Consider the following 57,158-nt stretch of genomic DNA (forward strand, 5'->3'; position numbering starts at 1 on the left):
ACGTCAGCTTTACCCCACTGCGCCCGCAGCCATCGCGCACCAGGCGCGTTCTGAGATCGTATTACTGCAGAGCCTGCACGCCCGCCACCAGCCAGCCGCTGTTGCCGCTCTTGGGCTTGGTCATGTTCCACACCTCGCGGAACGGGCTGGGGCCCGCCGAGGCTTCTTCGCGGATCATGCCGGAGAACTCAACACTGGCCATGTAGCCATCGCCCAGGTCTTCGATGCCCAGCAATTGCGCCTCCAGCATCACCACTTCAGTGTGGTTCGGCTGATTGGCTTCGCGGTGCGATTCGCGCTCGCGCAACTGCGTGCGGATCTCATCGAGCATGCTGTCCGTCATCATCGAGCGCAGCGTGTTGATGTCGGAGTTGTCCCAGGCAGCCTGCAGCGTAGTGAAGTTGCGCTTGGCAGCCGTCAGGAAGCCTTCGGCATCGAAGCCTTCGGGAACGCCCCAGTTTTGCGAGCCAGCCAGCGCAGAGCCGATCACCACGCCGGAAGATCCACCGGATTGGCGCGATGAGTCGAATGCCATCGTGCCTCGCTCCCAAGGACGGGCAGACGAGTCGTTGCCCACATTCGACGGGCTGTACTGGCGTGGCACCTGCGCCTCGGCAGGCGACGTGGCACCAGCTCCTGCTGCCGCGCCCTGGAAGGCGAACGGCGAGCGCGCCTGAGGCGCGCCAGCCGATTTGCGCGAACGCATCACCAGACCGATCACGACGGCCACAGCAGCCACCATCAGCGCGATCAACAGGAATTGACCGAACGCGGCGCCCAGGCCCAGCGAGCTGGCCAGCCAGGCCAAACCGAGGCCAGCGGCCAGGCCGCCCAGCATGGCGCCCCAAGGCTTTTTGGCCGCAGCGGCGGGCGCGGCAGCAGCCGTTGCCGGCTTGGCCGCTGCTGCGTTGTTGGTAGCGTTTTGCGCTGGTGCGCCCGGCGTGGCGGGCGGTGTTGCGGAATCGCGTTGCGTGACGTTGCTGGACTGCTTGCCCAACGACTTGCCGCCACCCATGCGCTTGGCGTCCGCATCGCCATGCGCCACGGCCAGCATCGCGACCAGAACCACAGACCAGAGTTTCATCATGTCATCTCCTGTTTATTGCCAGTGAGCCCGCGCGCGCGGGTCAACACTTGATTCCAACATGCAAAGCCACCATTCCGCCAGTCATGTTGTGATAGTCCACATGGCCAAAGCCATTTTTTTGCATGAGGGATTTGAGTTCTTCCTGCCCCGGGTGCATGCGGATCGACTCGGCCAGGTAGCGGTAGCTGGCGTCATCACCGGCAACCAGCTTGCCCAGGCGCGGCAGCACCTTGAACGAATACCAGTCGTAGGCTTTTTCCAACGGCTTGGCTACCTTCGAGAACTCCAGCACCAGCAGCTTGCCACCAGGCTTGAGCACACGGCACATCTCGGCAATCGCGGCGTCCTTGTGGGTCATGTTGCGCAAACCGAAGGCCACGCTCACCACGTCGAAATGCGCATCAGGAAAAGGCAGCTGTTCTGCGTCGCACACCAAGGTAGGCAGAACCAGGCCATCGTCGATCAGACGATCACGCCCGACGCGCAGCATCGCCTCGTTGATGTCGGTATGCACTACGCGGCCGGTGGTGCCGACCTTCTTCGCGAACGCGCGGGCAAGGTCCCCCGTGCCACCGGCGATGTCCAGCACCTGGCTGCCCTCGCGCAGGTCGGCCACCAACACCGTGTAGGCCTTCCAGGCGCGGTGCAGGCCGGCGGACATCAGGTCGTTCATGACGTCGTACTTGGACGCGACAGAATCGAAGACGCCGCGTACGTGACGGGCCTTGTCCTGTTCGTCCACCGATTGGAAACCGAAATGCGTGGTGCTCATCCCCCGATGGTAGGCCACGCTTCAGGGGTGCAGATCGACAACCCCCTGGGCGTCTGGGACATCTGTCGCGCAGAAGTTGAATGCCGCAGCAGCAAGACCTGTCGTGCCGGCCGACGAGCCGTCAGTGCCCTCCGCCACACGCGGGGCCATGCACGTGGCCACCATCGTCACCTTTCTTGGCTGCCATCGGCGCATCGCGATCCATACCCGCAGCTTGCAGCCGCGCGGTGTAGTCGGCCCACAGCGCAGCTTCCTCGCGGCCCAGTTGGTAAAGGTAGTCCCACGAGAAGATGCCGGTGTCGTGCCCGTCGGAAAACGTCGGCTTGACCGCGTAATTGCCGATGGGCTCCAGCGACACCAGCGTCACCTCGCGCTTGCCTGTCTGCAGCGTTTCCTGGCCCGGGCCATGCCCCTGCACCTCGGCGGATGGGGAATACACGCGCATCAGCTCGAACGGAATACGAAAAGCGGCGCCGTCGGAAAAGACCACTTCCAGCACGCGCGATGCGCCGTGCACCGTGATTGACTGTGGCGTAGGCGCGCCCGCTTGCAAACCTGCCATGAGTCCACCTGTCCGAAAAATGTGTTCTGAGAGCGGCCATTTTCCCACCTGCAGACACGCGACCGGCGCCAACCCCGATTGACCCCGTGCGGGGCGGCGGTTACCTTTCGATGCAATGCCTGTCCCCGCCGCACCCGCCATCGCCGCTTCCGACCTCGCCGTGCCCGCGGCCAAGCTGGCGCACAAGGCGTTCTGGATCATGGCGCGCCGCGTGACCGTGATGGCAGCGTGCGTGGACGTGGCGCTCTTTGCCCTCTTCTTCGCGCTGGGATCACCATTGCTGGCGTGGCTGAACGTGGTGAGCGTCGCGCTCTATGCGGCCGCCTATTTCCTGCTCGGGCGCCGCATCAATCAGTTGGCCCTGGCCCTCATCTGGCTGGAAGTGATGGGGCACGCGTCCATCGGCACGCTGCTGATCGGCTGGGACAGCGGCTTTCACTACTACCTGCTGATGTTCATCCCGGCCATCGTGGTCAGCATGGCCCAACACATTCGCACCTGCCTGATGCTGCTGGTGCTGTTGGGCTTTTACCTGGGGCTGCACACGCTGTCGCGGCACCTGGGGCCGCTGGAGCCCTTGAGCATGCAGGGGCTGGGCTGGGTGCACGCGTTCAACGTGGCGGTGGTGTTTGCCATGGCAGCGTACACGGCGCGCTTTTACTACGCGACGGTGCGGCGCGCAGAAAGCCAATTGCGGCACTTGGCCGCCACCGACCCGCTTACCGGCCTGTACAACCGCCGCCGGCTGATGGCACTGGCGCAAGAGGCGCTGACACGCGACCGCGCAGCGGGCCTGCCCACCGCGCTGCTGATCGCGGACATCGACCACTTCAAGTGCACCAACGACCGCTATGGCCATGACGCGGGGGACAAGGTGCTGATTCACACCGCCGCCATGCTGCTGTGTACCTGCCGCGTGCAAGACATCGTGGCGCGCTGGGGCGGCGAAGAATTTCTGATGCTGCTGCCCGCCACCCACGCAGGCGCGGCCGAGGCGCTGGCAGAGCGGGTGCGCGACGCCGTCGCCCATCAGGCGGTGGAGCATGAGGGCCACCGCATTCAGGCAACGCTGTCCATTGGCGTGTCGCAAGTGTGGGCCAATGAAACCTTGGAAGCCGCCATCGCCCGCGCCGACCGGGCGCTGTACCGCAGCAAGGACGATGGCCGCGACCGGGTGACCGTCGCAGGAGACTTGCTCTAGCGCGTACTGCCGGCCGCCGCGTCGGCCCAGCCATCCATGTCGGCCCGCAACGCCGATTCGAGCGCAGGAAGCGCCTCACGCACCGCAGCCTCCTCGGCCGCGCTGCCCGCACGCTGCGCGGGCGCCCAGACGGGCGCAGGGAAGTGGCTGTCCCACGCGAAGCGCGCAATCACGTGCCAGTGCAGGTGCGGCACCATGTTGCCCAGCGCCGCCAGGTTGATCTTGGCGGGCTGCAGGTGGGTGCGCAGCGCACTTTCCACCAGGCAAACGGCCGCCATGCAATGCGCGCGGTCGGCCTCGGGCAGGTCAGACAGCTCGGCCACGTGTGCATTCCACACAACGCGATAGAACGCCGCAAACCCAGGCTCATCGGCCCGAATCACGCGCAACCGTTCTCCGCGCCAAACCAGCGTGCCGCCGTCGGCATCGCACAGCGGACACGCAGCGGCGCCGGCCATCAGACCAGCACCCGCTCGATGCCGCCCGCGTTGGCGCGCTGCACGTACTCGGGCATCCAGTTCTCACCCAGGATCTCGCGCGCCATCTCGACGACGATGTAGTCGGCTTCGAGAAGCCCGTTCTGCAGGTCGTCCTGGTAGCGGTTCAGGCCTTGCAGGCAGCTCGGGCAGCTGGTCAGTATCTTGACGTTGTCTTTCTCACCGACAGCGCCCCTGTCGCGCAGCTGGGCCTCGCCCTTTTTGATTTCTTCTTCCTTGCGAAAGCGCACCTGGGTGGAAATGTCCGGCCGCGTCACGCCCAGCGTGCCCGATTCGCCGCAGCAGCGCTCGCTCTTGAGCACCTGCTCGCCCACCAGCGCCTTCACCGTCTTCATCGAATCCTGCAGCTTCATGGGGTTGTGGCAGGGTTCGTGATACAGGTAGGCGCCCTTGCCCTGCAGGGTGATGCCCTTTTCCAGCAGATATTCGTGGATGTCGATGATGCGGCAGCCCGGGAAAATCTTGTCGAACTGGTAGCCCTGCAGCTGGTCGTAGCAGGTGCCGCAGCTGACCACCACGGTCTTGATGTCCAGGTAGTTCAGCGTATTGGCCACGCGGTGAAAGAGCACCCGGTTGTCGGTGATCATCTTTTCGGCCTTGTCGAACTGCCCGCTGCCGCGCTGCGGGTAGCCGCAGCACAGATAACCCGGCGGCAGCACGGTCTGCACGCCCGCATGCCAGAGCATGGCCTGGGTCGCAAGACCGACTTGCGAGAACAACCGCTCCGATCCGCATCCCGGGAAATAGAACACCGCCTCCGTCTCCGCCGTGGTGGTGGACGGATTGCGGATGATGGGCACGTAGTCCTTGTCTTCGATGTCCAGCAGCGCACGCGCCGTCTTCTTGGGCAGGCCACCCGGCAGCTTCTTGTTGATGAAGTGGACAACCTGTTCCTTGATCGGCGCGGTGCCCACCGTCGCGGGAGGGTGCGCGGTCTGCTTGCGGCCAAAGCTGCGCAGCAGGTCCACGGCCATGCGCTGCGCCTTGAAGCCCACGTCCACCATGGCCGAACGCATGAACTTGATGGTGTCGGGGTTGGTGGCGTTCAGCATGGTCATCGCCAGTGCGTTGCCCGGGCGGAAGGTTTTCTTGCCCATCTTGCGCAGCAGGTTGCGCATGTTCATGGTCACGTCGCCGAAGTCGATCTTGACCGGGCACGGCGTGTAGCACTTGTGGCAGACGGTGCAGTGGTCGGCCACGTCCTCGAATTCCTGCCAGTGCTTGATGGACACGCCCCGGCGCGTCTGCTCTTCGTACAGGAAAGCTTCAACGAGTAGCGACGTCGCCAGGATCTTGTTGCGCGGGCTATACAGCAGGCTCGCGCGCGGCACGTGCGTGGCGCACACGGGCTTGCACTTGCCGCAGCGCAGGCAGTCCTTGATCGAATCGGCAATGGCGCCAATGTCGCTCTGCTGCATGATCAACGACTCGTGGCCCATCAGCCCGAAGCTGGGCGTGTAAGCGTTGGTCAGGTCCGAGAACATCAGCGAGTTTCGAGCCGAATGGGCTGCTGGCGCTTGTCCATCAAGCGCAACATGCTCCTGATTTCGTAGCAGCTTGCCTTTGTTGAACCGGCCTTGCGGGTCGATGCGCTGCTTGTAGTCGGCGAAGGGCTGCAGTTCTTCGTCGGTCAAAAATTCCAGCTTGGTGATGCCGATGCCGTGCTCGCCGGAGATCACCCCGTTCAGCTGCCGCGCCAGCACCATGATGCGGGCCACGGCTTCATGCGCCGTCTGCAGCATGTCGTAGTCATCGCTGTTGACGGGGAGGTTGGTGTGCACGTTGCCGTCGCCGGCATGCATGTGCAGGGCCACCCACACGCGGCCCTTGAGCACGCGCTGATGAATGACCTGTGTCTCGTCCATGATCGGCTTGAAGGCCACGCCCGCGAAGATCTTGGAAAGCGGCTCGCGCAGCTGTGTCTTCCAGCTGGCCCGCAGCGTGTGGTCCTGCAGCTGCGCAAACAGCGGCTCCACGTCGCGCAGCCAGCCCGCCCACAGCGCTCGCACTTCGCCGATCAGCGCCACGGCCTGCGCCACGCGGTCTTCCAGCAGCTCGGCGGAAGGGATCTCGTGCGCGTCGTCCTGACGGCCCAGCGGCAGATTGCCACGCAGGAAGAAGTCTTCGAGCGCGTCGCACAGCTTGAGCTTGTTGCGCAGGCTCAGCTCGATGTTGATGCGCTCGATGCCGTCGGTGTATTCGGCCATGCGCGGCAGCGGAATCACCACGTCTTCGTTGATCTTGAAGGCGTTGGTGTGGCGGCTGATGGCGGCCGTGCGCTTGCGGTCGAGCCAGAACTTCTTGCGTGCCTCGGGGCTGATGGCGATGAAGCCTTCGCCCGCGCGCGAATTGGCGATGCGCACCACCTCGCTGGTCACACGCGCCACGGCGTCCGCGTCGTCACCGGCAATGTCGCCGAACAGCACCATCTTGGGCAGCCCGCCGCCGTGCTTCTTGCTCTTGGTGGCGTAGCCCACGGCCTTCAGATAGCGGTCGTCCAGATGCTCCAGGCCGGCGAGCAGCACGCCCGAGCGCTTTTGTTCGGCGAACATGAAGTCCTTGATCTCGACGATGCTGGGCACCGCGTCCTTGGCGTTGCCGAAGAACTCCAGGCACACGGTGCGCGTGTGCGCCGGCATGCGGTGCACTACCCAGCGCGCGCTGGTGATGAGGCCGTCGCAGCCTTCCTTCTGAATGCCCGGCAGGCCGGAGAGAAACTTATCCGTCACGTCCTTGCCCAGCCCTTCCTTGCGGAAGGTGCGGCCCGGAATGGCCAGGCGCTCGGTGCGGATCGGTGTCTTGCCGTCGGCCTCGAAATACTGCAGCTCGAAGGTGGCCGTCTCCACGTCGTGGATCTTGCCCATGTTGTGGTCCAGCCGCGTGACTTCCAGCCATTGCGCATCGGGCGTCACCATGCGCCAGCTGACCAAGTTGTCCAGCGCCGTGCCCCACAGCACGGCCTTCTTGCCGCCTGCGTTCATGGCGATGTTGCCGCCGATGCAGCTGGCTTCGGCACTGGTCGGGTCCACCGCGAACACGAAGCCCGCGCGCTCGGCCGCATCGGCCACGCGCTGGGTGACCACGCCGGCTTCCGTCCAGATGGTGCCCACTTCGCCATCCTGGCCCGGCACGCGGCGCATCTCCACCTCGGTCATCGCTTCGAGCTTTTCGGTGTTGATGACCACGCTGCGCCAGGTCAGCGGAATCGCGCCGCCGGTGTAGCCGGTGCCGCCGCCACGCGGAATGATGGTCAGCTCCAGGTCGATACAGGCCTTCACCAGCGCGGCCATTTCGGCCTCGGTGTCGGGCGTCAGCACCACAAACGGGTATTCGACGCGCCAGTCGGTCGCGTCGGTCACGTGGCTCACGCGCGAGAGGCCGTCGAACTTGATGTTGTCCTTGACCGTGTGGCGGCCCAGGCGTTTTTGCACCTGGCGGCGCAGTTGCGCGGCTTCGATGAAGGTGGCGTCGAACTCGGCGATGGCGCGGCGTGCAGACTCGACCAGCTCGCCCACCAGGCGGTCGCGCTCGGCGTCTTCACCCGGCGTGCGGCGCTTGCCGATCTCGGTCAGACGGTGCTGCAGCGCGTCCACCAGCATCTTGCGGCGGTCCGGGTTGTCCAGCAGATCGTCCTGCAGGTAAGGGTTGCGCTGCACCACCCAGATGTCGCCCAGCACTTCGTACAGCATGCGGGCCGACCGGCCGGTGCGGCGCTCGCGGCGCAGCTGGTCCAGCAGTCCCCAAGAGGCGGAGCCGAGCAGGCGGATGACGATTTCCCGGTCGGAAAACGAGGTGTAGTTGTAGGGAATCTCGCGCAGACGGGCGGGCTCGGCCGCCTGTGCCTGCAGGGCAGCCAACGCTATCGGAACATTCATGGGGTCTACCTGGGTCGGGCGCGTGGGACGCCCGCTGTGCCTCGGGGGACGGGATTTTAAGCCACGCGCCCGAGGCACGCCCCGGCCGGGTCTTGCCCACTGCGGCCAAAAACCCGTTTTTGAATGAAATAGGCCTCTAGCGCCCTATCTATAAGCGCTTGTAGCTACTATTTTTATAGCATCAAAACAGCACGCGGCTGCGGATGGTGCCAGGCACCTGCGCCAGCTTGTCCTGCGCCAGGTCGGACGACAGCGCGTCAATGTCAATCACCACGTAGCCGACCTTCTCGTTGGTCTGCAGGTACTGCGCGGCAATGTTGATGTGGTTGTCGGCAAACACCTGGTTGATGGCCGACAGCACGCCGGGCACATTGCGGTGGATGTGCAGGATGCGGTGCTTGCCCGGGTGGGCCGGCAGCGCCACTTCAGGAAAGTTCACCGACGTGATCGAGGTGCCGTTATCGCTGTACTTGACCAGCTTTTCAGCCACTTCCAGGCCGATGTTGGCCTGCGCCTCCATCGTGGAGCCGCCGATGTGCGGGGTCAGGATGACGTTGTCCAGCCCGCGCAGGGGGCTGATGAATTCGTCCTTGTTGGTGCGCGGCTCGACCGGGAACACGTCGATGGCAGCGCCCAGCAGCTTCTTGGTGCGCAGGGCTTCGGCCAGCGGCTCGATATCCACCACCGTGCCGCGCGATGCGTTGATCAAGATGGCACCGGGTCTCAGCGCGGCAATCTCGGCCGCGCCGATCATCCACTGCGTCGAGGGCAGCTCGGGCACGTGCAGGCTGACGATGTCGCTCTGCGCCAGCAAGGCCTGCAGCGACGGCGCCTGGCGCGCATTGCCCAGCGGCAGCTTGTTGATCACGTCGTGGAAGACGACGTGCATGCCCAGGCCCTCGGCCAACACCGACAGTTGCGTGCCGATGGAGCCGTAGCCCACGATGCCCAGCGTTTTGCCACGGATCTCGTAGGCGTTTTCCGCGCTCTTGAGCCAGCCGCCACGGTGCGCTACCGCACTCTTTTCGGGCACGCCGCGCAGCAGCAGAATGGCTTCGGCCAGCACCAGTTCGGCGACCGAGCGGGTGTTGGAATACGGCGCGTTGAACACGGCAATGCCGCGCTCGCGGGCCGCGTCCAGGTCGATCTGGTTGGTGCCGATGCAGAAAGCACCCACCGCCACCAGCTTGTGCGCCTGGGCGAACACCTCCGCCGTCAGCTGCGTGCGCGAACGGATGCCCAGAAAGTGCACGTCGGCGATCTTTGCTTTCAGCTCCGCATCGGGCAGCGCTCCGGACACCAGCTCGATTTGCGTGTACCCGGCGCCGCGCAGCACGTCCACCGCAGAGGGGTGAATGCCTTCGAGCAACAGAAACTTGATCTTGCTTTTGTCCAGAGAGGTTTTTGCCATGGCGATGAGAAATCCGGATGGGTAAGGGGGCGACCACTGTGGATCGGCGTGCACCAAAGTTGCGCGCCGGCACATTGTGCACCGCACCAATCCCCTGCTCTCATTGCAGAAATTCCCCCCAGCGGCACGAGGAAAGCGCACGACCGTTCGCACTTTGTCACAATACTGTCACGTCACTGCCACAGACCAACCGGAAGAACCCGACGGGTTTCCCCGGTTGAGCGTTGGCCGAGGGTGTGTCACAACGTCACATTCCCGTCACGAAGTGCGTCATACGATGACTGCTTCGTGCATTTTCGCACTACCCCCTTCGCAGGAGTTTTCATGCAATTCAAGCATCTGGCGCTTTCCGCCGCCGTCGCGCTGTCCGTATGCGTTCCGGTTCAGGCGCAAGCCCAGCAGGTCGAGATTCAGTGGTGGCATTCGATGAGCGCAGCGCTCGGCGACTGGGTCAACGACCTGGCCAAGCAATACAACGCCAGCCAGACGAAGTACAAGATCGTGCCCACCTACAAGGGCACCTACGACGAATCGATGACCGGCGCCATCGCCGCCTTCCGCGCCGGCAATGCGCCGCACATTCTGCAGGTGTTCGAAGTGGGCACCGCCACCATGATGGCCAGCAAGGGCGCCATCGTTCCTGCGGGCAAGGTGCTGACCGACGCCGGCTTCAAATTCGACCCGACCGAATACGTGTCGGCTGTGGCCGGTTACTACACCGCCCCCAACGGCCAGATGCTGAGCTACCCGCTCAACAGCTCCACGACCATCTTCTATTACAACAAGGACGCCTTCAAGAAGGCTGGCCTGGACGCAGAAAAGCCGCCCAAGACCTGGCCCGAAGTGTTCGCCGCCGCCACCAAGCTCAAGGCCAGCGGCCACAGCTGCCCGTTCACCACCAGTTGGATCAGCTGGACGCAGCTGGAAAGCTTCTCGCTGTGGCACAACACGCTGTACGCGACGAAGAACAACGGCTTTGACGGCACCGACGCCAAGCTGGAGATCAACACCCCGCTGCACGTGCGCCACTTCGAGAACCTGGCCAAGGCCTCCAAGGATGGCAGCTTCGTCTACAAGGGCCGCGGCAACGCGCCTGACGCATCGTTCCCCTCGGGCGAGTGCGCCATGATCACCGGCTCGTCGGGCCTGTATGCCCGCGTCGCCAAGGACGCCAAGTTCGCCTACGGCATCTCCACCCTGCCCTACTACGAAGACGTGAAGGGCGCGCCGCAGAACACGGCCATCGGTGGTGCCAGCCTGTGGGTGATGTCGGGCAAGAAGGCAGACGAGTACAAGGGCGTCGCCGACTTCCTGAACTTCCTGAACGACACCAAGGTGCAGGCCGCCAGCCACCAGCGCACGGGCTACCTGCCTGTGACGACCGCTGCCTTCAAGCTGACGGAAGCGTCGGGCTTCTACACCAAGAACCCTGGCACGGACGTGGCCGTGACGCAGATGATCCGCAAGGCGACCGACAAGTCGCGCGGCATCCGCCTGGGCAACTTCGTGCAGATCCGCACCATCATCGACGAGGAAACCGAACAGATCTGGGCTGGCAAGAAGACGCCCAAGGAAGCGCTGGACACCGCCGTAACCCGCGGCAACGAGCAACTGGCCCGTTTCGCTCGCGCCAACAAGTAAGCTCCGCCCTTTTCTGTCAACACGTTCCGGCCCCTGCGGGCCGGTTCGCGTTGAAGGCCCGCCGCCCTTTTGTAGACCACACCGGTTTACGGGGCGGCGGGTTGTCTTTTTAAGAGTCTCGACATGGAAAAACGCGTTCTTTTTCGCTCGGCGTGGCTACCGTGGGTGCTTCTGGCACCCCAGCTGGTGGTCATCAGCGTCTTCTTTTTTTGGCCCGCCGGCCAGGCCCTGGTGCAGTCCTTCCAGATGCAGGACAGTTTCGGTTTCTCCAAGGAATGGGTCGGCCTGGACAACTTCAGAACGCTCTTTGAAGACCCCAGCTACCTGGCGTCGTTCAAGACTACGGCCTTCTTCTCGATTCTGGTGGCAGTGAGCGGCATCACGCTGTCGCTGTTTCTGGCCATCTTTGCCGACCGCATCATCAAGGGCGCGCTGGCCTATAAGACCGCGCTGCTGCTGCCCTACGCGGTGGCACCGGCCGTCGCTGGCGTGCTGTGGATGTTCATGTTCTCGCCATCGCTGGGTGTGGTGGCCTACATGCTGCGCAAATGGGGTTTCGACTGGAACCACATGCTCAATTCCGACCACGCCATGGCGCTGATCGTGATCGCCGCGGTGTGGAAGCAGATCTCCTACAACTTCCTGTTCTTCCTCGCGGGTCTGCAGTCCATTCCGAAGTCGCTCATCGAAGCGGCCGCCATCGATGGCGCGGGCCCCTGGCGCCGGTTCTGGAGCATCCAGTTCCCGCTGCTCTCGCCCACCACTTTCTTCCTGCTGGTGATCAACGTCGTGTATGCGTTCTTCGACACCTTCGCCATCGTGGACGCCACCACGCAGGGCGGGCCGGGCCGCGATACGGCCATCCTGGTCTACAAGGTTTATCACGACGGCTTCAAGGCCATGGACATGGGCGGCTCGGCAGCGCAGTCGGTGGTGCTGATGGCCATCGTGGTCGTGCTCACCGTGGTTCAGTTCCGGTACGTCGAAAAGAAAGTGCAGTATTGAGATGGTTGAACGCAGTCCTTACCTCAAATTGTTCTCGCACCTGATCATGGTGCTGGGCGTGATCATCGTCGGCTTCCCGCTGTATCTGGCGTTCGTAGCGTCCACCCACACCGCGCAGGACATCGTGCAGGCGCCCATGCCGCTGCTGCCCGGCAGCAACTTCTGGCAGACCTATCGCGAGACGCTGTTCGGCGGCGGCTCGGGCGCAGGATCCACCGCACCCGTGGCGCACATGATGTGGGTGAGCTTCGTCACCGCCATGGTCATCACGATCGGCAAGATCTCCATCTCGCTGCTGTCGGCCTTCGCCATCGTGTACTTCCGCTTTCCCTTCAAGGGCATCTGTTTCTGGCTGATCTTCATCACGCTGATGCTGCCCGTCGAAGTGCGCATCGGCCCCACGTACCAGGTGGTGTCTGACCTGGGCATGCTCAACAGCTACGCGGGCCTGACGATTCCGCTGATCGCCTCGGCCACGGCCACGTTCCTCTTTCGCCAGTTCTTCCTGACGGTGCCGGACGAGTTGGTCGAAGCCGCCCGCGTGGACGGCGCCGGCCCGATGCGCTTTTTCAAGGACATCCTGGTGCCACTGTCGCGCACCTCGATCGCCGCGCTGTTCGTCATTCAGTTCATCTACGGCTGGAACCAGTACCTGTGGCCGCTGCTGGTGACCACGTCGGAAAACATGTACCCCGTGGTGATCGGCATCAAACGCATGATCGCTGGCGGCGACGCCGGCAACGAGTGGAACATCGTGATGGCGACGGCCCTCTTGGCCATGCTGCCGCCCGCATTCGTCGTGGTGTTCATGCAGCGCTGGTTCGTCAAGGGCCTGGTCGACACCGAAAAATAAGTATCAAAACTGCCCCTAGCGCCCATCCATCAAGCGTAAGCAGCTACACAATCAATAGCAATCATGGCATCACTTTCCCTTCGCAACATCGTCAAGCGCTACGGCATTGGCCCCAAGGCCAACCAGGTCATCCATGGGGTGAGCGCTGAAATCCATCACGGCGAATTCGTCGTCATCGTCGGCCCGTCGGGCTGCGGCAAGTCGACGCTGCTGCGCATGGTCGCCGGTCTCGAAGAAATCTCCGGCGGCGAACTGCGCATTGGCGACCGCGTGGTGAACGACCTGGAACCGGCACAGCGCGACATCGCGATGGTGTTCCAGAACTACGCGCTCTACCCGCACATGACGAACTTCGAGAACATGGCCTACGGCCTGAAGATCGCCAAGGTGCCCAAGGACGAAATCAAGGCCCGCGTGGACAAGGCCGCCAAGATTCTGGAACTCGGCCACCTGCTCGAGCGCAAGCCGCGCGAGCTGTCGGGCGGCCAGCGCCAGCGCGTGGCCATGGGCCGCGCCATCGTGCGCCAGCCGCAGGTGTTTCTGTTCGACGAGCCGCTCTCGAACCTGGACGCCAAGCTGCGCGCCCAGACCCGCCTGGAAATCCAGAAGCTGCACCGCGAACTCGGCATCACCAGCCTGTTCGTCACGCACGATCAGGTCGAGGCCATGACGCTGGCCCAACGCATGATCGTCATGAACGGCGGCGTGATGGAGCAGTTCGGCACGCCCGAAGAGGTCTATCACACGCCTGCGTCCACCTTCGTGGCCAGCTTCATCGGCTCGCCGCCCATGAACCTGCTCAAGAACGCGCCGGGCACCAGGGAAGGCACCATCCTGGGCATCCGCCCCGAGCATCTGGACGTGCGCAGCGAAGGCTGGGAAGTCAAGGTCGAAACGGTGGAACTGCTGGGCGCCGAACGCCTGATCTACGGCCGCATCAACGGCGAGCAGATGATCGTGCGCGTCGAAGAAGGCACCCACGCGCCCGCGCCGGACTCGCTGATTCACGTGGTGCCGCGCGCCGACCGCCTGCACGCGTTCGACGTCGCCACCGGCAAGCGCATCGTCGACTGAGTCGTCCATGCTGCCACCCACTTCCGCCCCTGCCGGTGGCGGGATTGCAGCCACCGTCCCGGTGCTGGCGTCGCTGAACCTTGCACAAACGCTGCAGTTCTACACCCAGCACCTGGGATTTACCGCGCTGCTGGAAATGGACCAGTACCTGATCTTGCAGCGCGACGGCTGCGAGCTGCATTTCTGGCCCTGCGACGACCGCCACATTGCCGAGAACACCTCGTGCTATGTGCGCGGCGACACCGCAGCGCTGCACGCCGACTTCGCGCGACGCGGCCTGCAAGTGGCGCCACCGGTCGTCCAGCCCTGGGGCATGAAGGAGATGTTCGTCATCGACCCGCATGGCAACCTGCTGAAATTTGGTGAACCCGCATGAGCGCACTCCCGCCCGCCCCCTCGACCGCTTCTTCAACTACTTCTTCTTCCGCCCCCTGGCCGTACCCGCGCTGGGTCGCCCACCGGGGCGCCGGCAAGCTGGCCCCCGAGAACACGCTGGCCGCCTTCCGCCTGGGCGCCGCGCACGGCTACCGCATGTTCGAATGCGACGCCAAGCTCAGCGCCGACGGCGTGCCCTTCCTGATGCACGACGCCACGCTGGAGCGCACCACCAGCGGCCACGGCACCGGTGGCGACCAGCCCTGGAGCGACCTGGCCCAGCTGGACGCCGGGGCTTGGCACTCGCGCACGTATGCGGGCGAGCCCCTGCCCACGCTGGACAACGCAGCACGCTACTGCATTGCCAACAGCTACCTGCTGAACATCGAGATCAAGCCCACGCCAGGCACCGAAGAAGAGACCGGCCGCGTCGTCGCGTCGCACGCCGCGCGCCTCTGGCGCGGTCAGGCCGTGCCGCCGCTGCTCACCTCGTTCAAGACCGAATCACTGGCAGGCGCGCGGGACGCCGCCCCGCAAATGCCGCGCGGCCTGCTGCTGGACGCGTTGACGGAGGGCTGGCTCGACACGGCCCGGCAACTGGGTTGCGTGGCCATCGTCTGCAACCACGCGCTATGGACGGCCGAGCATGTGGCCGCCGTGCATGGCGCAGGCCTGCGCGCATTGAGCTACACCGTCAACGACGAATGGGCCGCGCAGCGCCTGATCGAGCTGGGCACCGACGGCATCATCACCGACCGGGTGGATCTGTTCAGCCCGGCTGACTGACACGGCAATGGGTGCCGCCGGGGCGCCTGCGGCTTGCAACGTCTACAACTGCTAACCGCGCCGGCCGAAGGCCCAGCACAATCCGCGCATGATTTCGCTTCGTCCGCTTTCCATCGCATCAACCGCCCCCTCGCAGCCGCGCGGCACCGCTCCCTCGTTGTCATCCGCCAGCGCCGTCCTGCTGTGGCTGGTGGTGCTGGCCTGGCCCGGCGGCCATGCCTACGCCCAGGCACAGTCCCGCCCGGCCAGCCCACCCGCTGCGGCCGCCAGCAGCGCCGCGGCCGCACCGCAGTTGCCCGGCGTGGATGTGCTGCGCAAGCAGCTCGACGCCATTCCCCCGAAGCTGCCCGAAGATGATGACGGCCGCAAGCTGCTGACCGAGGTCAACGCCATCGGCTCGGCGGCAGAGCAGGTGGCCAGCCGCCGCGCCGAAGAGCTGGCCGACATCGATTCGCGCCTCTCTGGCCTAGGCCCCGCGCCGGAAAAAGGCGCACCGGCCGATGCCCCTGACGTGGCTGAGCAGCGGGCCGGCCTGGCCAAGCAGCGCGGCGCTGTCGATGCCGACCTGAAGCTGGCGCGCCTGATCATGGTGGACGCCGAACAGCGCGGCGCAGACCTCATCCGCCAGCGCCGCGAGCAGTTCCAGGCCGCGCTCACCACCCGCATCGACTCTCCGCTGGGCGGCACCTACTGGCGCAACCTGCGCAATTCGCTGCCGGGCGATGCGGCGCGGCTGCGGTCGCTGGCGGACGAGCTGCGCGCCGCCGTCAGCACCGCCCTGCAGTCCGAGCGGCGGGCGGCGTTTCTGAGCGGGCTGGTCGGTGCGCTGCTGCTGGCCATTGCGGGCACCTGGATCGCCGAGCGCGTGCTGCTGCGCGTGGTGCCGGCCAAGCTGCCGGGCGGGCGGCTGCGCCGGTCGCTGCTGGCCGCCGCATCGGTGGTGGTGCACGCCCTGCTGATCGGCCTGGCCGCGCAGTGGGCCTGGAGCGCGCTCGAATCCGGCGCCGTCTTCAGCGACCGGCTACAGGCCCTGGCGCAGTCCAGCGTGCAGATGGCAACCTTTGCCGCCGTGGTGATCGCGCTGGGCCACGCGCTGCTCTCGCGCAAGCGCAGCTCATGGCGGCTGACCGGCATTTCGGACACGCTGGCGACGCAGCTCAGCCCGTACCCGTGGTGGATCGGCATCGTCGCCGCCACCAGCGGGCTGGTCACCAACATCAACAGCATCGTCGGCGCCAGCCTGTCTGCGGAAGTGTCGGTTCACGTCGTGTCCGCGCTGCTGGTGTCTGCCTTCGTGGCGATGGCGCTGCGCCATCTGCGCGCGCCTTCGGCCGCCGCAAGCGCGCACGCGGCCGACTCTGGCGACAAGTCATCAGAGGCAGCCTCAACCGACGCGACTGGCGCCGCAGCCCCGCGCTCGGTCTGGCTCGGCCTGCTGGTGGCCTGCGCCACGCTGGCGACGGTGGCCACGGTCATTCTGGTGGCCACCGGTTATGTGGCGCTGGCCGGCACGGTGGCGCGGCAGATGGTCTGGACGGCGGTGGTGTTCGCCGTGACCTACCTGGCCTTTCAGGTGGTGGACGACGTGTCGGAAGCGCTGCTGTCGTCCAAGGGCGGCTTCGGCGGCCGGCTGCACAAGGTCATGGGCGTGGACGCCAAGCTGCTAGACCAGGCCGCCGTGCTGGTGTCGGGCGTGCTGCGCGTGGCGCTGTTCTTCTACATGCTGATTGCGCTGATGGCGCCCTTCGGCACCGGCCCGGACGAAGTCTTCCGGCGCGGCACCAATGCCGACCACAGCCTGAAGGTGGGCGAATTCACCATGGCGCCCCAGGCGCTGCTGACGGCGCTGGCCGTGGTGTTCGCGGGCTTCTTGATGATTCGCGTGGTCAAGCGCTGGCTGAGCGATAAGTACTTTCCCAGCACGTCGCTGGAGCCGGGCATGCGCAGCTCCATCGTCACGCTGCTGGGCTATGTGGGCGGCGTCATCGTCGTGGCCGTGGCGCTGGCGGGCTTGGGCATCAGCGTGGAGCGCATCGCCTGGGTGGCCAGCGCGCTGTCGGTGGGGATCGGCTTCGGGCTGCAGGCCATCGTGCAGAACTTCATCTCGGGCCTGATCCTGCTGGCCGAGCGGCCGGTGAAGGTGGGCGACTGGGTGGTGCTGGGCACCACCGAAGGCGACGTGCGCCGTGTGAACGTGCGTGCCACCGAGATCCAGCTGGGCGACCGTTCCACCGTGATCGTGCCCAACTCGGAATTCATCACCAAGACCGTGCGCAACATGACGCTGGCCGGCGCGCCGGGCCGCGTGCTGCTGCGCCTGCCCGCGCCGCTGGACGTGGATGCCAAGCGCATGCGCGACCTGATCCTGGACGCCTTCACCGCGCACGAAGGCATTCTGGACAACCCCGAGCCCATCGTGCAGCTGGAAGACATCGTCAGCGGCACGCTCACCTTCCTGGCCATCGGCTACGTGAGCAACCCGCGCAACGCGGGAGGGGTCAAGAGCGACCTGTTGTTCTCGATCCTCGAATCGCTGCGCAGTGCCGGCCTGGCGCTGTCACCACCGGCATCGACCAGCGTGGCGCCCTACTCGCCATCAGCGTCGGCGGCAGACGCCGCGCCCGCCCTGCCCACGGTGGCAGTGCCCCAGCCGCAAGGCGCGGTGGGCGGGGCGACGAATGCTACATAGTTGATAGCTACCAGCGCTTGATGGATAAGCGCTAGAGGCCTAAAAGGCTTGAAGATATCGATCTAGCGATCCTGCGATCCTGCGATCAGTCCAGCTTGGCGCCCGACTGCTTCACCGCCGTCGCCCAGCGCGGCATCTCGGCAGCCAGAAAGCTGGCGAATGCGTCAGCCCCCAGGAAGGCCGGGTCGGCGCCTTGGGACACCATGCGGTCCCGCACCTCGGGCAGTTGCATCACCTGGCCGAAGGCATCGCTCAGCTTGGCCACCACCTCCTTGGGCGTGCCGGCCGGCGCCAGAAAACCGTAGAAGCCCACCACCTCGAAGTTCTTCAGCCCGCTTTCGATGACCGTGGGCACTTCGGGCAGCGCCGGGTTGCGCTGGCGGCTGGTGACGGCCAGTGCGCGCACCTTGCCCTGCTTGTGATAGCTGGCCGCCTGCGGAATGCTCTCGGCCATGAACTGCACCTGCCCGCCCATCAGGTCGGTAAACGCCGGCGCGCTGCCGCGGTAAGGGATGTGCACCATGAAGAGGCCGGTCGCGGTCTTGAACATCTCCGGCACCAGGTGGCTGATGCCACCATTGCCGGCCGAGCCGAAGTTGACCTTGCCCGGCCGCTCCTTCGCGTAGACGATGAATTCCTGCAGCGTTTTCACCGGCAATGCGGGGTTGACCAGCAGCGCCAGCGGCTGCATGGCCGTGCGCGCGATGGGTGTGAAGTCCTTTAGCGTCGAATACGGCAAGCGGCTGTAGAGCGCCGGGTTGATCACCATCACGCCCGTGTTCGCCAGCATCAGCGTGTGGCCGTCGGGCGGTGCCTTCATCACATCCTGCGCGCCCACCGTGCCGCCCGCGCCGGACTTGTAATCCACCACCACCGGCTGGCCCAGCACGGCCTGCAGCTTGTCGGTCAGCAGCCGCGCGTGCTGGTCGAGCGGCCCGCCCGGCGGAAAGCCCACGACGATGCGGATGGGTTTGGAAGGAAAGCCCTGGGCCAGCGCGGCCACGGACAGGCAGGTCAGGGCCGCGGCGGCCAGCCAATTGCGCAGGTGCATGCGAAGTCTCCGGTTTGTTCTTGTGGATGAGGGCGCAAGCTTAGGGCGCGCCGGCATTCCTGGGCACGAGGCCTTACCCGCAAAAACCACCGCGACTCAGGCGCCCTGCGGGGCCTCGGGGTTGTTGCGCACCGGCAGCGCATTCACCGGAATCTTCAGGTATGCAATGCCGTTGTCTTCACTGGGCGGCAACTGCCCGCCCCGCACGTTCACCTGGATGGACGGCAGGATCAGCGTGGCACCTCCAGGGTCTCGTCGAGTGCGTTGCGCATGGCGACGAAGTCGTCTTCGGCAATGCCGTCGCGCACATGGATGTTGAGGGCCCGCTGCGTGGCCAAGTCGGTCTGCCATTGGGGGCGCGCCACTCCGGAGTGATAGTCGGGGCACACGTACACGGTGGTTTCCGGCGGCAGGCTCAGCAGCCAGCGCATCGACGCATAGAGCTGCCGGGCATCACCGCCTGGAAAGTCCGCCCGGGCGCTGCCCAGGTCGGGCATGAACAGCGTGTCGCCCACGAACACGGCGCCATCGACCAGATAGGCCATGTCGGCGGGGGTGTGCCCGGGCACCCACCAGGCGGTGGCCGGCGCCTCGCCGATGTGGAAGATCTCGCCGTCCTTGAAAAGGTGGTCGAACTGGCTGCCGTCGGGCAGAAAGCTGCGCTCCAGGTTGTAGAGCTTCTTGAACGTGGCCTGCACGGTGCGGATGTGCTGGCTGATGGCGATACGGCCGCCCACCTGCGCCTGCACATGGCCCGCGCCCGACAGGTGGTCCGCATGCGCATGGGTTTCCAAAATCCAGTCCACCTGCAATCCTTGTGCAATCACATAGGCCACCAGTCGATCGGCCGATGGCGTGCTGGTGTGGCCCGACTTGAAATCGTAGTCGAGCACCGGGTCCACGATGGCAGCGCGCGCGGTGGCGTGGTCCCAGACGACGTAGCTGACCGTCTAGGTCGCGGGGTCGAAAAAGCCTTGGATGGTGGTACGGGTGGGCATGGGTCAAATCCGTTTGTGCTGCTATCTCTATTGATCTACATTATATTTAAATATATATTGTATATATTGCAACTGTTTCCCCGAAAGTCATGACGCACCCGGCCACCAGCATCGACCCCCAAGCGCTGCGCAGCGCTGCCAGCCAGGCCGTCGGCACGCTGAAAGTGCTGGCCAATGAAGACCGGCTGCTGCTGCTGTGCCAGCTTTCGCAAGGCGAGATGTGCGTGAGCGAGCTGGAGCAGGCGCTGGGCATTCAGCAGCCCACGCTGTCGCAGCAACTGGCTGTTCTGCGCAACGAAGGCGTGGTGCAGACGCGCCGCGAAGGCAAGAACATCTTCTACAGCGTGGCCGATGCGGCCCTGCTGGAAATCCTCGCACTGCTCTACCGGCTCTACTGCCCCAAGGACGCCTGATGACCATCGACTGGAGCCATTTCACCCCCGTCACCGCCCTGCTGGGCGGTGCGCTCATAGGCACTGCGGCGGGCCTGCTGGCCCTGCTTAATGGCCGCATCGCCGGTATCAGCGGGTTGGTTGGCGGACTGCTGCGGCCCGCCCAAGGCGACAGCGCCTGGCGCCTGTCCTTCGTGCTGGGCCTGGTCGGCGCGCCCCTGGTGCACCTGCTGTTCGCTGCGCTGCCCGCCGTACAGATCGACGCCAGCTGGGGAGCCCTGGTGCTGGCGGGCCTGCTCGTCGGCATGGGCGCGCGCTACGGCGCGGGGTGCACCAGCGGCCACGGCGTCTGCGGGCTGTCGCGCCTGTCGGGGCGCTCGCTGGTGGCAACGGTCACCTTCATGGGTGCGGGCTTTGCCACGGTGTTCGTGCTGCGCCATCTGCTCGGCTTGTGAAAAGGGCTTCTCCATGATCGTCTTTGCGTCGTTGCTCGCAGGTCTCGTCTTCGGCCTGGGCCTCATCGTGTCGGGCATGGCCAATCCGGCCAAGGTGCTCGGCTTCCTCGACCTGGCCGGTGGCTGGGATCCTTCTCTGGCTTTCGTGATGGCCGGCGCCATCGCCGTCGGCATGCCCGCCTTCGCTTTGGCAAGGCGCCGCGCAGTGTCCCTGCTCGGCGCCCCCATGCAGTTGCCCTCCGCACGTCACATCGACCGCCGCCTGGTGCTGGGCAGCCTGGCCTTCGGCATGGGTTGGGGCATCGCCGGGTTCTGCCCCGGTCCGGCCCTTGTGGCACTGGGCATGAGCGAGGCCAAGGCGCTGGTCTTCGTGGCCGCCATGCTGGCAGGCATGGGCGTGTTCGAGTGGCTGGAGCGCCGCAGGGCAAGCGCTGGAGCGTAGCGCGGGGTTGGCGATCAGCGCCGGCTCAAGAAAACGCGGTAGCCACGCGCCCTGGCCTCCTGCTTACTTGATGCGTTTGAGTACGGTGCCAGGCTTGACGCGTTTGCCCATGGGCAGAACCGTGATGACGGTGGAGCTGCCGTCGCGCTTGCGGTCCACCATCTGGCTGTTGCACGCCTTCACCGTGACGGCGCCGGTGTGCTTCAGCGTGGCCCAATAGGCGTCATGTCCCGCTTTGGCAGCAAGTTCAGGGATGCGCCGTTCGGCAATCTGCATCCCTCGTTCGGTGAGCGTGTTTCGTCTGGAAATGTTGGACATGACGTATCCATCAAGCGTAGTGCCACCAGTCTGACAGCGGCGCCCGGCAGGCATTTGCCGCGTCTGGGGAATCACCGCCATCCCCGCAACAACACCCACTGCGCCGTCGCACACGCCACCACCAGCCCCGCATAAGTCAGCATCTTCCCGTCTCGCCCCAGGCCCGCCAGGCCGAAGGCCAAGATGGCGCAGCCCACACCAGCCACTACAGCCCACTGCAGCCACAGGCCGCGCGCGGCCGAGCGTTTGCGCATCAGCAGCCGGCAGCCAATGACGAGCAGCAATGCCACCGCCAAGGCCGGCGCGAAAAAATTCAACAGATGGTTGATGGCGGACAAAGGGCCCATGGATATGACGTAGATCAAGGCTTTCGACCAAGCGGGCTGCCCGGGCGGAGCTACAAATTTTATAATGCGTCCTTATGGCAGTCTGGGCCCTCGGCATCAACCACACGACCGCGCCGCTCGATCTGCGCGGTCGTTTTGCGTTCGCGCTCGATCAGATCGCGCCCACGCTGCACGGGCTGCGCCAGTCGCTGGGCAGTTCAGGGGCCCACCCCCAGGTAGAAACGGCCATCATCTCCACCTGCAACCGCACCGAAATCTACTGCGCCGGCAACGAACCCGCCATGGACCACACGCTGGGCTGGCTGGCGCAAAGCGGCGGCGTCAGCCCGGCGCTGCTGCGCTCGCACTCGTACACGCTGGAAGACGGTCTGGTCGCGCGCCACGCCTTTCGCGTGGCCAGCGGGCTCGACTCGATGGTGCTGGGCGAGGCGCAGATCCTGGGCCAGATGAAAGACGCCGTGCGTGCGGCGGAAACGGCCGGCGCGCTGGGCTCCACGCTCAACCAGTTGTTCCAGCGCAGCTTTGCGGTGGCAAAAGAAGTGCGCACCAGCACCGAGATCGGCGCGCACAGCATCAGCATGGCGGCCGCCGCCGTGCGCCTGGCCAGCCAGCTGTTTGAAGACCTCTCCGACATCAAGGTGCTGTTCGTGGGCGCGGGCGAGATGATCGAGCTGTGCGCCACGCACTTCGCGGCCAAAAGCCCCAAAGCCATCGCGATTGCCAACCGCACGCTGGAGCGCGGCGAAAAGCTCGCCACCCGTTTTGGCGGCGAAGTGATGCGCCTGGCCGACCTGCCCGATCGCCTGCACGAGTTCGACGCCGTCGTCAGCTGCACCGCCAGCAGCCTGCCCATCATCGGCCTGGGCGCCGTGGAGCGCGCTTTGAAGAAGCGCCGCCACCGCCCCATGTTCATGGTCGACTTGGCCGTGCCGCGCGACATCGAGCCCGAGGTGAAGGCGCTGGGCGACATCTACCTGTACACCGTGGACGACCTGGCCACCGTGGTGCAGACGGCGCAGGCCAACCGCCAGGCCGCCGTGGCGCAGGCCGAGGCCATCATCGACGCCGGGGTGCAGAGCTTCATGCACTGGATGGAGCTGCGCAGCCCCGTGCAAGGCAGCGCCGGCGCAGTGGTGCCGCTGATCCAGCAGTTGAACGCCCAGACCGACGCATGGCGCGCGCTGGAAATCGCCCGTGCCAAGAAACTGCTGGCCAAGGGCGAAGACCTGGACGCTGTGCTGGAAGCCCTCTCGCGCGGGCTGACCCAGAAGATGCTGCACGGCACCATGGCCGAGCTGCGTGCGGGCGATGCCGACACGCGGGCGCAGACGGCGCAGACCGTCTCGCGCCTCTTCCTGCGCTCGCAGACCAAGAGCAGCCTGTAGCGGCGATCTTTCGCCGACGTTCTGGCGCGCCGCCCCGTACGCCAGAAATTCAAGCCTTTTTGGCCCCTAGCGCTTGATACGCAAGCGCTACCAGCTACAAAAATAGTAGCAAATCCCTTTTTTCCGCCCCCCCGATGAAACCCTTTCTCAGAAGCCAGCTGGAGCGCTATGCCCAGCGCCTCGAAGAGCTCGACTTTCTGCTCTCGCGCGAAGACATCATGAGCGACATGGCGCAGTACCGCACCATCTCGCGCGAGCATGCCGAGGTGACGCAGATCGCTGGCCGCTACACCCGCTACCGCCAGCGCGAGGCCGATCTGGCCGGCGCGCGCGAGATGCTGGCCGACCCGGACATGGCCGAGATGGCGCAGGAAGAAGTCACCACCGCCGAGGCCGAACTGGTGCAGCTCGAAGACGACCTGCAGCGCCTGCTGCTGCCCAAAGACCCCGACGACGCGCGCAATGCGTTCATGGAAATTCGCGCCGGCACGGGCGGCGACGAGTCGGCCCTGTTCGCGGGCGACCTGGCGCGCATGTACACGCGCTACGCCACCACGCAGGGCTGGAAGGTGGAGATCTTGAGCGCCAACGAGAACGAGATCGGCGGCTACAAGGAAGTGGTGCTGCGCGTGGAAGCCGACGGCGCCTACGGCGCGCTGCGCTTCGAATCGGGCGGCCATCGCGTGCAGCGCGTGCCCGCCACCGAAACGCAGGGCCGCATCCACACCAGCGCCTGCACCGTCGCCGTGATGCCCGAACCCGACGAGCAGCAGGCCATCACCCTGAACCCGGCCGACTTGCGCATCGACACCTTCCGCGCCAGCGGCGCGGGCGGCCAGCACATCAACAAAACCGACTCGGCCGTGCGCGTGGTCCACCTGCCCACGGGCATCGTGGCCGAATGCCAGGACGGACGCAGCCAGCACAGCAATAAAGCCAAGGCGCTGCAGGTGCTGCAGGCGCGCATTCAAGAAAAAGAGCGCAGCGAACGCGCCGCCAAGGAGGCCGCGCTGCGCAAGGGCCTGATCGGCTCGGGCGACCGCAGCGACCGCATTCGCACCTACAACTTTCCGCAGGGGCGCCTGACGGATCACCGCATCAACCTCACGCTCTACAAACTGCTGGCGGTGATGGAGGGCGACCTGGGCGACGTGCTGCAGGCCCTGGCCCATGCACGCGAAGCCGAATTGCTGGAAGAGCTGGAACGCGCCTGAAGCCAAGGACCCAAGCACCATGAACAACACCCCCGACCAATCGCAACTGGGCAAAGCCTCGGCCTATGTCGATCAGTACGACGCCTCGCTGCTCTTTCCCATTCCGCGCGCGCCCAAGCGGGCCGAAATCGGCCTGGACGGCACGCAAACGCCCTTCTTCGGCGCCGACCTGTGGACCGCCTTCGAGCTGTCGTGGCTGAACGCGCGCGGCAAGCCGCAGGTGGCGCTGGCGCACATCACCGTGCCGTGCGAAACGCCGAACATCATTGAAAGCAAGTCGTTCAAGCTGTACCTGAACAGCTTCAACAACACGCGCTTTGCCGAAGCGGCCGAGGTGCAGGCCCGCCTGCGCGCCGACCTGAGCGAAGCGGCCTGGCGCGGCGCAGCCAGCGGCTCCACCATCGGCGTGAAGCTGCTGCAGCCCGAGACTTTCGAGCGCGAACGAGTGCAGGAGCTCGAAGGCCTGCTGCTGGACCGGCTGGACGTGGAATGCACCCACTACACGCCCGCGCCCGAGCTGCTGACGTTGACGGCCACCCAAGGCGAAGCGCCCGTCACCGAGTCGCTGGTGAGCCACCTGCTCAAAAGCAACTGCCTGGTCACCGGCCAGCCCGACTGGGGCAGCGTGCAGATCCGCTACACCGGCGCGCAGATCGACCAGGCCGGCTTGCTGCAGTACCTGGTGAGCTTTCGCAATCACAACGAGTTTCACGAGCAATGCGTGGAACGCATCTTCATGGACGTGTGGCAGCGCTGCCGGCCCCTCAAGCTGAGCGTGTATGCGCGCTACACGCGCCGGGGCGGGCTGGACATCAACCCGCTGCGCACCAGCCACCCGCAGGCGCTGCCGGCGAACGTGCGCACGGCGCGGCAGTAGCCGCCAGCGCGGCGCTTGACCCCCGCTGCGGCGCGTTAGTCTTCGGGGCGCCCTGCTCCCAGGCCTGACATGAAGCACAAGGAGGAAACAAGATGACCGCTTTCAAACTGCTGGGTGGATGCGCGCTGCTGCTCGGCTCGCATTTCGCGGCCGCTCAGGCACCCGTGGCTCCAGCATGCACCGGCAAGCAGACCATCGAGATCGCGGGCCCCTACAGCGCCAACGCCACGGTGCGCTGGAACGAGGAGAAGATTCCGGACCAGTACGTGCTCGACCTGCGGATGCTGACCCAGTCCGACGCGCCGGGTATCGCCAGCCTGGTGGACACCTACGGCTTCCCGCAGCGCGAGAAGATCGTGCGCTACCAGTCCGGTGACGGGAGCCGGGCCGACGCGGTCTACACCACCGAACTCGGAGAGGTGATGGTTTCGATCACCCATCTCCAGCGCACTGGCGCACGCGCCTGCGCGCCTGCCGAATCCATCACCCTGACCGTGAACGGGCGGCCCGCCAGCCTGCTTTATGCGCGCAGCGAAGACGATCCCCGGCGATGCATGTGGAAGCTCCAGGTCCTCGACCTTCCCGCCGGCCCGATGTACTCGTTCTACTACCCATTGCAGTGCAAGAAAGTGGCCGACAAGGCGCAGGCCGAACGCTTTGTTCGGGTCATGAAGTCGCTGCTGCCCTGAACACCCCCGGCTAGAACAGCACGGCATTGGTGCCGACGCCGCCAGCAGCCGGCGCCGTGCTCTCGGCCGCCCGTGCCGCCTCCTCCGGCAGCAGATTGCCCACGCGCACGCCCAGCAGGCGCAGCTTGCGGTCCAGCGGCACGCGCTTCAAACACAGGCCCGCCGCGCGGCGAATGTCCGCCGCGTCCTGCGTGTAGGCCTCGATGGTCTGGTCGCGCGTGGCGATCTTGAAGTCGTCGAAGCGCAGCTTGATGCCGATAGTCTTGCCCAGGTAGCCTTTGCGGCGCAGGTCCTCGGCCACGCGCACGCACAGGTCGGTGAAGATGCGGCCCAGCTCGGCACGGTCGCGCACGGCGTGCAGGTCGCGGTCGAACGTCGTTTCGCGGCTCATCGACACGGGCTCGCTTTCGGTCACCACCGGGCGGTCGTCGCGGCCCCAGGCGGTTTCGTGCAGCCAGGCGCCGGTCGATCGGCCGAAGTGCTGCACCAGCCAGTCGCGCGGGCGCTCGGCCAGCTGGCCGATGGTCTCGATGCCGTGAGACAGCAGTTTCGCTTCGGCCTTGGGGCCCACGCCGTTGATCTTGCGGCAGGCCAGCGGCCAGATGGTGGTCTGCAGATCGGCCTCGTGCACCACCGAAATGCCGTTGGGCTTGTTGAATTCGCTCGCCATCTTGGCGATGAGCTTGTTGGGCGCCACGCCCACCGAACAGGTCAGGCCCGTGTCGTCGTGGATGCTTTTCTGAATGAGCCGCGCCAACACACGCCCGCCCTGGCGCTGGCCGCCGGGCACGTGGGTGAAATCGATGTAGACCTCGTCCACGCCCCGGTCTTCCATCAGCGGTGCGATGGACAGAATGATCTCTTTGAAGCGCCGAGAAAAGCGCCGGTACTCGGCAAAGTCCACCGGCAGCAGCAGGGCCTGGGGGCAAAGCCGCGCCGCCTTCATCATGCCCATGGCCGAGCCCACGCCGAACTGCCGCGCCGGATACGTGGCGGTGGTGATCACGCCGCGCCCCACGTAGTCGCCCAGGCGCGGAAAGGCCGCCACCGGCACCGCCGCGCGGTCGCCGCCGTATTCGGCCAGCATGGCGTCGTGCGATTCGCGCCCGCCGCCGCCGATCACCACCGGCAGGCCCTTGAGTTGCGGGTAGCGCAACAGCTCGACCGAGGCATAGAACGCGTCCATGTCCAGATGGGCGATGCGGCGCGGCGGGGCGCTGGCGGGGGTGCTGTGGGGAGCGTCGTCGGTGGCGGTGGGGGGCGCTGCGGTCACCCTGCCATTGTGCTTTCGCGGCCGGCAGCGCGCTGGCACGGGCGTGGAAAACCGGGCAAAGCGCTTGGCCGGGCAGACTTGAAGCCTTTTCGGCCTCTAGCGCCCTACCTATAAGCGCATGCAGCTATCAACTCAATAGCAACGCGATTCATCGCACCGTGATGATGTCCCGGTGCATGGGCGCCAGCAGCGCCAGCAGGCGGTTCTGCTGGGTGAATGGAATGTTGCGCGCATCCATGGCCTGCTGCAGCAGCTCGACCAGCGCGTTGAAGTGCGACTTGTCGATCTTCATGTGGGCGTGGGCCGACTTCATGTCCACGCCGTCGTATTCGCACGGCCCGCCGGCCAGCAGGCAGATCTGCGCCGTCAGGCTGTCTTTCAGCGCCTGCGGCTTGGTCTGCTTGAACGATTCCTGAAAGATGGCGCCGATGCGCGGGTCTTTCACGGCGCGCTCGACCAGATCGTCCATCAGCCGCGCGATGCCTTCCTTTTCGCCCAGCGCCTGGTAGAGCCCTGCCGGTGCCGGGCCGCGCACGCCGGCGGCGATGGGGCCGCCCGGAATGGGCAGGGTCGGCGCCGCAGCGGGTGGCGAAGTCTGCGCGAGCGCGGCGGCAGATGCGGTCAGCAAGGCGGCGGCAAGAGAAGAAGAAAGAGATGAAGAAAACTTCATGATCAGAACCCCGCCTGTGCAGACACATACCAGCCGGTCTGGCGCTTGTTGCGTGTGATGCCCGGCACGATGCGGCCCAGGTCCACATAGGCCAGCGTGAGCGACAGGTTCTTGTTGGGCGCCCAGGCCACGAAGACGTCCTTCCAGTCGTCTTCCTGCAGCCCGTTGCCCAGGCCCGCCGCCTCGCCCAGCGCGCGCAGGTTGTCGGGCTTGAAGCGGTATTCGGCGCCAATCGCCAGGTCGCGCCGCAGCAGGTAGGCGACCGAGATTTCAGGCTGAAGGCTGTAGCCGTCCTTGCCCGGCCCTGCCGAGCCGAAACCCAGCAGGCCGTTCTGGTTGGCACGCGTGTAGCGTAGCGTGCCGGTGAGCAGCAGGCCCTTGTCCAGCAGCAGCTTGCTGGCGCTGATGTAGACGTCGGTGCCGCTGCGGTCGGTGCCCAGAAAGTCGAGCACGTTGCCCAGCGAACCGGCGTGCAGCCGCTTGTGTTCCACGCCCACGGCGATCTGCGGAATGAGGGTATGCGCTTCCAGAATGGCATCGCCCAGCAGCTTGACCTTGACGCCGATGATGTCCATCTTCAGGTGCGCGCCCGGCTCCACGCCGAAGGGAGCGATGCCGTTGAGCGCCACTGCCGGGCCGGCGTCGAAGTCTTGCCGCGCCACGGAGATTTCGACCCGGTCGTGCACGCCGACCGCAACGCCGTAGCTTTTCAGCGCGTAGTCGAGCGTGCCCACGCGCGTGACGTGCGCCGTCATGCCCACCTCGCCTTCGGTGGCCTGGGTGCCGATGATGGCCCAGGGCACGATGCCGCCGCCCGCCGCGCCGCTGACGGTGCTGACGCCGCCGGTCAAAAGCAGCTTGCCTGTCTCAGCATGGGCGGTGGGCGTGGTGAAAACGACCAGCGGGGCGCAAAGCGCCAGTGCCGCCAGAACGGACATCGTTGAGGAAGAAGCGTACATGGGCGGCCCTTGCAAATTGAAGCCCGTAGAAACAGGTGCCCGGGCGCCTTGTTTCAAGGAGTTACTGTAATTTACGGCAAAACAGCAGGCCCATTTCGGAATTCCGGAAAGTGCCCGCGGCCCGATCACTCTCGCCTGGCCTCGTCCAGCAGCCAGGCCCGAAAGGCCGCTTGCCGAGGCAAAAGAGCACAGTCGCTCCGATAGACCACGTAGTACGCCAGCACCGAGGGCACGCTGATCGAAGGAAATAACCGAGTCAGACGCCCGCTGGCCAGGTCGTCGCGCGCCATGACGCTGCGGGCCAGTGCGACGCCGTGGCCGTCGATGGCGGCCTGCAAAACCGCGGCGGAATTGTTGATCTGCAGGCCCCGCGTGGTGGCGACCTGAGTGACGCCGGCAGCCTGCAACCAGCTGCCCCACGTAGGAAAGCCGGTGTGGCCATCCATCGACAGGTCATGAATCAAGATCTGCTGCTCCAGATCGGCGGGCCGCTGCAGGCGGTGCAGCGGGTGCAGCAGCCGGGGCGAACACACGGGGTAGACCTCTTCGTCCAGCAATTTTTCGGCCACCAGGCCGGGCCATTGCCCTGTGCCGTAACGCACGCCGATATCGATCCGTTGGGCCACGAAATCCACTGGCTTGAGGTGGGTGTCCAACCGCAGGTCGGTGTCAGGCCAGTCGCTTTGAAAACGCTCGATGCGCGGCAGCAGCCACTTGGCGGCAAAGGCCGGGCTGACCGCCACGGTCAGCAAGCCGCTGCCCGCACCTTCCCGCAACCGTTCGAGACCGAGTGCCAATTTGTCCAGCCCCTGCCGGATGTCGGGCAACGCGCGCTCGGTGGCCTCGGTCGGAATGAGCCGTGCCCGCCCGCTGGTGCTGCGCACGAACAGCGGCGTGCCCAGCCCTTCTTCGAGCGTGCGCACCAGTTGGCCCACGGCCGCCGGCGTAACGTTCAGCTCGCCCGCCGCGGCGGAAAAGCTTTGGTGACGCGCGCTGGCCTCCAACGCCCGCAGTGCATTCAAATGAACCGGCAGCTTCATGGTTGCAAACTTTTTCTTTCAGTGCAGAACACTTTATATGGTTTGTACAAACGACTCGATGGGCGAAGAATCGGTATCGGCTGCGTTGGCACACTGTGAAGGCTGCGGCCATGCCAGGGTGCCCACCGCAGCGCGACAAGCGCCTGCACTGCCTTCATACCCGCCCACAACTATCTACAAAAACATGCTGATCAACGCCGATTTCTCTCGCCGCGCCGTCGTGGCCGCTCACGAATACAACTGGGTGGCCTCACCCCAGAACGGGGTCGAGCGGGTGATGCTGGATCGCGTGGGCGCGGAACAAGCCCGGGCGACGAGCATCGTGCGCTACGCCCCTGACTCGTCCTTCCCACTCCACCTACACCCCGCAGGCGAAGAAATTCTTGTGCTGCAAGGCACCTTCTCGGCCGACGGGCACCACTTTCCGGCCGGCTGGTATTTGCGCAATCCCCCCGGTTCCAGCCACCAGCCCTCCAGCGGCGAAGGCGCCGTCATCTTCGTCAAACTGCAACAGATGGCGGCGCAGGAGCAGGCGGAAGTGCGCATCGACACCCGTGAACCGGCCGCCTGGCACCACGAAGGCGGGCGTGCGTTCTGCCCGCTGTTTTCCGGCGATGCCGAACAGGTCGGCCTGCAGCAGCTCGCGGCGCACGCCAGCGTGCTGCGGCCCGAATCGGTGCCAGGCGCCGAGCTGCTGGTGGTGGCCGGCGACCTGGTGGCGGACGACGGCCAGGCGTATGCGACGGGTAGCTGGATGCGCCTGCCCGCAGGCGATGGCCTGCGCCTGCTGGCGGGGGCGCACGGCGCCACCGTGTATCTCAAGACCGGCCACCTGGGCCACGCCGTTTCTTCGGTGGCATGAGCTTGAAAACCGCACGCATCGCCATCGTCGGCGCAGGTTTGAGCGGCTTGTATGCCGCCTGGTCGCTGGAGCGCATGGGCCTGCGGGACTATGTGCTGCTGGAAGCGCGCGACACGCTGGGTGGCCGCATCGTTTCGGCCTCTTCTCCCGTACTTTCCCCCGCTCCCGCGCCGGAACACAGCGTGGCGGCCATGCCGGCTGCGAGCATGCTCGGCCGGTTCGACCTGGGGCCGACATGGTTCTGGCCCGAATACCAGCCAGAACTGGATCAGCTCGTCCATTCTTTGGGGCTGGAGCGCTTCGCGCAATTTGAAGACGGCGACGTCGTGCTGGAGCGATCGGCGCACGAGCCGCCGCAGCGACTGCGCAGCCCCGTCCAGTCGCCCACGTCGATGCGGCTGGTGGGCGGCATGGGCGCGCTGGTCGATGCCCTGCGCCGTGGGCTGGAACCGGCGCGCATTCACACCGGCCAGATCGTGCGCCGTTTGCGCAGCACGGCCACGCAGGTCGAACTGGACAGCGACAACGTGGCTGGGCAGACCACCACCTGGGCCGCCCGGCATGTGCTGCTGGCGCTGCCGCCGCGCTTGGCCAAACACACCATCGCCTTCGATCCGCCCTTGCCGCCGGCGCTGGCAGCGCAGTGGCGTGCAACGGCCACCTGGATGGCGCCGCAGGCCAAATACATCGCGCTCTACGACACGCCGTTCTGGCGCGAGCAGGGCCTGTCGGGCGCAGGCCGCAGCGCCCGCGGGCCGATGGCCGAAATCCACGACGCATCCATGCCGGGCGCAAGCGGCGCGCTGTTCGGCTTTCTAGGCGTGCCAGCCCAGGTGCGCAAAGGTGTGGCCGATGATGAGCTGCGCAGGAACTGCCGCGCGCAGCTGGTGCGCCTGTTCGGGCCGCAGGCGGCCAGCCCGCGCTGGGATGTCATCAAGGACTGGGCGCTGGACCCGTACACGGCCACCGCCGCCGATCTGGAATCGGCAGCGGGCCACCATGCGCCAGCGCCCGCCACGGCGGCAGCCGCAGGGCCGTGGCGCAACCGTCTCACCGGCATCGCCAGCGAATGGTCACCTCAGTTTCCCGGCTATCTGGCCGGTGCCATTGAGGCTGCGGGCCAGGGCGTGCGGGCGGCTGCAGCAGCGAGCGCACAGGGCGCGGACCGGGTCTCCGGGACGACCTGAAGCAGCCTGGCGAACGCGTGAGGCACGCATGGCGCGTACGTGTGACGCACCGCACTTTGGCAAAGCTGCGCCCGCCACGGCACCCACCGCCGTGCGCGACGACTGCGCTACCAGTTCGCCACCATTGCACTACCAGCGCGCTACCACTGCGAACAAATGCCCACCAGCCCCGCAAGCACCAGCACCAGGCCCGCGGTCTCGGTGCGCGAGAGGCTTTCGCGAAACACCCGGCGCGACACCGCGTAGCTGAACAGCACCTCCACCAGCCCCAGCGTGCGCACGTCGGCCACCGGCCGCATCGCGTAGGCGGTGAACCAGGCAATCGATGCCAGTGCCCCCATCGACCCGGCCACCATCGACAGCTTCCAGGCCCGGCCGATGGCCCGCGCCACGCCCGGCTGGCGCGCCAGCAGCCAGCCGCCCAGCAGCACGGTCTGCAGCAGCTGCGCCCACAGCACGCCCCAGCCGCCGGCCACCCAGGGCGCCACACCGTCGCCGAGCGCCAGCGATGCACCGCGAAACCCCACGCTGGCGGCAGCAAAGCACGCGCCGGAGGCCAGGCCGTAAGCCACCAGCCGCCCCTGCCCCGGTGTGCCGCCGGACAGCAGCAGGCGCACGCCCCCACTCGGCACCGACAGCAGCACCACGCCGCAAGTGGCAGCCGCCATGGCCGCCAGCGCCACCGCGCCGGGCAATTCGTTCAGCAGCACGGCGGAAAACAGCGCCACCTGCAGCACCTCGGTCTTGGAATACGCCACGGCCAGGATGAAGTTGCGTTCCTTCATCGCCAGCAGCACGAAGGCCGTCGCCGCCACCTGCATGACCGCGCCCATGGCCAGCCAGGCGGCGTAGGTGGGCGTGAACACGGGCACCAGGCCAGGCCGGTCGCCCAGCACGCAAGTGCCCAGCACCCAGGCCGCCGCCAGCGGCAGGCCGTACAAAAAGCGCACCAGCGTGGCGGCCAGCGTGCCCAGGTCGCTGATCAGCGTGCGCTGGGCGGCGTTGCGCACGGTCTGGGCGAACGCGGCCCAGAGGGTGATGGGAATCCAGATCCAGGCGAGCAGCGGCAATGACGACATGCGGCGAGCGTAGCGCGACGGCCGGCATACGCCGCGCTGGCGGGCACGCTTTTGGGCACGGCTGGCCCAGGCAAAGGCGATGCCTGGGGCATGCCGAATCAGATGCTATTAATTCAATAGCTATCAGCGCTTGCTGGACAAGCGCTGCACGCCGTTTTCACTCAAACCGGGTACGTGCCGGGAATGAGAATGGCCTTGTCCACGTTCTGAATGCGGGTGTGGCCGCAGAAGGCCATGGTCACGTCCAGCTCCTTGTGAATGAGCTGCAGCGCGCGGGTCACGCCGGCTTCGCCGTACGCGCCCAGGCCGTACACCATGGCGCGGCCAATCATCGTGCCGCGCGCGCCCAGCGCCCATGCCTTGATCACGTCCTGCCCGGACCGGATGCCGCCGTCCATCCACACCTCGGTCTGCGTGCCCACAGCGGCGACGATGGCCGGCAGCGCAGCGATGGCCGAGGGCGCGCCGTCGAGCTGGCGACCGCCATGGTTGCTGACCACGATGGCGTCGGCACCGGCGGCCACGGCCAGCTGGGCATCTTCCGCGTCCATGATGCCCTTGAGGATGAGCTTGCCGCCCCACTGCTCCTTGACCCAGGCCACGTCGGCCCACGACAGACTGGGGTCGAACTGCTCGTTGGTCCAGGCCGAGAGCGAGCGCATGTCCGACACGCCCTTCACGTGCCCCACGAGGTTGCGGAAGGTGCGGCGCTGCGTGCCGGCCATGCCCAGGCACCATTGCGGCTTGGTCATCAGGTTCAGGATGTTGGCCAGCGTGGGCCGGGGCGGCGCGGTCAGGCCATTCTTGATGTCCTTGTGGCGCTGGCCGATCACCTGCAGATCGAGCGTAAGCACCAGCGCGCTGCACCGGGCGGCCCGGGCGCGCTGGATCATGCGGGCCATGGCGTCGCGGTCGCGCATCATGTAGAGCTGGAACCAGAACGGCGCGGTGGTGTTCTCGGCCACGTCTTCGATGGAGCAGATGCTCATGGTCGAGAGCGTGAACGGAATGCCGAATTTTTCGGCCGCGCGGGCGGCGTGGATCTCGCCGTCGGCATGCTGCATGCCCGTGAGGCCCACGGGCGCGATGGCCACCGGCATGCTGGCCGTCTGGCCGGCCATCGTGCACGCGGTGCTGCGCCCTTCCATGTTCACCGCCACGCGCTGGCGCAGCTTGATGGGCTGGAAGTCGCCTGCATTGGCGCGGTAGGTGCCTTCGGTCCACGAGCCCGAGTCGGCGTAGTCGTAGAACATGCGCGGCACGCGGCGCTCGGCGATGACGCGCAGGTCTTCGATGGTGGTGATCTTGGAGAGATTGGGCACTGCGGGCGCACTCCGAAAAGCGTTGGATGGAAGGGCAATCCGTCCATCGTAGCCCCGGGCACCGCACCGGCGCGTGAAGGCTTTTGCCGGTCGTTTGAAATTTCTGCAGCGCCGCCGTTCGGCGCCCGCTCAGCCGATTCGGCGCGCCAGCGCCACGCCCGCCATCGCCATCGCAAAGCCCAGCAGCTGCCAGAACGACAACGTCTCGCCAAAGATGACCCACGCCTGCAGCGCCGACAGCGGCGGCACGGCCAGCAGCAGCGCGGACGTGCGCGTGGCCTCGCCGCGCCGCATGAGCCAGATCAGCAAGCTGGCGCCGCCGATGGACAGCACCAGCACGGCATACAGCAGATAGCCCCACAGCATGGGTGAGTGGTCCCAGCGCGGCTCGCCGAAGACCGCCGCCATCGCGGCCAGCACCAGAACGGCGCCCACGTTCTGCACGGCGCTGGCGCTGCGCAGACCGCCCGTGGCCCAGGGCGACTTCTGCACCATCGAGCCCACCGTAAGCGCCAGAATGCTGCCCGCGCCCACCAGCACCACGGGCAACGACAGACTGGCCGCGTCAGTGCTCTGCAGGCGTGGCAGCAGCACCAGCGTCACGCCGCCAAATCCCAGCGCCAGGCCCCACCAGGTCACGCGCGGCAGGTGCTTGTGCAGCACCGCCACCGCGATCAGCGCCGTGAACAAGGGCTGCAGCGAGCCGATGAGCGCCATCACGCCGGCCGGCAGCCCCTGCGACATGGCCCACCAACTGGGCCCCACGTAGAGCCCGTTCATCAGCGCGCCAGCGACCAGGTGCAGCCCGATGCGCCGCGCGCCCTGCGGCCACGCCACCCGCGCCCATAGCGCCGCCGCAGTGAAGGCCGCCGCCACCAAAACGAAGCGCGCCGCCAGGAACCAGAACGGGTCGGCATGCGCGGAGACGCCGCGCCCCACCAGAAAGCCCGTGGACCAGATCAGAACGAACAAAAGGGGCGCGGCGGCATGCATGGCGGGCATTGTCAGCGCGGATCAGCGCGAGTCGGCACGCAGGCCAGCGCCGCGCACCTCGATGGCCAACTGGTCCAGCACCTGGCCGCGGGCGTCGATCAGCTCTACCCGGTGCCTGCCGGGCCAGGGCAGCCAGCCCCACTGCGCGCCCTGGCCCAGCACCTTGCCGTCGATGCGCCAGCGCAGCGGCCCAGCGTCGGCTGCGTCGTCGGTGGCGGCAAAGCGCAGGCGCTGGCGGTCGGGCGGAATGTCCGGGTCCAGCGCGACGATGGTGCCCGGTGCGGGCTGGGCAATGCGCGGGCGCGGGGCGTCGGCCACATCGCCGGGCGCCACAGCGTTTTTTAAGCCTTTTGGGCCTGTAGCGCTTGATGGATAAGCGCGATCAGCTATTGAATTAATAGCGAACTGGGTTTGCTGCGTGCCCTCCAGGAACCACTCGCTGCGCGCGCTTTCCAGCGGCGTGGCAGCGCCCGCTTCTTGCGGGCCGTAACGCACCGCCGTGTGCACCAGCCCGGCGGGCGGGCGCGGCGCGCGGCTGGGCGTGGCGCGGTGCAGCCAGCCCATCACCTCGGCCCAGATGGGCGCGGCCCCGCTGGTGCCGCTCACGTCGTGCATGGGCGCGCCGCTGGCGTTGCCCACCCACACGCCAACCGTGTAGCGCTCGGACCAGCCGATCGCCCAGTTGTCGCGCATGTCCTTGCTGGTGCCGGTTTTCACGGCCGACCAGAAGCGCGTGGCCAGTACGCTGTCGGTGCCGAAGGTGCGCGCGCGGGCGTTGGAATCCGAGAGGATGTCGCCCACGATGAAGGCGGCGCGCGCATCCAGCGCCTGGGGCTGTTTGGGCACGGGCTCGGGTGCCGCCGCTTTCGGTGCAGGCGGTGGCGGCGGCTGCAGCCGCACGTCGCTGGCACGGCCGCCCTGCGCCAGCGCGCGGAAGGCGTTGGTCAGCTGCAGCAGCGGCACCTCGGCACTGCCCAGCGCCAGGCTGTAGCCGTAGTAGCCGCCCGATTCACGCAGCGGCAGCCCCAGCGCACGCAGCTGGGCAAAGAAGGCGTCGGGCGAGACCATGACCAGCGTGCGCACGGCCGGCACGTTCAGCGATGCGGCCAGCGCCGTGCGCACCGACACCCAGCCCTTGAAGCGCCGGTCGTAGTTCTGCGGAATGTAGAGGCCGCTGGCGGTGGGAATGTGCGCGGGCGAATCCTCCACCAGCGAGGCGGCCGTCAGGCGCCGTTCGGCGATCGCCTGCGCATAGAGAAAGGGCTTGAGCGTGGAGCCCGGCTGGCGCAGTGCCAGCACGCCATCGACCTCGCCCGCGCGGCTGAGCAGCCCGGACGAGCCGACCCAGGCGAGCACGTCGCCGCTGGCGTTGTCCAGCACCACCACGGCGCCGTCTTCCACGTTGCGCCCGCGCAGCTCGCGCAGGTGCTGGTCGAGCGATTGCAGCGCCACGCGCTGCAGCGGGGCGCTGAGGGTGCTGGGCAGGCGCAGCGGGGGCTGTGCGCTACCGTTATCGACGCCGCTGCCATTGCCGTTGCCGGCCACCTCGCGCAGTACCTGCCGCGCGAAGTGCGGCGCAATGCCCTCGGTGGCGTCGAAAGCGCGGCGCTGCAACGCGGCGGTGGTGAACAGGTCGAGCGCATCGCAGTCCACGGCGGCTGCCTTGCCCTGCCCGCGCGGGCGATCCATCTCACGCAGCACACCGCAGGCGCGCTGGGCCACCAGGGCCGGCCGCGCATTGGGCGCCCGCACCAGCGCGGCGGCGACGGCGGCTTCACGTGCATCCAGCCCGTGCGGCGCCTTGCCGAAGAGCGTGCGCGAGAGCGCGTCAATGCCGACGATCTCGCCCCGAAACGGCACCAGGTTCAGGTACGCCTCCAGGATCTGGTCCTTGCGCCAGCGCCGGTCCAGCACCTGCGCGGCCACCGTCTGGCCGAGCTTTTGCGTCACGCTGCGCCCGCCGGGGCCTTGGCGCCAATCACCGTCCAGCAGGCCCGCCAGTTGCATGGTGAGCGTGCTGGCACCGCGCGTGCGCTGGTTCCACAGGTTGCCCCAGGCGGCGGCGGACACGGCACTCCAGTCCACGCCGCTGTGTTCGTAAAACCGCTTGTCCTCGCTCAGCACCAGCGCCGTGCGCAGCGCGGGCGACACATCGGCCAGCGCCACCCACTGGCCGCGCCGCACGGTGGCGTCGGTGCGCACACGCTGCAGCACCTCGCCTTCGCGCGACAGCACCAGAGTGTCGGACGGGCGGTAGTCGGCGCGCACCTCGGCGGGTGTGGGCAGGGCCCAGGCAGCGGGCGCGCAGACCGCCAGTGCCAGCGCGGCGGCCGGTATGCGCATACGCGGCATGAAGGGAAAAAGAAGAGAAACCACGCCGGTTTGTAGCAGACGCCGGAGGGTACAGCGCACGGCAGCGCGCAACGGCCAACCTCTGTGGTCGCAGTTCAACCCAACGCCGCCACGCACCGACACACCCTGTCGCACCGGCTTTCTACAGTCGCTCTCGCAGTGGCGCCAAGCAGCATCAACCATCAAAAAAATGAGCTGCTTGCGCTGACTGAAGCAGGTCATCGGATCAAAAAAATCACGCACCAAAAAGGACACAGCATGAGAGGACAGATTCTTGTTTTCAACGAACAAAAGGAAGCCGGCGCCATCGTTACCGAAGACGGGCGACGCTTGATCTTTCACATCAACGACTGGCAGGACGTGGTGCCGCCGGACCGTGGCATGGCCGTGAGCTTCATGCTCGATGAAGAAGGCCGTGCGCGCCAGGTGCAGTTGACTCTGCCCGACCCCACGCCCTCCGCCGCAACAGCGACACCCACGCCGCCATCCGCCCCGCCGCTGGCGCTGCGACCTAAGCGCAAGCCAGTGATCACCTTGTTCGCCTTGTTCCTGGGTTTCTTCGGCGCACACCGCTTCTACATGGGCGCCTGGGGCTGGGGGCTGGTGCAACTGCTGGGCGCGCCCATCGTCATCGGCATCTTGTTCGCGCTGCTGCCACCGCTGGGCGGACTGCTGTACTTCGCCGCAATTGTGTTCGTCTGGACCGAAGCCATCCGCTATATCTGGATGACCGATGCCGAGTTCGACGCCAAGGTGCGTGCCTACCAAGCCGCAAGGCCCGGGCCCTTCGCCTTCTTTTGGTAAGCCGGGGACACCATGCACTACAACGTCATTCCTACCCGGCCCCATTCGGGGCTGGGCATCGCGTCCTTGGTCATCAGCGTGACGGCTGGCGCTGCGCTGGCCGTTCTTCTCGGCATTGCAAGCGTCATCGAATCCCAGCCCGGCGGCATGGATGAGGAATCTGCCGGAGCCGTCGTGCTGGGTCTGTTTCTGGCGTTGACTGCCGTGGTCCAGGCCCTGGCACTCGGGCTGGGAATCGCCGCCCTGGTGCAGGCAGAGCGCAGCGAGCTCTTCGGCGTGTTGGGCACCGTTTTCGCCTCGTCAGGGCTTATCGCCACCGTGCTGATCTTCCTGCTCGGCGCACTTCTGGAAAGCTGACACCATGAAGCTTCGTCAACTCTTCCTTGCACGGTTTGCGGCACTGGCACTGGCCATTGCCTTGGGATTCTCCAGCGCCCAGGCCGAAACGCTGGAAGGCACGCTCGAACGCGGCCCGACCCACTCCGTGCTGTGGGCCGTCAGCCCTGGATCGGGCGACCTGATCGGCCAGGTCTTTGCCAACGCCTCCCAGACCGGGCAGACCGTCCTGACCCATTGCCTGCCCGGCCTTCACTGTGTCGCCGACGGCGCTAGCAGCGTCGAGCCCCCCGAAAGCCTGACAAGACAATTGCACTTCAGCGCCCAGCCCTCTGGCTGGTGGCAAATCACCCAGGCGCTCAACGTCTACATGCAACCCAGCCTGCCGATGAGAGAACACCAGTTGAGCACTAGCCACGGGCAACTCACCGTTACCGATGAACATCTGCTGCTGTTCAATGGCCGCCCTGTGCTGGCGGGCTCGCCCCAACCTGCCGAGCCTGCACCGCAAGCCAGCCCGGCAGTCCATACGGCGCAACTCACGCGGCTGGAGCGCATCAGAGCATGGTGGCAAGGTTTGTGGAGCCAGGTGCGCGGCCAGCTGCTTGCACTGCTGGGACGCGTGCCACCCCAGGCGCAAGCATTGGTGCCAGCCCCCACGTCAGCCGCCGCTGCCGAAGCAGTGCTAGGCAACGCGGCCCTTCATATCGTGGCGCACTTCAAACTGGCTGCGCAGGACATCACGCTGCTGCAGAACACCGGAGGCGCTGCCTGCCCCGCCCTCTACCGCTTCGCCACCCTCACGCCCCAGGGCATTGGCGTGACACCGGAATTTGGCACATGCAGCGACATCGCCACCGTCACACTCGACCAAGCCCAAAGCGGCTTGCCTGAGCCCCTCGTCACCATGAATGGCGCACGCGGCCCGTTCGCGCCCGAGGAGGAACAGCGGCGTGCCCACATGCAACTGCATCGTTTTGTGCTGCGCCATGGGCTGGTGCAGGAGCTAGCCACACGGAACTGAAATCATCAAAAAGCATAGCTGCTAGCGCTTGTTCATCAAGCGCTGCGGCCACTTTTTCTTAAAAATTTCTGACGCTCATTCTGCGCTGCTCTGTGCAAGCTGGATCTGATCCAACACGTTGGTAGCAAGCAGGCCGATGCGACTCCCGACCCGCTCCATCTGCAGCTTGGCGTAGCGCGTGCACCAGCGTTTGACTGACACATCGCGGCTTCGGCATGCGCACAGGGGCAAGGTCGTGACATCCGTAGACATGCAGTCAAAATACAAAGATGCACTGAGTTACATTGTCTGACGATTCGGTTCACGTTTGCCGGCGACACAACGTGTCGCGTTCGGTACTTAACCTTCTGCCGCAACACCACCGCCCATTCCCTAACGCATGCTCTCCGCCAAGCCTCAGCCTGACTTGAAGCCGAAATCCGCCAGAGGCCCCACGGTCACCAAACTGGCCCTGCGCCTGTCGAAAATGCTGGCACTGCTGCACAAGGGCGACGACATCGACAAGCACTGTCTGGCCGAGCAATACAAGGTAAGCGTCCGCACTATCGAGCGCGACCTAGCTGATCGCCTGCACGGCATCGTCGAACACACCCCCGACGGGCGCTGGTAGCTAGTTCCCCAACAACGCAGCACCATCCCGGTCAGGCACCTGCTCGACTACACCCGCATGGTGGGCACGACACATCTGTTCCCCGACCGCAGCCTGCCATACCTGCTCGAGCAGCTGGAAACTCCCGAACCCCGCCGCGTCACGCACGTGCAAGCCACACCGCACGAAGACCTGCGCACACAAAGCCCGGCATTCGCCCAACTTCAAACTGCCATCGAGCAGCACCACGAATGCCGCTTCACCTACAAGGGCACGCCGCGCCACGCCCAGCCCTATCGGCTGATCCACAAGAACGGCATTTGGTACCTGGCCGCCGAAGAAGCCGGGCGGCTGAAAAACTTCAGCGTCGCGCTGGTCGAAGCCCTGCAGGTGGATGAGATCAGCCGCTTCACGCCCCAGCGCATGCACCAGGACTACATCAACGACAAGGACGACGTGTGGTTCTCCGAAAGCACCACCGAGGTGCTGCTGCGCGTGGCGCCCGAAGCCGCCCACTACTTCGCCCGCCGCCAGTTGCTGCCCAGGCAACAGCACCGGGCGGATGCAGACGGTTCGCTGCTGGTGACTACCCACATCAATCATGTGAACCAGCTGCTGCCCGTGGTGCGGTTCTGGCTGCCGAGCGTGCGAATCGTCAAGCCGGTGGAATGGCATGCAGAGCTGGTAGAGGGGCTGCGGCAGGCGGTGATGAAGTGGGGCGATTGAGTGGCCCAAGCATTCGTGGATTAATTGACTGAATACCAAAAAAAGCCGAGCCAGGAAAGCCAAGGGTTCAAAAGCCTCCTTCCTAAAAACCTGAAACCTCTGTCCGAATAGCCCATGGAAAAGATTATCGATATTGAAAATCGCTCAGTAGAGCTCACACTGAGAGCAAATTCAACGCAAAGTAAGCCAGTTATTGCAGCCTGCGGACTCATGAACGCTGGCAAGAGCTATTTGCTCAATATGCTCAGCCAGCACATTGATCGGGAATATTTCAAAACTGCCGACCAGCGCGAAACCACGGACAACAAGACGCTGGAAACCGAGCAATACATCTACTTGGACACTCCAGGTCTGGATGCCAACGCCCAAGATGATGCCATTACGCAGCAAGGCATCGCCGAGGCCGATATCGTGCTTTTCATTCATCAACCACAAGGTGAGTTGGATTCGCGCGAACTGGCTTTTCTGCATCAATTGAAGGATAACTTCGGAAAATCTGCCAAGCACAGCGTCGTCATCGTCATCAGCAAGATCGACAAAGAGTCCAAATCTAAAATAGATGCCATCGACAAGGAAATCCAGAAACAGTGCCAAGAGAAGTTGGGCACCGTCTTCACCACCTTTCAGATATCAAACACCCGCTACAAAACAGGTATCAGCCAACAAAAAAATGGACTGATTCAGGCCAGTCATATCGACGCACTGGCGCAGCATCTGAAAAAAGCAACCCCCAAAATCCGCCAGGCACGTCAGAACAAACTGGCCACGAGCATCGAGAATCTGTTGGCCGAAATAGACGCTCTGACGCAAGAGCTGCGCGATGAGAAAGCGGGCATGCAGCAGGACATCAGCGAACAGTTCTGCCATTTCAATGCGCAGATGGAGCAGCTACAGGCTTTCCTGACCGAGAGCGCATCCAATTTCAAGAAAATTTAAGGAGACTCCTATGCCAATTCCTTTTCTGATTGGCGGCCTTGTCGCCGCCGCAGCCGCAGCAGTTGCCGCCTATGCCCTCAGCGACGACGACAAATCTAGCAGTTCAGGCAGTTCTAGCGCCAGCGATGATGCAGAGCGTCGCCGCAAGGAGGCCGCAGAAAAAGAGCGCAAAGAACGTGAGCGCACGCAAAAGCAGGAGGCCGCGCACGAAGATTTTCAGAAAGAAGGCCGCGTATTTGGTAAAAACCTGGCACAGGCACTACCTTCTGACTTGGTAAAAGCCAGCTCGCGTGATGCATTTACACTGGATTTCGACTTGAAAAAACGCAGCATGCAATTCGATATGGAAGAGGCATCCCGAAGAGACGCCGACCTCCTTGCCACCATTGATGGCCTGGAGACAATTCTTACCAAGAGGGCATCGCACCAAAAAAACATTAAAAACCTAGCCATATTTTCTGAACTATACAAACCAGTATTTCAATACGGAGCGGCATTGAGAAAGAAAGAAGAACGGGTTGAACGCATCGATGACGGCATCGAAACACTGAAAGAAATAAAGGCCCAGCTCAGGAAACTGGATAACGAACTGCATCGACCCACACATACAAAAATCTCACCATGACAGAAAAATCCATCACCCGAGAGGCACTGCTGGCATCGTTCGGCGCGCTGGAATCGCAATTCACCAGCTCACTGAAAAATGCCCAGGCGTTAGAACAGACATTCGACGCCTCGCGCGCCAAATTGGTGCATGCCATCTCTAGCCATTTGCAGAATGCGCAAAAAAGTTTGCCCCTCGCTAACCCGCTGCAAGCGCCGCTAAACAACTTCGTGGCAACCATGACGCAAACCAGCCGCGAGTGGGACGTCAAGGTGGCAGGGCGTCAAAAAGGTGTCGAATTCCGTCAAGGGTTTGAAGATTCGCTGCTGGTTTTTGTCAGTGGCAAAGTCAAGTCTGGAAAAAGCTCGCTGGGCAACTACATGGCATGGGGCCACACCGACCCCACGGACGACGCCAAACGCCAGACGCTACCAGAGCGCTATCCCAAATACAAATCGCACGCCAAGGTGGATGTAGAAGGTGGAGACAGCCCCAAAGAGGCTGAGAAAAAGCGTGAATTCCGGGTCGGCGCCACCGAGGCTACCAGTTCCATCCAGAGTTTCAGCCTGCCGGGTCTGACTTGGGTGGATTCGCCGGGCCTGCACTCCATGAAAGAAGAAAATGGCAAACTAGCCCGTGAATACCTGGACCATGCCGACCTGATCCTCTATACCATGAAGTCAGATGCGCCGGGACGCGCCAGCGATCTGGCAGAAATCCGAGACCTCATCCACAAAGACAAAAGAACGCTGCTGCTGCTCACTGGCAGCGACGACATTGAGGAAGATGTCAACGACAGCGGTGATTTGATTCAATGCATCGTCATGAAAGACGCTGCACGGCGCGCCAAACAGCAAGACTATGTACGTGGGGAATTAAAGGCACGCCCGGATTCCAACAAGCTGGAAATCGTCTCCATCTCGTCGCGTTACGCCCAAGAGCACGCCAATGACGAGGCAGCCTTTCTAGACAGCGGAATAGGCCCCTTTTGCGCGACATTGCAAGACATTTGCCAATCCGAAGGTGTCAAGATCAAGCAGCGCGTCCCCATGAGAAATCTGCACCATTTTCTGGTGGACTGCGAGAACGATCTGGAGCCCTACCAGAAGCTGATTGCCGACTTCAGTCCAGTAATGCGGAAATTGGATGAAAGCCTCGAAAACCAAATCTCTCAGCACAGCCGTGAGGGTCAACACGATCTGAAACGTTTCATCGACACATTCTTTGTCGGCACTGAGAACATCCGGGACGACGCGGATCTTATCAACAGCCAACTAAAAAATTTCAACAGCAAGCTCGGAGAGAAATTCCACGAAATCGCCAACGACCGACTGCAAGCTATTGCGGATGATTTAACCAAAGAGTTTCAGGCCAGCGTCAAAAGCACCTACCAGCACAGCCTGTTGACCCGGATTCCCGATTTCAAGCTCGACACCATTACTGAAAAGGTGGAGGTTGGCACACGATCGGGCACCAAAAAGCGCAATGCAGGCATAGGCTCTCTCTTGGGTGCAGGAATCGGTTTTCTGGTCGCAGGACCTGCTGGAGCGGCTGTCGGCTCCATGGTAGGCGGTGGGCTGGGGGGCGTCACAGGCGATAGCGCCAGCATCCGCTACCGCGACGTTCAGATTACCGTGGGCGACAACCTGCAGGGCATTCGGCGCACTATGCTGGATACCCACCGTGAAGCATTCGACATACGTTTGAAAAAAGATGCCGAAGATCTGTGGCAGCAGTTTGATGGCAGCATCAAAAACCTTTTAAAACAACTGTCTGCCGAAATGGAGCAATTCGATTCAGAGTTGCAACAAATTCTCAATAGAACCCAGATCGCACTTTGAATTTTAAGATCATGAAAATCAACTCCACCCAATTGCTTGGCGCATACGAACAGGCCCGTGGTTACGCAGCAATCGAGTCAGAATTAGCCACACCGTTCACGCCAATTGAGCAGGTATTTGAAGAAAAAAAGCGCAAGCCAGATGCCTGCATCATGGTTTATGGCGTTTATAACGCAGGCAAAAGTACCTTGATCAATGTGCTACTAGGCCGGGAAGAGGCCGCAATGGATGACATTCCCCTGACCGACCGGGTAACGGCTTACGCTTGGGACAAATACACCATTCTCGACACCCCTGGCGTGGACGCACCCATTGCGCATCAAGACGTAACCAACGCCCAGATGCTTAAGGCAGATACGATCATCCTTGTGGTCGATCCGCTGGGCACCGTTGAGGAAGCCAAAACGTTGGAAGTGCTGGTGGATCTGCTGGCGGCGCACAAGCAGGTGTTCATGGTGTTCAACGACAAGAAGGGATTGAGCGACGAGGATTACATCAGGCTCAAAAACCAAACCCGCGAGCAACTCCAGCGGATTGCCACGCACCGCGGCATGGATAATATCCTCAAGGAAGTGCCAATTGTCAAAATCAATGCCAAACGCGCATTGCTTGGGCAATTGAAGGGCAAGCCCGAATTGGTGGAATTGAGCGGTTACCTCGCATTTAAAAACCAACTCGCGGATTTTCTGGAAAGTATTTCGCCCGACGATATTTATGACCGCCTCAAGCACCAGCTAATGGAATTTTTGAATACCCAGGTGCAAGTGCTGGGCAGCCAAAGTGGCGATACCGACATCACGAAAAAATTCGACAAATTTCTGCGCCAGATGATTCGGGAGAAATCGGGACTTTCTTCTGAAATGGTGCATGAAATCGAGAGGGAACGAAAAGCGATTTACGATAAAACCAAACGTGCCCTGCGCACCAGCCCGGAAGATTGCCAACAGAAAATCGAAGGCATCATGCAGCAGGCCAGCGAGCAGATGCAAAGGCACCTGAGCAACCGACTGCAGGAGTTTGTCTCCATCGCACAAAAAGACATCGAGGAGTTGCAGGCCGCCATGCCCCAGGTGGGGCAATACACCCATGCCGACGAGATTCCGACAACAGAAAATGCGCCAGACTTGGAGCAGCCTATGCCACGAACGCAAAAGTCCTCAGGTATTTCTGCCGATATGGCGGCACAGGCTTCCAAGCAAATGGCCTCGATGGTCAGGCCGGAGCACATCGTCAGCACACTGAAAACGGTCAAGGAAATATTGCCATCGCTCATGAAGGGGATTGGCCCCAAGACCATGGAAAAATGGGCTGGGGCCGTGATGACAAAATACGTTCCCTACATTGGCACCGTCGTCACGGTGGGGATGGCGGTATTCGATATTTTCTCCGGCGACCCTGAAGAAAAAGCAATGCGCGAACACATGGAAAAACAACGCTTTACACGTGAACGGGCAGAGCAACAAATGGATGACTTTGCGCAAGAACTGGCCGATGGCTTCAAGCAATTCATGCGCGAAAATATCCTGCAGGAAATCGATTGGTTTTTTACCCAATTGAATACTCAGGTGGACCGGCTACGTGAAGGTTTTAGCGACACTGAGAGATTGGCTAGCGAACGATTGCAAAAATGGGTGACGATCCAGCAACTGGCACTAAGCGCCTGATGATATTGACGCCTGCTCGGCAACCCTTTCCCTGCAATAGCTGCGGAAAGTGTTGCCGTCATGTAGATAGAAGCCCGGCAACGTCTTGGCTGGATCGTGGCGATTCCATTTGCAAAAATTTTAATGAGATGCAACATAAATGTGAAATCTATGCAGATCGTCCGCTAATTTGCCGCGTTGAAGATTATTACGATCAACACCTTTCAGACTCTGTCAGATGGGATGATTTTGTGAAGATAAATTTAGAAATCTGCCAAGATCTATAAATTTTGCATTCTATTTTCAGATCATTGAATTAATAAAAGCTACAGATCATATTATTGGATAGTCTGCACGGTAGTGTCTTTCAGTAGGGCGTCTGCGCCTTTGAGGTCATGTGCCTGCCCAGGCGTAGAGAGGACGCCAGTCGGGTTTCCCAGGGCATCGACCGTGGCATGAATCTTGGTCCTAAAACTGCGCCCAAGGGCTTGGTTGTCTGGATCCCCCCTTTGCACCAGCGCCGTGCCGGTGGGCTAGCACGATAGCGGAGTCAATCATCGCGTACTCGTTTTTCGCATCCTGCGCCAGGGCCTCGAACACCCGTTGCCACACGTCAGTCTTGCTCCAACGCGAGTGACGGGTGTGCACCACGCGGAAATCGCCAAAGCGGGCAGGGAAATCCCGCCAAGGGATGCCGGCTCGATAGCGATACAACACGGCATCCACGAACAGCCGTTTGCCCTTGGCCGTGATTCCTGGTTATTCTGCCTGGACGGGCAGCAAGTCCTTGATGCCTTCCCCTTGCCCATCACTGAGAGCGAATCTTTTAAATCACGGCCCTAACTTGGCGATGAGGCTATGACTTTCCGACGTGGGGGAGCTATTGATGCCACGCCACAGAAATGCGGCGGGAAGGCTACCACCGCTGCCCGCACCGCCGACAGCGATGACAGCGACCGTCAGAAGGATTCCCAATCGTGCCTGTTGTCCTTGCCCTCGCCCGCGCTGCGAGCAGGCGCTTTAGGCGCGGCAGGAGCCGATGCCAAGCGCGCTCTGGCTGCCGGGCGTTGCTGTGCTGCGCGTTGAGCGACGGCCACCGGCTTGCGCGCCGGGGCGGGTACTGCTGAGCGCACCACGGGCGGCGCCTTGGGCGGTGCGACGTAGGCAGCAGCGGTGGCAACAGTAGCCGCCGCCGGGGCACCCGCATCCAGCCGGAACAGGCTGACCGACTGCACCAGATCCTGCGCCTGGGTGTTCAGGCTGGCGGCGGCAGCGGCCATTTCTTCTACCAGCGCGGCGTTCTGCTGCGTGGACTGGTCCATCTCAGTGACGGCCTCGCCCACCTGGCCCACACCTGCGCTCTGTTCGCTGCTGGCCGCGCTGATCTCGCCCATCAGGTCGGTCACGCGGCGGATGCTGCCCACCACTTCGGTCATGGTGCTGCCGGCCTGGTCAGCAAGCACGGTGCCGGCTTCCACGCGCGAGACGCTGTCGGTGATGAGCTGCTTGATCTCCTTGGCGGCCTCGGCGCTGCGGCCGGCCAGGCTGCGGACCTCGCCTGCCACCACCGCAAAGCCGCGGCCCTGTTCACCGGCGCGCGCGGCTTCCACCGCGGCGTTCAGCGCCAGAATGTTGGTCTGGAAGGCAATGCCGTCGATGACGTTGATGATGTCCGCGATGCGGCGCGAGCTCTCGCTGATGCCCTTCATCGTGTCCACCACCTGCGACACCACCACGCCGCCTTGCTGCGCCACGCTGCTGGCCGCCTGCGCCAGCTGGTTGGCCTGGCGCGCGTTGTCGGCGTTCTGCGTCACGGTGGAGCCCAGCTCTTCCATCGACGCGGCTGTTTCTTCCAGCGCGCTGGCCTGCGCTTCGGTGCGGCCCGACAGGTCGGAATTGCCCTGCGCGATCTGCGTGCTGGCCGATGCCACCGACTCGCTGCCCTGCCGCACCCGCGACACTACCTGGGTGAGCGACGCGTTCATGGTGCGCAGGCTGTCCAGCAGCACGCCCACTTCGTCACGCGACTGCACGTCGATGCGGGTCGTGAGGTCGCCGGCAGCCACTGCCCGCGCAACCGCCACGGCCTGTGCCACCGGCCGGGTGATGGACCGTGTGACCCAGGCACCCAAAATCACCGCCACGATCACGGCCAATGCCGAGCCGCCGACCTCCAGCCAGAACGTCCACTGACGGGTGCGGTCGGAGGCCACGGCACGCTGAACCTGCAGCTCGGTTTCGGCGCGCGTGAAGTCGGTGTGAACTGCCCGGAACTGGTCCATCGCGGCCTTGCCGCGAGCGCGTTTGATCTCGGCGATCAGCGCGTCCAGCGGGGTGGTGCCGGCGTTCACCTCGCGGCGCAGCGACTGGTCGCCACGCGCCACTTCCATGAACTGGCCTGCAGCGGCCTGCATGTCCTGCAGCCTCTTTTGCTGGGCGGGGTTGTCGCTGGTGAGCGTGAGCGCCTCTTTCATCGAGGCATCGAAGGTCTGCATGCCCCCGATCCAGGGCTCCAGAAACTGTGCGTCGCCGGTCAACGCGAAACCGCGCGTGCCGGTTTCCATGTTCAGCATGCTCAACAGCACCTGGTCGGCCACCAGCAATACCTTGGAGGTGTGCGCATTCCAGCGCTCGGCCTCTTGCAGCCGCGACTGGCTGATCACGGCCACAGTGATCACGGCCAGAAAAATGGCGATCACGCCGCTGAAGGCCAGCCCCAGGCGGCGAGCCAATGGCCAGTGGGAAAAGTTCATCGAGTCACTCCTGCTTGAAACCTTGTACATCGTTGCTCTCCACCACTGCGATCCAGCCGTTCACGGCAGTTCACAAAATGGGATCCTCCGATACTAAAGTTACAAACTGTCGCGACTTGTAGGCGAGTGCCTCACGCGTGTAACGGCGATGGGGCGATGGGGCAATGCAATGCGGATGGGACGACTGCTTCGCAGCCGCGACCCGTACGCTGCAGTGCAGGGACGGTCGCCACGCAACCCGAAGTACCGCCACGACACGACCTGGCCAGCGGCCTGCGTCGCCCAGAGGGCCGGCGCAGTGCAGCGCTGGGACGCCCTATGGCCCTCACTGGTTGGAGATGATGGTCAGCAGATCGCCCCGCACCTCGGGGTTGTCGGTGTACTTTTTGTACAGCGGCCCCATGCGCCGCACGTAGGGTGAAAAGTCAGTCACGGAGGCGAACTGCGCGCCCTCCTTGGTGACATTGGCACGCGCCGCGACGATGCGCTTTTCCCACAGCTCGCGCATCAAAACGGCGGATTTTTTGCCCGCCTTGAGAAAGGCTTGGCGGTCGTCCTCGCTCAACTGCGCCCAGAGCTTGGTGGACACCACCAGCGCCTCTGGCGAGATCATGTGCTGGTCCAGCAGCGTGTATTTGGCGACCTTGTAATGGCCCGTGGCTTCGTACGACGCCAGGTTGCCCTCGGCGCAGTCGATGGTGCCGTTGCGAAAGGCGTCCATCACTTCCTTGTAAGGCACCACCACCGGCACGGCGCCCAGCAGCTTGACCATTTCGATATAGGTGTCCGACTGCTGCACGCGAATGCGCTTGCCCACCAGATCTTCGCGCCGCTCGATGGCCTTGCCCGTGCAGTAGAACGAGCGCGCGCCGCCGTTGTACCAGCCCATCACCACGTAGCCCGATGCCTTGAGCTTCTCGGCCAGCCGCTCGCCCATGGCGCCGTCGAGATAGCGGAACATGTGCGCGGCATCGGAAAAGAGAAACGGCAGATTGAACGCCTGCAGGCCCGGCGCCGCCTCGGCCAGCGGCCCCAGGTTGAACTCGGCCACGTCGATCTCGCCCGCTTTGAGCAGGGTGACGGCCTTGGCCTGGTCGCCCAGCACGGCGTCGGAATACAGCTTGATCGTGTAGCGCCCGCCCGTGTTGGCTTCGACCTCACGGATGAAGCTCTTCATGGCCTCCGTGACCGGATAGCCGTCCGGATGGGTGTTCCAGGCCCGCAATGGCGTCTGTGCCGATGCGGACAGCGCCATCGCGCCCAGGCAGAAGGCGAGGCCCGCCGAAAAGAGTTTTGTTGTTCTACGCACGCTGCGTTGCTCCCTTGTTGCAATACGGTTTTGGTAAGCCGACCTTGCCGTCCAGTTGAAACATCCAGATACGTCTACCCGAACAGCCCGCGCATTCTGCGCTGCGCCCGCATCGCCGGCAAGCACGAAAAACGCTCCATTGCCGCCGGCAGGCAGGCACGGACGGAGCCGACCTGCCTACCCCTGGCGCCGCGTTACTTGGCTGCTGCCTCCACCTTCACGCGCGCATTCGGCGTTTCGCCAAACATCTCGGGGGCGTACATGGCCTCCACCCGCGTAGGCGGCAGCGCAAAGTCGCCCACGTTGTTCAGCCGTATCGTGTATTCGGCCTGCACTTGGCCCTTGGGCAGATACTCGTAATAGCTGCGGTAGGACTCGAAGCTGCGCTCTTCAAACGCCACCCAGCCGTTGCCGCCGCCACGCGTCTCGCCCCGGGTGGCGATCTCCGAGTCGCGCCCCAGGCCGCTGCCCAGAATGGTCGCGCCGCCAGGAATGGGGTCGGTGATGGCGACCCATGTCATGTCGGCGCTGGCATCGACTTCCAGCCGCACCCGCAGCACGTCGCCGCGCGTGTACTTGCCGGCCACCGCCTGCTCCACGGGTGTGATGGTTTTCTTGATCGAATAGCCCGCCGCGAACGGGGCCTTCAGTTGAATGGCCGCCACCGACTGCAGCGTGAGCCAGGGCTTGCCCGGCCCCTGGTGGGCCACCGCCAGGCTGCCCTTGCCGGGCGCGGGCGGCCAGGGCAGGAACATACCGTTGTTGCGCAGGTTGCCCGGCGACGTGGGCGCGCCGAACCAGGTGGTCTGGTGCGGCGCACCGGTGGCATCGCTGGCCTTCACGCGCTCGACCTTGGCCCAGTCGACGCTGGCCGTCTGCCCCGCCAGGGTGGCCTGCGTGGTGCCAGCCACCGCAGTCGCCTCAAACTTGGCGCTGAACTTTTCCAGCGCCAGCCCGCCCCACAGGTTTGCGGTGGTGGTGTGCCAGGCACCATTTTGCTGGCGGCTGATGAAGCCGTTGGCCAGGCGGCCTATGTCGTCCTTCCAGGCCGGGTCGTCCATCACGGCCAGCATCAGGCGGGCGGTGTTCACGTCGCCGTTCTGCATCAGCCACCACCAGTAATCGTCTTGCTCGGTGCTGAAGATGAGCTTGGTGCCCTGGTAGGAGAGTCGTGCTTTCAGCACCTGCGTGGCTTCGGCCAGGCGCTGCTCGCGCTGGGGCACGTCCTGCACGCGCTTCAAGATGTTCAGCCAGTCGATCACCGTGTGCGTGGGCCACTGGTTGGGCGCCAGGGTGACACTGCCGAGCATGCGGCCCGAAGCCTTGCCGTAGCGCGACAGGGCCTCAATGGCGGCGATCTTGCGCATGTCCAGGTCCTTGCGCGGGCTCCAGAAGTCGCGCTGTATGCGGCCCTCGACGAAGGCCGTCAAGCCGCGTTCCATGGCGACGCGGGCCTCATCGGGCAGCTTGAACTCAGGGTGCAGCGATGCGGCTTCATGCGTGGCGGCCAGCAGATAAGCCGTCAGCGTGTCGCTGCCCCGGTTGGCGCTACCCGCCTGCGGCGGGAAGTAACTAGCCAGCCCGTCCGAGTCCAGATAGGTCGGCAACTGCGCCGCCACGGTCTGCCAGAGCTTGCCGTCGCGCAGGCCCACGGCCTTGCTGGTCTTTTGTTCCAGGCAAGCGAAGGGATAGTTGGCGAACCAGTCGCGCACACCGGGCAGGCCTTCGGCCAGCTTGGGTTGCAGCGACATCTTCAGGCCGCCGCGGCCCGCCAAGGCATCGGCGGGCGGCGCCACGTCCAGCTGGAACAGGCCATCAATCTGCACCAACGTCGCCTGCTGCACCGTGAGCGGCACGGCCGTAATCAACCGCTGGCGGGCCTTGAGCGCGTCCTTGGCGCCGCCCAGGGTGTCGCGCGCCTCGATCTCCCAGAGCAGCGCCTCGGCACGCGTTTGCGCCAGCTGCGGCGGGGCGGTGACGGTCCACGCCACCTCGCGCGATTCACCTGCGGGAATGTCCACCGTCTGCTCGTCCAGCGTGAGCAGCGTGGCGCGCGGGGCCACCTCCACCTTCATCGCTTTTTGCGTGGTGTTGCGCAGCGTGATCTGCGCGCGGAACTGGTCGTCTTCGCGCACCAGCGGCGGCAGGCCGCTGATGATCTGCAGGTCTTGCGTGGCGCGGATGCTGGTGGCGCCGGTGCCGAACAGGCCCGTGCCGGCATCGGCCACGGCGACGATCTTGAAGGTGGTGAGCGCATCGTTCAGCGGCACCGTCACCTTGGCCTGGCCCTTGGCGTCCAGGCGAATGGCAGGCTGCCAGAGCAGCAGCGTGTCCAGCAACTCGCGCGTCTGCGCGCGGCCACCGCCGCCGCCTGCGGGCACGGCTTTCTTGCCGTAGTGGCGCCGGCCGATGATCTCCATCTGCGCGGTGGAAGTCTCCACGCCCCAGGCGCGGCGCTGCAGCATCGCGTCCAGCAGATTCCAGCTGTTGTTGGGCATCAGCTCCAGCAGCGCCTGGTCGACGGCGGCCAGGGCCACCTCGGCATTGGCAGCGGGCTTGCCGCCCGGCAGCGTGGCGGTGATGGTCACCTGCGCCTGGCCGCGCACGGGGTAGCTTTCCTTATCCGCCGCCACCTTCACGTCGATGCGGTGCGCCTGCGTGCCGACGCGGATTTCCGCCAGGCCCAGGCGATAGGCGGGCTTGGACAGGTCCACCATCGCCGTCGGCGCCACGTATTCCTTGCCCTCGTACCAGAAGGCGCTCCACCATTCGCGCGGCGCCTTGAAACCCCAGGTGAAGAAGCTGTACCAGGGCACCTCGCGCAGCCGGCCGCGCAGGGCCAGCACGCTCACGTACACGTTGGGTCCCCAGCCTTCTTCGATCTTCAGCTGCACCGTCGGGTCCTGCCCGTTCAGCTGCACCACGCGGGTGCTCAAGATGCCTTCGCGCTCCACCGCCACCAGCGCGGTGGCATGGCGGAAGGGCATGCGCACCTGCAGCTTGGCGGTTTCGCCGGGCTGGTAGCTTTTCTTTTCGGGCAGCAGGTCGATGCGGTCGTGGTCTTCACCGCCAAACCACAGTTCGCCCTGCTTGGTCACCCACACGGACGACGCAGCCTGGGCCTCGTTGCCGTCCTTGTCGCGCGCGGTGGCCACAAGTTCCACCTCGCCCGCTTCGTCCAGTTTGGTTTCGCACAGCAGCAGGCCGCGCGAATCGCTCTTGCCCGAACACACCGTGCCCAGGTCTTTCGTCTCGGTCTTGTTGTCGTAGCTGTAGAAGCCGCCCACCATGCGCTTGCGGCTGGTGGTGGTGATGCGGGCCACGGCCTTTACCGCCAGGGGGACGCCTTCCTGCGCCCGGCCGTCCAGCCCCAGGGCCAGCGCCTGAAAGCGGATCTTCTGCGCGGCCGACACCCAGCCTTCGGTCTTGATGCCCGCCACCACGGCAGCGGGCCACAGGGTTTGCGTGCTGCGCAGCGTCTGCACCTCGCCGCTGGGGTCAGCGTAGGTGGCCTCCAGCACCAGGTCTTGCGGCTGGCGGGCGAGCGGCACGTTGTCGATGGTGAGCTTGCCCGCGCCGTTCTTGTCGAGCGTGAGCGCCAGCTTGTCGGCGATCACACGCGTGTCCTGGTTCGATGCGGGCTCTTCCTCCCCGCCCGCTGCGCTGCTGCCCGAGGCATCTGCCGCGCGTGGAGCACCGAAGCTGAAAGCGTCGTAGTCGGGGTACTGCAGGCCCTTGCCGCGCACCATGGCCGACACGCGCACGGGCAGGTTGGCCGCGCCACCGCCGGCCACGTAGTTGACCTGCACTTCGGTGGGCACGGCCCGGGCGCGCACCAGCGGTTTCTTGTCGACGGGCACCACGCGGCCTTCCAGCACCGGCAGGCGGAACTCTTCCACGCGGAATTCGCCCGAGGTGAAACTGCGCTGTTGGCCGTCGCCATCGCTGCCGCGCAGCTCCACGCTGTAGATGCCCAGCTTGGCAGCGGGCGGTACGGCAAAGGTGTTTTCGGCGCTGAAGCCACCCGTGGGCGTCTTGCGCCACTGCAGCGGCTGGGTGAACTGCTGGCCGCTGCCCACATGGGTGATCACCAGCGTGGCGGGCTCGCTTGCGGGCAGCGCAAAGCCATTGCGGTTCTGCGCGCGAAGCAGATGCTTCATCGACACGGTTTCGCCGGCGCGCAGCAAGGTGCGGTCGAAGATGGTGTGGGCGACCTCGTCGGGCTGCGGGCTGCTGTTGGTGGGTACGTTGAAGCGCCAGGGCTCGATGCCGCGCTGCCAGTCGCTCCAGGTGAAGGCCATGTCCTGCTCGCCGTCCGTGCCCGTGGCGCGCGCGCTGACGAAGTAAGCCTGGCTCCAGTCGCCGTTGCCCTGGCAGGTGGGCGCCTGGGGCGAGAGGCCGTCGAAGGTGGCCAAGCCTTCGGCGTTGGTGGTGGCCGTGGCCAGCTCGCGCCCGTCGCAGGACGACACGCGAACCTGCGCATTCGGCACGACCTGGCCCTTGTCCAGCGTGGTCACCCAGGCGGCGGCGTTTTCGCGGCCCAGCTTGAAGTGCACGGCCAGGTTGGTGACCAGCGCCGACGTGCGCACGTACATGGTGCGGCCTGCGCCATGGCGCTCGTCCAGCAGCGATTGGCCCAGCAGGGGCGACGCGATCTCCACCACATGAAAGCCCTGCGGCAGCGGAATGCCGACCACCTCGAACGGGCGCGGGTCGCCGCTGGCGGGCTTGGGCAGGTCCAGCGCCTTCACGCCGGGCAGGCCGCCCAGCAGCGACAGCATGCGGGTCTGCACCTCGCGGCGGTCGCGCTCGTCCAGCACGGCGGGCAGCGCGCCCTTGATGTCGCGGCGCGCGTCGGTGCGGCTGATGGAGCCGCTGTCGTATCGGCGCACCTTGCGCATCCACGCGATGATGTCCGCGTCAGTGGTGGGCCGCAGGGTCGACACCTGGGAAGGCGCTGGGGCGGGTGCTGCGGCCTGGCCTGGCTGCAAGCCCTGCACGCGCAGGTCGGCCTCCACGTTGCGCAGGGTGACGGGCAACAGCGCCGGCCCTTGCGGGCCTTCGGCAAAGCGCTCGACGATGCCGAAGGGAGACGCCGCGAACTTGGCGAGCGGCGGCATGGCGCCGGTGGCGACGGCCAGCGGAAAGCTGTCCGCGTTGCGTAGCGTGCGGCCCGATGCGTCCTTGAAGTCGGCCGGCAACTGCAGCTGGAACTTGGTGCTTGCCGTGAAGGGCGGCGCGAACGTCACGCCGGTGACGACCGAGTCGCCATCGCCTTCCTGGTCGATGGTGGGCTTGAGCGTTTCGCTGCCCGATTTCAGCCGAATGGCGTCGGCCAGCTTGCGCGGCACGGGCGCGTTGAACGACAGGCGCAGCGGGCGAATCGGCAGGCAGGCGGCCTGCGCGTTCTCGCGCTCGCAGGCAAAGTCGGCGGCGAATGGTTCGCGCACTTTGTAGGTGTAGCGTTTTTCCACCGTGCTGGCCACGCCGCTGGGCGTGGACACGCCCCGTCCGTAGACCAGTTGCACCTGCGAGCCCGAGGTGAGCCGCCGGTTGCAGGCCAGGGTGACGTAGCGCAGCGGGTCTTTGGTGGCTGCGCCTTCCAGGCCTTGGGACTGCAGCAGCGCCTGACGGTCTTTGCCTTCGATGGCGCGCACCGGAATGCGCTCGCCCACGCCGTCGGCCGCGCACCAAACATTGGCCAGCACGCTGGCGGCGGTGGCGGCGCCATTGAGTTGCAGCACGAAGAACTGCTCTTCGTCGATGGCTTGGTAGGTGCCGGGGCGCACGCTCTGCACGAAAGGACCACCACTATTGAATTGATAGCTGCTAGCGCCCGTCAATAAAGCGCCAGAGGCCGATTTGAACCCTGTTTTGGCGGTAACCGAGCAGCGCACACCGGGCGGCAGATCGGCGGCGAAGTCGTAGACCCACTCGCGCTCGCCCGTCCAGCGGCCGGTGCCCTGGGCGGCGGCAGCGTCGCTGCAGCTCACACTGAATGGCGCAGGCGCCTTGGGGTCGCCAAAGGCCACGGCGGCGCTGTCGAACTTCGCCACCACCTGCCGCACCCGCGCCACCTCGCCCTGCGGCGACAGGCTGACCACAGTCAACGCCTGCGCCGCCCCGGCCGCCAGCACGGTCAAGGACAGGGCCGCCAGCACGCGGCGCCAGATGGAGTGTTGTTGTTGTCGTTGTGTCGGTGTCGTCATGGCATGCGAAGAGGTAATGCGTGATGCGATGCGAGCGCTCGCAGCAACGCCAAGCGTAGCCCATCGCCCTGCAGGGAGCTACCCGCCGGCACAGCAGTTGTAAACGGCCTACAACATAAGGGACCGCCATGCGCGAAGATGAAGACCGAAAGTCTTCCCACTCCATGGCACCACCCTCCTCCTCTCAGCGCCGCTGGGAAATCGACTTCGTGCGCGGCCTCATGCTCGTGCTGATGACGGTCACGCATCTGCCTACGCGTGTGTCGATTCCGCTCGGGCAGCCGTTCGGCTTCGTTTCGGCGGCCGAAGGCTTCGTGCTGCTGTCGGCCTACATGGCGGGGTTGGTCTACGGGCGCGTGGCTTTTCGCAAGGGCGTGCCCGAGATGCGCCGCGCTTTCTGGCGCCGCGCGCTCACCATCTACGGCTGCCAGGCGGCTACGCTGCTGTTTCTCTTTACCGTGATCACGGTGATCGGCCTCTACGTGAACGAGCCGGCCGTCAAGGGCCTGCTCACCTTCTACTTCACCCACCCCGTGGATGCGCTGCTGGGCGGGCTGCTGCTGGTCTACGAGCCGCCGCTCCTGGACATCTTGCCGCTCTATGTGCTGTTCATGCTGCTGAGCCCCTGGGTGCTGGCCTTTGCTCTGCAGC

48 protein-coding genes and 2 pseudogenes (1 of these 50 only partly in view) are annotated in these 57,158 nt (G+C 64.8%); 27 read left to right on the forward strand and 23 right to left on the reverse strand.

What is annotated here, in order from left to right; all coding sequences use genetic code 11:
* Positions 1-61: 61 nt before the first annotated feature.
* The 3 genes from RQI28_RS15245 to RQI28_RS15255 form a co-directional block, all read right to left on the reverse strand.
* Positions 62-1,087: a Tim44-like domain-containing protein gene (locus RQI28_RS15245; protein WP_311223514.1), complete on the reverse strand. Its 1,026-nt coding sequence runs from the start codon at positions 1,085-1,087 to the stop codon at positions 62-64.
* Between the two features lie 40 nt (positions 1,088-1,127).
* On the reverse strand, positions 1,128-1,859 hold the full coding sequence (gene ubiE, locus RQI28_RS15250) for a bifunctional demethylmenaquinone methyltransferase/2-methoxy-6-polyprenyl-1,4-benzoquinol methylase UbiE (RefSeq protein ID WP_311223515.1): 732 nt from the start codon (positions 1,857-1,859) through the stop codon (positions 1,128-1,130).
* 121 nt (positions 1,860-1,980) lie between these two features.
* Positions 1,981-2,421 (reverse strand): DUF971 domain-containing protein, encoded by a 441-nt coding sequence (locus RQI28_RS15255; protein WP_311223516.1) that lies wholly within the window; start codon positions 2,419-2,421, stop codon positions 1,981-1,983.
* 115 nt (positions 2,422-2,536) lie between these two features.
* Between RQI28_RS15255 and RQI28_RS15260 the strand changes: the two genes are divergently transcribed.
* Complete coding sequence (locus RQI28_RS15260) at positions 2,537-3,622, forward strand: diguanylate cyclase (protein WP_311223517.1); 1,086 nt, start codon at positions 2,537-2,539, stop codon at positions 3,620-3,622.
* On the opposite strand, the gene RQI28_RS15265 is transcribed toward RQI28_RS15260, so the two are convergent.
* The 3 genes from RQI28_RS15265 to serA all read right to left on the reverse strand — a co-directional run bounded on the left by RQI28_RS15265 (position 3,619) and on the right by serA (position 9,405).
* Complete coding sequence (locus tag RQI28_RS15265) at positions 3,619-4,080, reverse strand: HIT family protein (RefSeq protein WP_311223518.1); 462 nt, start codon at positions 4,078-4,080, stop codon at positions 3,619-3,621. The genes RQI28_RS15260 and RQI28_RS15265 overlap by 4 nt on opposite strands.
* Positions 4,080-7,994: an FAD/FMN-binding oxidoreductase gene (locus RQI28_RS15270; RefSeq protein WP_311223519.1), complete on the reverse strand. Its 3,915-nt coding sequence runs from the start codon at positions 7,992-7,994 to the stop codon at positions 4,080-4,082. Before RQI28_RS15270 ends, RQI28_RS15265 begins: the two co-directional genes overlap by 1 nt.
* Positions 7,995-8,175: 181 nt before the next feature.
* Entirely contained in the window at positions 8,176-9,405 is a 1,230-nt protein-coding gene (serA, locus tag RQI28_RS15275) for a phosphoglycerate dehydrogenase (RefSeq protein ID WP_311223520.1), read from the reverse strand.
* 324 nt (positions 9,406-9,729) lie between these two features.
* Here serA and ugpB point away from each other — a divergent pair, with 324 nt between their 5' ends.
* From ugpB to RQI28_RS15310, 7 genes are all read left to right on the forward strand, one after another.
* Positions 9,730-11,046, forward strand: coding sequence for a sn-glycerol-3-phosphate ABC transporter substrate-binding protein UgpB (gene ugpB / locus RQI28_RS15280; RefSeq protein ID WP_311223521.1), 1,317 nt, complete (start codon positions 9,730-9,732; stop codon positions 11,044-11,046).
* Positions 11,047-11,169: 123 nt separating this feature from the next.
* Positions 11,170-12,051 (forward strand): sn-glycerol-3-phosphate ABC transporter permease UgpA, encoded by an 882-nt coding sequence (gene ugpA, locus RQI28_RS15285; protein WP_311223522.1) that lies wholly within the window; start codon positions 11,170-11,172, stop codon positions 12,049-12,051.
* Between the two features lies 1 nt (position 12,052).
* A complete protein-coding gene (gene ugpE, locus RQI28_RS15290) occupies positions 12,053-12,904 on the forward strand; it encodes a sn-glycerol-3-phosphate ABC transporter permease UgpE (RefSeq protein WP_311223523.1) in 852 nt (283 codons plus the stop codon).
* 63 nt (positions 12,905-12,967) lie between these two features.
* Entirely contained in the window at positions 12,968-13,978 is a 1,011-nt protein-coding gene (gene ugpC / locus RQI28_RS15295; protein ID WP_311223524.1) for a sn-glycerol-3-phosphate ABC transporter ATP-binding protein UgpC, read from the forward strand.
* A 7-nt stretch (positions 13,979-13,985) separates the two neighbouring features.
* Complete coding sequence (locus RQI28_RS15300; protein ID WP_311223525.1) at positions 13,986-14,354, forward strand: VOC family protein; 369 nt, start codon at positions 13,986-13,988, stop codon at positions 14,352-14,354.
* Positions 14,351-15,139 carry a glycerophosphodiester phosphodiesterase gene (gene ugpQ, locus RQI28_RS15305; protein WP_311223526.1) on the forward strand — a complete coding sequence of 263 codons (789 nt, stop codon included), beginning with the start codon at positions 14,351-14,353 and terminating at the stop codon, positions 15,137-15,139. The genes RQI28_RS15300 and ugpQ overlap by 4 nt, the downstream gene beginning before the upstream one ends.
* Before the next feature lie 88 nt (positions 15,140-15,227).
* Positions 15,228-17,828: a DUF3772 domain-containing protein gene (locus RQI28_RS15310; RefSeq protein WP_311223527.1), complete on the forward strand. Its 2,601-nt coding sequence runs from the start codon at positions 15,228-15,230 to the stop codon at positions 17,826-17,828.
* Positions 17,829-17,913: 85 nt separating this feature from the next.
* Here the strand turns inward: RQI28_RS15310 and RQI28_RS15315 are convergent, their stop codons facing one another.
* Together RQI28_RS15315 and RQI28_RS15320 are read right to left on the reverse strand one after the other, a co-directional pair.
* Positions 17,914-18,879: a tripartite tricarboxylate transporter substrate binding protein gene (locus RQI28_RS15315; protein WP_311223528.1), complete on the reverse strand. Its 966-nt coding sequence runs from the start codon at positions 18,877-18,879 to the stop codon at positions 17,914-17,916.
* Positions 18,880-18,975: 96 nt separating this feature from the next.
* A pseudogene (locus RQI28_RS15320) lies at positions 18,976-19,877 on the reverse strand (MBL fold metallo-hydrolase).
* A gap of 89 nt (positions 19,878-19,966) precedes the next feature.
* On the opposite strand from RQI28_RS15320, the gene RQI28_RS15325 reads away from it, so the two are divergent.
* From RQI28_RS15325 to RQI28_RS15335, 3 genes are read left to right on the forward strand one after another with little or no spacing between them, the layout of a single operon-like run.
* Positions 19,967-20,290 (forward strand): metalloregulator ArsR/SmtB family transcription factor, encoded by a 324-nt coding sequence (locus RQI28_RS15325; protein ID WP_311223529.1) that lies wholly within the window; start codon positions 19,967-19,969, stop codon positions 20,288-20,290.
* A complete protein-coding gene (locus RQI28_RS15330) occupies positions 20,290-20,724 on the forward strand; it encodes a YeeE/YedE family protein (protein WP_311223530.1) in 435 nt (144 codons plus the stop codon). Before RQI28_RS15325 ends, RQI28_RS15330 begins: the two co-directional genes overlap by 1 nt.
* 13 nt (positions 20,725-20,737) lie before the next feature.
* Positions 20,738-21,166: a YeeE/YedE family protein gene (locus RQI28_RS15335; protein ID WP_311223531.1), complete on the forward strand. Its 429-nt coding sequence runs from the start codon at positions 20,738-20,740 to the stop codon at positions 21,164-21,166.
* A 63-nt stretch (positions 21,167-21,229) separates the two neighbouring features.
* On the opposite strand, the gene RQI28_RS15340 is transcribed toward RQI28_RS15335, so the two are convergent.
* A complete protein-coding gene (locus tag RQI28_RS15340; RefSeq protein ID WP_311223532.1) occupies positions 21,230-21,484 on the reverse strand; it encodes a hypothetical protein in 255 nt (84 codons plus the stop codon).
* Positions 21,485-21,555: 71 nt separating this feature from the next.
* A complete protein-coding gene (locus RQI28_RS15345) occupies positions 21,556-21,831 on the reverse strand; it encodes a hypothetical protein (RefSeq protein WP_311223533.1) in 276 nt (91 codons plus the stop codon).
* A 74-nt stretch (positions 21,832-21,905) separates the two neighbouring features.
* On the opposite strand from RQI28_RS15345, the gene hemA reads away from it, so the two are divergent.
* The 4 genes from hemA (at position 21,906) to RQI28_RS15365 (ending at position 25,996) form a co-directional block, all read left to right on the forward strand.
* Complete coding sequence (gene hemA / locus RQI28_RS15350; RefSeq protein ID WP_311223534.1) at positions 21,906-23,216, forward strand: glutamyl-tRNA reductase; 1,311 nt, start codon at positions 21,906-21,908, stop codon at positions 23,214-23,216.
* A 134-nt stretch (positions 23,217-23,350) separates the two neighbouring features.
* Entirely contained in the window at positions 23,351-24,430 is a 1,080-nt protein-coding gene (gene prfA / locus RQI28_RS15355; protein ID WP_311223535.1) for a peptide chain release factor 1, read from the forward strand.
* Positions 24,431-24,449: 19 nt separating this feature from the next.
* Positions 24,450-25,307: an NADPH-dependent 7-cyano-7-deazaguanine reductase QueF gene (gene queF / locus RQI28_RS15360; protein ID WP_311223536.1), complete on the forward strand. Its 858-nt coding sequence runs from the start codon at positions 24,450-24,452 to the stop codon at positions 25,305-25,307.
* Between the two features lie 92 nt (positions 25,308-25,399).
* Positions 25,400-25,996: a hypothetical protein gene (locus RQI28_RS15365; protein ID WP_311223537.1), complete on the forward strand. Its 597-nt coding sequence runs from the start codon at positions 25,400-25,402 to the stop codon at positions 25,994-25,996.
* A gap of 10 nt (positions 25,997-26,006) precedes the next feature.
* On the opposite strand, the gene dinB is transcribed toward RQI28_RS15365, so the two are convergent.
* The 4 genes from dinB to gcvA form a co-directional block, all read right to left on the reverse strand.
* On the reverse strand, positions 26,007-27,182 hold the full coding sequence (gene dinB, locus RQI28_RS15370; RefSeq protein ID WP_311223613.1) for a DNA polymerase IV: 1,176 nt from the start codon (positions 27,180-27,182) through the stop codon (positions 26,007-26,009).
* Between the two features lie 235 nt (positions 27,183-27,417).
* On the reverse strand, positions 27,418-27,939 hold the full coding sequence (locus RQI28_RS15375; RefSeq protein ID WP_311223538.1) for a group 1 truncated hemoglobin: 522 nt from the start codon (positions 27,937-27,939) through the stop codon (positions 27,418-27,420).
* A gap of 2 nt (positions 27,940-27,941) precedes the next feature.
* Positions 27,942-28,898, reverse strand: a complete 957-nt coding sequence (locus tag RQI28_RS15380; RefSeq protein ID WP_404976915.1) for a DUF3034 family protein — start codon at positions 28,896-28,898, stop codon at positions 27,942-27,944.
* A gap of 125 nt (positions 28,899-29,023) precedes the next feature.
* On the reverse strand, positions 29,024-29,938 hold the full coding sequence (gene gcvA, locus RQI28_RS15385) for a transcriptional regulator GcvA (RefSeq protein WP_311223539.1): 915 nt from the start codon (positions 29,936-29,938) through the stop codon (positions 29,024-29,026).
* 184 nt (positions 29,939-30,122) lie between these two features.
* Between gcvA and RQI28_RS15390 the strand changes: the two genes are divergently transcribed.
* Together RQI28_RS15390 and RQI28_RS15395 are read left to right on the forward strand one after the other, a co-directional pair.
* A complete protein-coding gene (locus tag RQI28_RS15390; RefSeq protein WP_311223540.1) occupies positions 30,123-30,800 on the forward strand; it encodes a cupin domain-containing protein in 678 nt (225 codons plus the stop codon).
* Positions 30,801-30,802: 2 nt separating this feature from the next.
* On the forward strand, positions 30,803-31,987 hold the full coding sequence (locus RQI28_RS15395) for a flavin monoamine oxidase family protein (protein ID WP_404976917.1): 1,185 nt from the start codon (positions 30,803-30,805) through the stop codon (positions 31,985-31,987).
* A 140-nt stretch (positions 31,988-32,127) separates the two neighbouring features.
* On the opposite strand, the gene RQI28_RS15400 is transcribed toward RQI28_RS15395, so the two are convergent.
* From RQI28_RS15400 to pbpC, 4 genes are all read right to left on the reverse strand, one after another.
* Positions 32,128-33,066 (reverse strand): EamA/RhaT family transporter, encoded by a 939-nt coding sequence (locus RQI28_RS15400; RefSeq protein WP_311223542.1) that lies wholly within the window; start codon positions 33,064-33,066, stop codon positions 32,128-32,130.
* A gap of 161 nt (positions 33,067-33,227) precedes the next feature.
* Positions 33,228-34,388 (reverse strand): alpha-hydroxy acid oxidase, encoded by a 1,161-nt coding sequence (locus RQI28_RS15405; protein WP_311223543.1) that lies wholly within the window; start codon positions 34,386-34,388, stop codon positions 33,228-33,230.
* Between the two features lie 129 nt (positions 34,389-34,517).
* Positions 34,518-35,381 (reverse strand): DMT family transporter, encoded by an 864-nt coding sequence (locus RQI28_RS15410; RefSeq protein WP_311223544.1) that lies wholly within the window; start codon positions 35,379-35,381, stop codon positions 34,518-34,520.
* Between the two features lie 21 nt (positions 35,382-35,402).
* Positions 35,403-37,733, reverse strand: a complete 2,331-nt coding sequence (pbpC, locus tag RQI28_RS15415) for a penicillin-binding protein 1C (RefSeq protein WP_311223545.1) — start codon at positions 37,731-37,733, stop codon at positions 35,403-35,405.
* A gap of 258 nt (positions 37,734-37,991) precedes the next feature.
* On the opposite strand from pbpC, the gene RQI28_RS15420 reads away from it, so the two are divergent.
* The 3 genes from RQI28_RS15420 to RQI28_RS15430 are packed head-to-tail and all read left to right on the forward strand — an operon-like array spanning position 37,992 to position 39,897.
* Complete coding sequence (locus RQI28_RS15420) at positions 37,992-38,537, forward strand: TM2 domain-containing protein (RefSeq protein WP_311223546.1); 546 nt, start codon at positions 37,992-37,994, stop codon at positions 38,535-38,537.
* A gap of 12 nt (positions 38,538-38,549) precedes the next feature.
* Positions 38,550-38,894, forward strand: a complete 345-nt coding sequence (locus RQI28_RS15425) for a hypothetical protein (RefSeq protein ID WP_311223547.1) — start codon at positions 38,550-38,552, stop codon at positions 38,892-38,894.
* A gap of 4 nt (positions 38,895-38,898) precedes the next feature.
* Positions 38,899-39,897: a hypothetical protein gene (locus RQI28_RS15430; RefSeq protein WP_311223548.1), complete on the forward strand. Its 999-nt coding sequence runs from the start codon at positions 38,899-38,901 to the stop codon at positions 39,895-39,897.
* Between the two features lie 75 nt (positions 39,898-39,972).
* On the opposite strand, the gene RQI28_RS15435 is transcribed toward RQI28_RS15430, so the two are convergent.
* Positions 39,973-40,149 carry a hypothetical protein gene (locus tag RQI28_RS15435; protein ID WP_311230740.1) on the reverse strand — a complete coding sequence of 59 codons (177 nt, stop codon included), beginning with the start codon at positions 40,147-40,149 and terminating at the stop codon, positions 39,973-39,975.
* Positions 40,150-40,276: 127 nt separating this feature from the next.
* Here RQI28_RS15435 and RQI28_RS15440 point away from each other — a divergent pair, with 127 nt between their 5' ends.
* The 6 genes from RQI28_RS15440 to RQI28_RS15465 all read left to right on the forward strand — a co-directional run bounded on the left by RQI28_RS15440 (position 40,277) and on the right by RQI28_RS15465 (position 46,257).
* Positions 40,277-40,507, forward strand: a complete 231-nt coding sequence (locus RQI28_RS15440; RefSeq protein WP_311230440.1) for a hypothetical protein — start codon at positions 40,277-40,279, stop codon at positions 40,505-40,507.
* A 57-nt stretch (positions 40,508-40,564) separates the two neighbouring features.
* Entirely contained in the window at positions 40,565-41,212 is a 648-nt protein-coding gene (locus RQI28_RS15445; protein WP_311223550.1) for a WYL domain-containing protein, read from the forward strand.
* A gap of 114 nt (positions 41,213-41,326) precedes the next feature.
* Positions 41,327-42,148 (forward strand): GTPase, encoded by an 822-nt coding sequence (locus RQI28_RS15450; protein ID WP_311223551.1) that lies wholly within the window; start codon positions 41,327-41,329, stop codon positions 42,146-42,148.
* A 10-nt stretch (positions 42,149-42,158) separates the two neighbouring features.
* The gene (locus RQI28_RS15455; RefSeq protein ID WP_311223552.1) at positions 42,159-42,773 is read left to right on the forward strand and encodes a hypothetical protein; all 615 of its coding nucleotides are present in this window, start codon (positions 42,159-42,161) and stop codon (positions 42,771-42,773) included.
* Positions 42,770-44,593: a dynamin family protein gene (locus tag RQI28_RS15460; RefSeq protein ID WP_311223553.1), complete on the forward strand. Its 1,824-nt coding sequence runs from the start codon at positions 42,770-42,772 to the stop codon at positions 44,591-44,593. The genes RQI28_RS15455 and RQI28_RS15460 overlap by 4 nt, the downstream gene beginning before the upstream one ends.
* A gap of 11 nt (positions 44,594-44,604) precedes the next feature.
* A complete protein-coding gene (locus tag RQI28_RS15465) occupies positions 44,605-46,257 on the forward strand; it encodes a GTPase (protein WP_311223554.1) in 1,653 nt (550 codons plus the stop codon).
* Positions 46,258-46,601: 344 nt separating this feature from the next.
* On the opposite strand, the pseudogene RQI28_RS15470 reads toward RQI28_RS15465, so the two are convergent.
* The 4 genes and pseudogenes from RQI28_RS15470 to RQI28_RS15485 all read right to left on the reverse strand — a co-directional run.
* Positions 46,602-47,028 (reverse strand): annotated as a pseudogene (locus RQI28_RS15470) (IS5 family transposase); the annotation flags it as partial.
* 167 nt (positions 47,029-47,195) lie between these two features.
* Positions 47,196-48,989: a methyl-accepting chemotaxis protein gene (locus RQI28_RS15475; protein WP_311223555.1), complete on the reverse strand. Its 1,794-nt coding sequence runs from the start codon at positions 48,987-48,989 to the stop codon at positions 47,196-47,198.
* Positions 48,990-49,314: 325 nt separating this feature from the next.
* On the reverse strand, positions 49,315-50,244 hold the full coding sequence (locus RQI28_RS15480) for a TRAP transporter substrate-binding protein (protein WP_311223615.1): 930 nt from the start codon (positions 50,242-50,244) through the stop codon (positions 49,315-49,317).
* A gap of 248 nt (positions 50,245-50,492) precedes the next feature.
* Positions 50,493-56,507, reverse strand: a complete 6,015-nt coding sequence (locus RQI28_RS15485) for an MG2 domain-containing protein (RefSeq protein WP_311223556.1) — start codon at positions 56,505-56,507, stop codon at positions 50,493-50,495.
* A gap of 164 nt (positions 56,508-56,671) precedes the next feature.
* On the opposite strand from RQI28_RS15485, the gene RQI28_RS15490 reads away from it, so the two are divergent.
* Positions 56,672-57,158: the start of an OpgC domain-containing protein gene (locus tag RQI28_RS15490; protein WP_311223557.1), read on the forward strand. The gene runs 743 nt beyond the window's last position; only the first 487 of its 1,230 coding nucleotides appear in the window; it begins with the start codon at positions 56,672-56,674; its stop codon lies beyond the right edge, outside the window.

This window comes from Acidovorax sp. WCS2018Noco2-16 (genome assembly GCF_031843945.1).
Lineage (GTDB): Bacteria > Pseudomonadota > Gammaproteobacteria > Burkholderiales > Burkholderiaceae_C > Paracidovorax.

Excerpts from the sequence above, each read along its gene's own strand:
- RQI28_RS15245 (WP_311223514.1), bottom strand. The coding sequence starts at position 1,087 with ATGATGAAACTCTGGTCTGTGGTTCTGGTCGCGATGCTGGCCGTGGCG.
- ubiE (WP_311223515.1), bottom strand. The coding sequence starts at position 1,859 with ATGAGCACCACGCATTTCGGTTTCCAATCGGTGGACGAACAGGACAAG.
- RQI28_RS15255 (WP_311223516.1), bottom strand. The coding sequence starts at position 2,421 with ATGGCAGGTTTGCAAGCGGGCGCGCCTACGCCACAGTCAATCACGGTG.
- RQI28_RS15260 (WP_311223517.1), top strand. The coding sequence starts at position 2,537 with ATGCCTGTCCCCGCCGCACCCGCCATCGCCGCTTCCGACCTCGCCGTG.
- RQI28_RS15265 (WP_311223518.1), bottom strand. The coding sequence starts at position 4,080 with ATGGCCGGCGCCGCTGCGTGTCCGCTGTGCGATGCCGACGGCGGCACG.
- RQI28_RS15270 (WP_311223519.1), bottom strand. The coding sequence starts at position 7,994 with ATGAATGTTCCGATAGCGTTGGCTGCCCTGCAGGCACAGGCGGCCGAG.
- serA (WP_311223520.1), bottom strand. The coding sequence starts at position 9,405 with ATGGCAAAAACCTCTCTGGACAAAAGCAAGATCAAGTTTCTGTTGCTC.
- ugpB (WP_311223521.1), top strand. The coding sequence starts at position 9,730 with ATGCAATTCAAGCATCTGGCGCTTTCCGCCGCCGTCGCGCTGTCCGTA.
- ugpA (WP_311223522.1), top strand. The coding sequence starts at position 11,170 with ATGGAAAAACGCGTTCTTTTTCGCTCGGCGTGGCTACCGTGGGTGCTT.
- ugpE (WP_311223523.1), top strand. The coding sequence starts at position 12,053 with ATGGTTGAACGCAGTCCTTACCTCAAATTGTTCTCGCACCTGATCATG.
- ugpC (WP_311223524.1), top strand. The coding sequence starts at position 12,968 with ATGGCATCACTTTCCCTTCGCAACATCGTCAAGCGCTACGGCATTGGC.
- RQI28_RS15300 (WP_311223525.1), top strand. The coding sequence starts at position 13,986 with ATGCTGCCACCCACTTCCGCCCCTGCCGGTGGCGGGATTGCAGCCACC.
- ugpQ (WP_311223526.1), top strand. The coding sequence starts at position 14,351 with ATGAGCGCACTCCCGCCCGCCCCCTCGACCGCTTCTTCAACTACTTCT.
- RQI28_RS15310 (WP_311223527.1), top strand. The coding sequence starts at position 15,228 with ATGATTTCGCTTCGTCCGCTTTCCATCGCATCAACCGCCCCCTCGCAG.
- RQI28_RS15315 (WP_311223528.1), bottom strand. The coding sequence starts at position 18,879 with ATGCACCTGCGCAATTGGCTGGCCGCCGCGGCCCTGACCTGCCTGTCC.
- RQI28_RS15325 (WP_311223529.1), top strand. The coding sequence starts at position 19,967 with ATGACGCACCCGGCCACCAGCATCGACCCCCAAGCGCTGCGCAGCGCT.
- RQI28_RS15330 (WP_311223530.1), top strand. The coding sequence starts at position 20,290 with ATGACCATCGACTGGAGCCATTTCACCCCCGTCACCGCCCTGCTGGGC.
- RQI28_RS15335 (WP_311223531.1), top strand. The coding sequence starts at position 20,738 with ATGATCGTCTTTGCGTCGTTGCTCGCAGGTCTCGTCTTCGGCCTGGGC.
- RQI28_RS15340 (WP_311223532.1), bottom strand. The coding sequence starts at position 21,484 with ATGTCCAACATTTCCAGACGAAACACGCTCACCGAACGAGGGATGCAG.
- RQI28_RS15345 (WP_311223533.1), bottom strand. The coding sequence starts at position 21,831 with ATGGGCCCTTTGTCCGCCATCAACCATCTGTTGAATTTTTTCGCGCCG.
- hemA (WP_311223534.1), top strand. The coding sequence starts at position 21,906 with ATGGCAGTCTGGGCCCTCGGCATCAACCACACGACCGCGCCGCTCGAT.
- prfA (WP_311223535.1), top strand. The coding sequence starts at position 23,351 with ATGAAACCCTTTCTCAGAAGCCAGCTGGAGCGCTATGCCCAGCGCCTC.
- queF (WP_311223536.1), top strand. The coding sequence starts at position 24,450 with ATGAACAACACCCCCGACCAATCGCAACTGGGCAAAGCCTCGGCCTAT.
- RQI28_RS15365 (WP_311223537.1), top strand. The coding sequence starts at position 25,400 with ATGACCGCTTTCAAACTGCTGGGTGGATGCGCGCTGCTGCTCGGCTCG.
- dinB (WP_311223613.1), bottom strand. The coding sequence starts at position 27,182 with ATGGACGCGTTCTATGCCTCGGTCGAGCTGTTGCGCTACCCGCAACTC.
- RQI28_RS15375 (WP_311223538.1), bottom strand. The coding sequence starts at position 27,939 with ATGAAGTTTTCTTCATCTCTTTCTTCTTCTCTTGCCGCCGCCTTGCTG.
- RQI28_RS15380 (WP_404976915.1), bottom strand. The coding sequence starts at position 28,898 with ATGTACGCTTCTTCCTCAACGATGTCCGTTCTGGCGGCACTGGCGCTT.
- gcvA (WP_311223539.1), bottom strand. The coding sequence starts at position 29,938 with ATGAAGCTGCCGGTTCATTTGAATGCACTGCGGGCGTTGGAGGCCAGC.
- RQI28_RS15390 (WP_311223540.1), top strand. The coding sequence starts at position 30,123 with ATGCTGATCAACGCCGATTTCTCTCGCCGCGCCGTCGTGGCCGCTCAC.
- RQI28_RS15400 (WP_311223542.1), bottom strand. The coding sequence starts at position 33,066 with ATGTCGTCATTGCCGCTGCTCGCCTGGATCTGGATTCCCATCACCCTC.
- RQI28_RS15410 (WP_311223544.1), bottom strand. The coding sequence starts at position 35,381 with ATGCATGCCGCCGCGCCCCTTTTGTTCGTTCTGATCTGGTCCACGGGC.
- pbpC (WP_311223545.1), bottom strand. The coding sequence starts at position 37,733 with ATGCCGCGTATGCGCATACCGGCCGCCGCGCTGGCACTGGCGGTCTGC.
- RQI28_RS15420 (WP_311223546.1), top strand. The coding sequence starts at position 37,992 with ATGAGAGGACAGATTCTTGTTTTCAACGAACAAAAGGAAGCCGGCGCC.
- RQI28_RS15425 (WP_311223547.1), top strand. The coding sequence starts at position 38,550 with ATGCACTACAACGTCATTCCTACCCGGCCCCATTCGGGGCTGGGCATC.
- RQI28_RS15430 (WP_311223548.1), top strand. The coding sequence starts at position 38,899 with ATGAAGCTTCGTCAACTCTTCCTTGCACGGTTTGCGGCACTGGCACTG.
- RQI28_RS15435 (WP_311230740.1), bottom strand. The coding sequence starts at position 40,149 with ATGTCTACGGATGTCACGACCTTGCCCCTGTGCGCATGCCGAAGCCGC.
- RQI28_RS15440 (WP_311230440.1), top strand. The coding sequence starts at position 40,277 with ATGCTCTCCGCCAAGCCTCAGCCTGACTTGAAGCCGAAATCCGCCAGA.
- RQI28_RS15445 (WP_311223550.1), top strand. The coding sequence starts at position 40,565 with ATGGTGGGCACGACACATCTGTTCCCCGACCGCAGCCTGCCATACCTG.
- RQI28_RS15450 (WP_311223551.1), top strand. The coding sequence starts at position 41,327 with ATGGAAAAGATTATCGATATTGAAAATCGCTCAGTAGAGCTCACACTG.
- RQI28_RS15455 (WP_311223552.1), top strand. The coding sequence starts at position 42,159 with ATGCCAATTCCTTTTCTGATTGGCGGCCTTGTCGCCGCCGCAGCCGCA.
- RQI28_RS15460 (WP_311223553.1), top strand. The coding sequence starts at position 42,770 with ATGACAGAAAAATCCATCACCCGAGAGGCACTGCTGGCATCGTTCGGC.
- RQI28_RS15465 (WP_311223554.1), top strand. The coding sequence starts at position 44,605 with ATGAAAATCAACTCCACCCAATTGCTTGGCGCATACGAACAGGCCCGT.
- RQI28_RS15475 (WP_311223555.1), bottom strand. The coding sequence starts at position 48,989 with ATGAACTTTTCCCACTGGCCATTGGCTCGCCGCCTGGGGCTGGCCTTC.
- RQI28_RS15480 (WP_311223615.1), bottom strand. The coding sequence starts at position 50,244 with ATGGCGCTGTCCGCATCGGCACAGACGCCATTGCGGGCCTGGAACACC.
- RQI28_RS15485 (WP_311223556.1), bottom strand. The coding sequence starts at position 56,507 with ATGACGACACCGACACAACGACAACAACAACACTCCATCTGGCGCCGC.